This window comes from Nocardioides sp. NPDC000445, assembly GCF_040300245.1.
Taxonomy (GTDB): Bacteria; Actinomycetota; Actinomycetes; order Propionibacteriales; family Nocardioidaceae; genus Nocardioides.
This window is the reverse complement of sequence record NZ_JBEPDH010000020.1, coordinates 1-57671: the sequence shown is the minus strand read 5'-3', so window position 1 is coordinate 57671 and position 57671 is coordinate 1. Positions and strand designations below refer to the sequence as shown.

Sequence of the window (57671 nt, the reverse complement as noted above, 5' to 3'; positions counted from 1 at the left end):
CGTCACCGTCGAAGTCCCACTGGTAGACGAGCTTGTCGCCGTCGGGATCGGTCGTCCCGGCGCTGTCGAAGGCGACGGTCAGCGGCGGCTGGCCGGCGGTCTTGTCGGCGCTGATGACCGGCTTCGGGCTGTGGTTGCCGGTGCGGGCGATGTAGTCGATCCGGGAGACCTGGGCCTCCTCGTTCTCGCTGAAGAACCCGTCGCCGTACTCGAGCATGTAGAGCGAGCCGTCCTTGCCGAACTCCAGGTCCATCACGTTGTCCGTGACGAAGCTGGAGAGCACCGACTCGATGCCGGTGAGCTCGCCGTCGGCATCGAGGCGCATGCCCTTGATGTAGTCCCGGCCCCACTCCGCGAACAGCGGGACACCGTCGTAGTACGCCGGCCAGGCTCCGGAGAGCGGGTCCTTCGTCGCGGACTTCTGGAAGTCGTACGCCGGTCCGGCCATCGGCGCGATGCCGCCGGTGCCGAGCTCGGGGAACTCCTCGGACTGGCCGTAGGTGTACCAGACCGTCGGCTGCGTCACCGGCGGGAGCTGGGTCAGGCCGGTGTTGTGGCGCGAGTCGTTGACGGGCGCCTCGCAGTCGAACGCCGGACCCGAGACCCCGGTCCCGAAGTCGTAGTCGCGGTAGGGCAGCTCAGGGGTCGCGCACAGCGGCCAGCCGTAGTTGGCCGGCTTCGTGACGACGGTCCACTTGCCCTGGCCCGCCGGGCCGCGGTCCGGGTTCGCGGAGGAGGCGTCGGGCGAGTAGTCGGCCACGTAGACGCGGTCGGTCTCCCGGTCGATCTCGATCCGGAACGGGTTGCGCAGACCCATCGCGTAGATCTCGGGGCGGGTCTTGTCGGTGCCTGGCGCGAACAGGTTCCCGGCAGGGACGGTGTAGCCGCCGCCGGCCTTCGGCTTGATCCGGAGGAGCTTGCCGCGCAGGTCGTCGGTGTTGGCGGCCGTACGCCTCGCATCGAAGGCAGGGCTGCGGTTCTCGCGGTCGTCGAGCGGGGCGTACCCGTCGGACTGGAACGGGTCGGTGTCGTCGCCGGTGGCGAGGATCAGGTTGCCCGCGGAGTCGAAGACGATGTCGCCGCCGACGTGGCAGCAGCGCCCCCGGTCCACCGGTACGTCGATGATCTGCTGCTCGGTGGACAGGTCGATCTTGCCGCCGGCGTACTGATAGCGCGAGAGCCGGATCGCACCCTTGAAGGGCTCGAAGTCGGCGGGCGTGCCGTACTCGGGGGCGTCACCCTCGTTGACGTCCGGCGTGGCCGGGTCGTCGACAGGGGTGTTCATCGGGGGCGAGTAGTAGACGTAGACCCACTTGTTGGTCCGGCCGTTGTATCCGGGGTCCAGAGCGATGCTCTGCAGACCCTCCTCGTCGTGCTGGTAGACGTCGAACTGGGCTGCGACGCTGTTGACGCCGGTGTCGGCGTCGTTGAGCCAGACCTTCCCGGATCGGGTGGTGTGGAGGACGTCCCCGTTGGGCAGGACCGCGAGGTCCATCGGCTCACCGGGGCGGTCGTTGAGGGTCACCTTCTCGAAGTCCGTGTCCGGCGGCGGGGCGGCCGTGGGGGCCGCGTCCGCGGACGTCGTGAGGGGGAGAACCAGGAGCCCTGAGACCACGGTCGTGGCGACGCTCCAGAGGGTGAATCTGCGCACGGTCCATCTCCTTCTCTCGCTGTCGTGGAGGGGAGCGAGATCGTCCGCGAACGTATCGATGTGACGCCGGTCACGTCAAGCGACTTGCGTACTTTCGCAAGATGATTTCGAAAGATGGGACGATAGTGCGCCTCTGAGAGGGTCGGGAGTGGGGTTCAGACCTCGCCGCTGCTTGGCGCGTACACCGAGGCGCTGATCAAGTGGGCGGCACCGATGACGCCGCCCTCGTCGCCCAGCTCGCTGAGCACGATCGGGAGGTTGCCTGTCGCCAGCGGCAGCGAGCGGCGGTAGGTCACGCTGCGGATCTCGGCGAGCAGGCCATGGCCGAGCTTGCTGACCCGGCCGCCGATGACGATCAGGCCGGGGTTGAAGAACGAGACCAGGCTGGCCAGGACCTGGCCGATGCGGTGTCCGCTCTCCCGGATGAGCTGGACCGCCTGGGCGTCGCCGCGGGCCACCGCGATGGCGATGTCCTCGGCGCTCAGCTCACCCTTCTCCGCGAGCAGCTCGGCCAGCACGGGCGAGCGCCCGGAACGGGCCGCGGCGAGCGCCTCGCGAGCGAGCGCCGCCCCGCCGGAGAACGCCTCCAGGCAGCCGGTGTTGCCGCAGGCGCAGGTGGGCCCGAAGTCCTCGACGCGGATGTGGCCGATGTCGCCGGCGCAGCCGTCGACGCCGCGGTAGAGCTCCCCGTCGACGACGATCCCGCAGCCGATGCCGGTGCCGATCTTGACGTACAGGAAGTCACGAGCGGTTCGGGCGACACCGGCGTGCTGCTCCCCTGCCGCGAGGACGTTCACGTCGTTGTCGAGCACGACCGGACAGCCCAGCTCCCGGGCGACCGCGTCGCGCACCGGGTAGCCGTCCCAGCCCGGCATGATCGGCGGCGACACCGAGACGCCGCGGTGGAAGTCGACCGGTCCGGGTACGCCGACGCCCGCGCCCATCGGCTCGGTGACGTCGTGCTCGTCCAGGAGCGCGCGTACCTCGTCGAGAGCGGTCGCGAGCACCTTCTCCGGGCCGCTGCGGATGTCGCACGCCCGGGTGCGGGTGGCGATCACCGACAGCCGGCCGTCGGTGAGGCCCACCGACATGCTGGTGGCGCCGATCGAGATGCCGACGAACCGGATGTCCGGCGCGAGGTCGACCAGCGTCGAGCGCCGGCCGCCCCGGGAGGCCGCCGGCCCCACCTCGTGGGCCATGCCCAGCTCGGTGAGCCGGCCGACCTCGGCCGCGATCGTGGTGCGGGAGACGTTCAGCCGGTCAGCGAGCTGAACCCGCGACAGCGGGCCTTCGTCACGGAGCTGGGCGAGCAGTCGTGCCTGCATGGAAGTCTCGGCCCGGCCGGCGAGTGAATGGCGCATACCGGCGATCCTGCCATGTGACACGCCTTGCTAGCCCAGGAGCGCGTCGACGAAGGCCTCAGGGGTGAACGGAGCCAGGTCGTCGGGACCCTCACCGAGGCCGACGAGCTTGACCGGAACACCGAGCTCGCGCTGCACGGCGACGACGATGCCACCCTTGGCGGAGCCGTCGAGCTTGGTGAGGACGATGCCGCTGACCGCGACGGCCTCGCTGAAGACGCGGGCCTGGATGAGGCCGTTCTGGCCGGTGGTGGCGTCGAGGACGAGCAGCACCTCGGTGACCGGGGTCTGCTTCTCGATGACGCGCTTGACCTTGCCGAGCTCGTCCATCAGGCCGGCCTTGTTCTGCAGCCGGCCGGCAGTGTCCACGATGATCGTGTCGACGCCGGTGTCGAGACCCTCCTTGACCGAGTCGAACGCGACGCTGGCCGGGTCGGTGCCCTCCGGGCCGCGGACGACCTCGACACCGACGCGCTCGCCCCAGGTGGTCAGCTGCTCGGCGGCGGCCGCACGGAAGGTGTCGGCGGCGCCGAGGACGACCTTGCGGTCCTCGGAGACCAGGATGCGGGCGAGCTTGCCGGTGGTGGTGGTCTTGCCGGTGCCGTTGACGCCGACCATCAGCACCACACCGGGGGCGCCGTCGGCACCGCTGACCTGGAGCCGGCGGTCCATGCCCGGGTCGACCAGCTTGATCAGCTCGTCGCGCAGCGCCGCCTTGACGTCGACCTTGCCGCCCTCGACGCGCAGCCGGGTGCGCAGCCCCTCGACCAGCTCCTGGGTCGGGGCGACGCCGATGTCGGCGGTGAGCAGCAGATCCTCGATGGACTCCCAGGTGTCCTCGTCGAGCCTGTCGGAGGAGAGCAGGTTGAGCAGACCACGGCCCAGCGCGTTGGAGCCGGCCAGGCGCTGGCGCAGCCGCACCAGGCGGGAGGCGGTGCTCTCCGGCTTCTCGATGACCGGCGCGGCGGGCTCCGCCGGCACGGTCTCCGGCTCGGCCTCCCCGACCGTCGGCTCCTCGGGGCGGGTGATGACATCGGTCCCGGCCTCGGTCGGCAGCGAACGGTCCTTGCGGCGCCGGGTGCTGGCGACCAGGCCGACGATGCCGCCGCCGATGATCGCGACAGCGGCGACCGCGATGATGACGATGAGGGTGACCATTTCCATGGGCCTCATCCAATCAAACTAGCCCTGATTTTCCGTAGTTCCTGGCTTGCGCTCACCGAGCAGCTCGGTGAGGCGGTCCTCGCGGCGGGTCTGCAGTCGGGTGGCCGGACTGAGCGTGGGGGCCGTGTCGACGGCCCGCTCCATCGCCTGACCGAGCTTGGTGGCGTACGGCATCTTCTGTCCGCGGTGGGGGAAGACCGTGTAGACGATCACGAGTCCGGCCAGCGCGACGATGAGCAGCATCGCCACGAAGATGACAAGGATGGTCGTCACTGGCTCGGCCAGCCTCCTTCTGGATACGCACGGACGGCGTCCACCCTCGCACACCTCGCGCCCGGAGCACACAACGGCACGCGCGGGCACGCGCGCCCGCGCCCGGGGCGTCCCGTCGTACGGCGCGGGATCTCGACAACGTCCACCGGGCCGGTAGTGTTTCACGGCATGAGGATCATCGGGACAATGATGGTCCGGGACGAGGTCGACATCGTCGCCGCGATGATCGAGCACCACCTGGACCAGGGTGTCGACACGTTGATCGTCACGGACAACGCGTCGGTCGACGGGACCACCGAGGTGCTCGAGCGCTACGCCGCCACGGGACGGGTCGAGCTCCACCACGACCCCGTCCACGAGAAGCAGCAGGGCAAGGTCGTCACCGCGATGGCCCGACGTGCCCGCACCCACTTCCGCGCCGACTGGGTCCTCAACCTCGACGCCGACGAGTTCCTGGTGCCCAAGGACAAGGGCCTGACCGTACGCCAGGCGCTCGAGGCCACTCCCCTGTCGCTGAACGCGTTCACCGTCGAGGTGGAGAACCTCGTCGGCCCGCCCGCCTGGACCGGCGGCGGCATCAACCGGCTCCAGTGGCGCGACCGGCGCTCCGACGAGCGCCTCGAGGCGGCCGGGCTCCACGCGCATCCGACGCCCAACGCCATCCACCGCGGCGAGTCGGACATCAAGGTCGTCCAGGGCAACCACTTCGTCTCGCTGATGAGCAACGGCCAGCCGCCAGACGAGGTCGCTCTCGAGGTGCTCCACCTCCCCTGGCGCTCCTGGGCCCAGCTGGAGCGCAAGGTGATCAACGCCGGCAAGGGCTATGAGGCCAACCCCGACCTGAAGCCGAGCCCGCGCCACCACGGGATGCGCGACTACCAGCGCTACCTGAGCGGCACGCTGCAGGACGCCTACCTCGCGCGCACGCCGACCCGGGCCGAGCTCGCCGCCGGCGCCTTCTCCGGGGACTACTCGTTCGACGACTGGCTGACCTACCACCTGCACATCGTGCTCGGCCGATCGCTCGTCCCCGACCTCATGCGTGACGTGCTCGATCCGGAGAACGACAAGGCGGTGCCCGACGACGAGCACGCCCTCGGCGCCGAGCGCGGCCGGGCCGCACTGGCGGCCGAGCCCTACATCCCACCCCGCACACGCTGAAACTCTCTTCTCAGGAGGACCTGTCTTGCCCACCTTCAGGGGCGCCGTACGCCGCGGCCTCGCCGCCGCAGGTCTGCAGACCGTCCGTGCCGCCGATGCCGAGGCCGCGCGCCTGCACGGCCGGATCGACGAGCTCAAGCAGCGCAACCAGAAGCTGCGTACGAAGGTGGAGGGGCTGCAGGGCGACCGAAACCGCACCACCGCGGTCCCGGCCATCCCGGGCCTGGACCGGCTCGAGCTGCGTCGTGAGCAGGTGCTCGCCGGGGTCAAGCCCGACGCCCTGATCCTGGAGATCGGCCCCGCGCACAACGCGATCCTGCCCAAGCGGGACGGCTATGACGTACGCATCGTCGACTATCTCGACCGCGAGGGCCTGGTTCAGCGCTATGCCGGTTTCCCCCAGTACGACCCCGACGACATCGAGGAGGTCGACTACGTCTTCCGGCCGGGAACTCCCTGGTCAGACGTGATCCCGGAGCGCTTCGACCTCGTCGTCGCCTCCCACGTCATCGAGCACACGACCTCGATGATCGACTTCATCAACGAGTGCGAGAAGCTGCTCAACCCCGAAGGCGTGCTCGCCCTGGTGATCCCCGACCACCGCTACTGCTTCGACCGGTTCCGAGAGCGCGCCTCGCTCTCGCGCGTCATCGACGCCTCGCTCTACCCGTCCTCGGTGCACACCATGGGCGCCGTCATCGAGGAGCGGCTCAACGCGGCCAAGCACGGCGGCATCACCGCCTGGGGTCCGCGCCACAAGGGCGACTACACCTTCGCCCACGGCCTCGACGCCGTGAAGGCGAGTGGGGCCGAGGCCCAGCGTGGGGAGCGCTACATCGACACCCACAACTGGGTCTGCACCCCCCACCACCTCCGCCTGCTGCTCCAGGACCTCGCCGACCTCGACTTCATCTCGATGCGGGAGACCTCGTTCCACGACACCGTCAAGCACGAGTTCTTCATCAACCTCTCCCCCACCGGCGAAGGCACCGGCCTCACCCGCGAGGAGCTCGTCGTCCTGGCCGACGACGAGCGCCGCGTCCTCGACCAGGCAGTCTTCGAGAAGTAGCCGAGCCTGGTGTAGCCGAGTCGGCGCAACTGCGCGCCTTGGAGCGAAGCGAAGCGAGCGAGGCGCGCGGTTGCGCCGACTCGGCGCGCAATCCTCTACCTCAGCGCCCATCGCCCGAAGCGTCACTAAGGACGGCCGAAGCGTCGCTTAGGTCGCCCGACTTGGCACCGCCATGACGCCTCGGCCGACGTAAGTGACGCCTCGGCCGACGTAAGTGACGCCTCGGCCGACGTAAGTGACGTCTCGGCCGACCGGGGCGACGCCTCGGCGGGTCAGCGGCGGCGGAACTCGCGGAGGGCGAGCGCAGCGGCGAGGCCCACGACGACGCCGAGGAGCGTCTCGGCGAGGCGTGACCACAGCAGGGCGTCGACGGGCTGTGGGTGGCCGAGCTGGACCATCAGCAGCGAGAGCGGGGTGATGGCGACGAGGGCGAGGCCGTAGTGACGCCCGACGAGCAGCTCGGTGACCGCTTGGAGCGCGGCAACGACCACCGCGACGACGAGCGCGGGGAGCGAGACCGAGAGCAGCACCGCTGCCAGGACCAGGCCGACCAAGGTGCCGACGACGCGCTGCAGCCCGCGGGTCGTCTGCGCCAGCAGCCCGGTGACGCCGAACGGTACGGCCGCGGCCACCATCGCCCAGTAGGTGTGGCTGAGCCCGAGCGCGGTGGAGACCGTACCGGCGACCACGACCGCCACGACGGCCGCGGTGGCGTGGTCGAGGCGTACCTCGCCACGGCTCGCCTCGACCGAGGCTCCGCTGCCGGCCAGCCGCTCTTCGAGCAGACCGAGGAGCACGGCGATCAGGGCTGCGGCGGACGCCACACCGACCGCCACCACGACCCCCGACGGGGTCACCGGGAGCGCGGCACAGGTCGCCACCGCGAACACCGGGAACATCGGTCCCGGAGGCCGCAGCACGAACCGGTCCGAGAGCATCGACCCGGCCGCAGCCCACACCGCGGCGACCGGGATGACGAGCCAGGCCCGGTGCGGGGACGTCGCGACGAGCGCACCGCACAGGACCGCGGCACACATCAGCGCGCCGGCAGCGGTCTGGGTCCGCCAGCGACCTCGCAGCGGCTGGCGGCCGCCGTAGATCGAGGCGAAGGTGCCGAAGCAGGCGTACGCGGCGAGCTCGATGTGTCCGACCCCGGCCAGCGCCACCAGCCCGACGAGCAGCGTCACGCTCGCGCGCCAGGCGGGCGAGTGGCTTCCTGGCGCCGGTGAGATCCGGATGGACTCCTGCATCAATCGCTCGAGCCGGCTCCGGTCGCTGCCCAACCCATCTCCCCCGTGCCGTACCGCTCTCATCGCACCAGACACCTTACGGCCACCCGGAACCACCAGATAGTCCAGGGAGTTTCCGTCCGTTACCAGCCGGTAGAGCGACGGAAACTCCCTGGACTACCCGGCGGGTTCAGCTAAGCCGGTCGAGAAGCTCAGCGACACCGTCCCCGCGCAGGTCCGCCATCACCTCGCGCCTTCCGGCCATCGCCATGACCAAGTCGAGCAGGCGGCCGTTGACCTCGGGGCCGTCGCCGGCCACGAACTCGGCGTCGACCGCTCGGAGCCGGAGGCCCTCCACCAGCGACTTGCTGTTGACCGCGAAGTCCTTGGTGGCGAAGAACCTGGCGACAGCCGAGAGCCCGTCGGGGTCGGGGTCGTGCCGGATGCCGAGGGGCCGCCGGATGTCCTCGCCGTGCACGATCATCTCCCCCAGCCCGCCGACGCTCTCCTTCCGCGGCAGCGCGATGGGTCCGATCCGGGCGTACATCTCGAGCGTCTCCTCCGGCGAGGATCCGCGGAACTCCTCGAGCCGCCTGCGGTTGTGTACGGCCGGATCGAACCGCGCCCCGATCATGCTCCGCAGCCAGGCCGGGAACGAGAGTCGCGAGGCCGCGCCGAGGTGCGCCACGACCTCCTCCGCGTCCCACTCCCCGCAGAGGGTGGCCGAGCGCCACTGCTCGGGCGAGAGCGACCTCAGGTCATCGACCAGTGCGTCCCGCTCGCGCAGCTGGATCACCGACAGCTTCGTCATGCGGACACTCTGACAGGTCCCTAGGGGCGGTCGCGCTTGGCGCGCTCCTCGAGCGCGATGTCGAGGAGGGAGCGGGCGCGGGCGTCGAAGCCGTGGTCGCGGTGGATGCGGGCGGCCTCGGCGCGGATGTGCTCGTCGGTGCCGAAGACGACCGAGGGGTCGGGCATCGAGGACCATTTCACCAGGTCCTCGGGGGTCTCGTAGACCTGCACGGTGTCGCCGAAGACGTCGCGTAGACCGACGACGTCGTCGGAGATGACCCGGGCGCCGGAGGCGACGGCGTCGAAGAGCCGGTTGGAGATGAAGCCGTAGTCGCGCATGTCAGACCAGTGGTCGTTGAGTACGACCCCGGCGGCCCGGTACTCGGCGCCGAGCCGGGTGTTGGACATGAACTGGGCCTTGACGTAGTGGCGCGGGATGTAGGGCTCCCAGCCGTGGCCGTAGACCGACAGCGGCAGTCCTGCCGAGACCGCGTCGTGGATGATCGGGCGCTCGACGTCGCGCGAGGTGCCGACGAAGAGCACCGCGTGACCGGAGTCGGGCAGCGCCCGGTCGGGGTTGAACAGCTCGGGGTCGGTGGCCTGCAGCAGCGGGTCGATGCGAATGCCCCACCGCGCCGACATCCGCTCGGCCCAGATCGGCCCGGCTGCCAGCAGCCGGTCGAACGAGGCCGCCTCGGCGCGGGTGACCGCGTCGGGGTGGGAGATCACCCAGCCGATGTTGATCCGGCCGTCGGGCGCCGGGAAGTAGCGCGAGAGACCGCGCAGGGTGACCACGACGTCGTCGTCGAGCGCGCTCGGCCGCTCCCACTCGTAGTGGTGGTCGACGACCGCGGACTGGCCGAGCCTGCGCAGCGAACGGGCCAGCGCACGGGCGAAGTGGGTGTCACCCCACCGCTCTCCCTCCGGCGCGCCGGGCGCGGAGATCTTGATCGACCAGCGCAGCTGCGGGACGCCCTCGACGACCGAGGCGCGCGGCATCGGGGCGAGGATCGGTCGGGTGGCGGCGTACGTCTTCGCGGGGCCGGTCGGGTTCCCGGCCGCCGCCCGGCCGACGACCTGGTAGCCGCAGGCCGCCCAGGCGGCGACGTCGTCGCGTGGCTCGGTGCGGCCGAGCCAGCGGTCGAGGTAGATCAGCCGGTTGCGCGGGGCGCGGGCGAAGCGGCCCTTCGACTTCGACTCGTGGTGGACGACCTCGGAGGAGGTCACGACCCGGAACAAGCCCGGCCGCAGCGCGGCGAGCCGGTGGCACAGGTCGACGTCCTCCATCCCGTTGGTGAAGATCGGGTCGAACCCCTCACATGCGACGACGTCGCGGTAGCGCATCACCAGCGCCGCGCCGGTGAGCGCGGAGAACCGGTGACCGTCGAGACCCGCGGCGTCCTCAGGCGGGTACTCGGCGAGCATGTTGTAGGGCAGCCCGCCGTAGGGCGGGAAGACGACCCCGGCCGACTGCACCGACCCGCTCGGGTAGAGCAGCAGCGGCTGGACCGCGAGCACCTCGGGATCCTCGAGCGCCTCGACCAGAGGCGAGAGCCAGCCGGCCAGCGCCGTGGTGTCGTTGTTGAGGAAGACCACGGTCTCCCCGGTGACGTACGGGATGGCGAGGTTGTTGCCGAGCGCGAAGTTGTGGTTGACGGTGCTGTGCACCACCTTCACCTCGGGGAAGCGAAGCGGCAGCGAGTCGAGCACCGCCGAGACCCGGGCCGAGGAGCCGTTGTCCCAGACCACGATCTCGAGCCGCTTCTCCCCCGCGCCGTGCTCCATCACGGCCTCGACCGCGCCCACGGTCAGCAGCGAGTCGTCGTAGGTGGGGATGACCACCGAGACCACGTCCGGGTCCGGGGTGCGCGAGCCGAGCGCGCTCCAGTCGATGAAGGTCCGGTTGCGTACGACGTCCTCCCACGACTCGAGGTCGAAGGGGTCGAGCGGGAGCCGGTCCTGCCGCGGACGGCGCGGGTTGATGCCCTGGCGGCGCTCGACGCCGACCTCGGGCACGACCTCGATCACCGACTTCGAGGTCAGCCGCAGGGCAAGGTCGTAGGCCCAGCCGAAGCCGATGTCGTCACGGGGACCACCGACCTCTTCCAGAAGCGGCGCGGAGACCAGCAGTCGCGAGACCAGGGTCCGCATCAACGGACCGGGCACGTCGGGTCCCGGCGAGGCCGGAGGTACGTCGATGGCGAACCGCTGCTCGGCCTGCCACGGGCGCTCCAGCACGTCGGCGACCAGCGGCCTCCCGGCCGCCTCGGCCACCGAGACCAGCCGCGCGAGACGGCCGGGCCTCCAGACATCTCCCCCAGCGACGTACGCGACGAAGTCGCCGTTGACCTGCGAGAACGCAGCGACCACGCCGGGCTCGCCGCGGTCCGGGTCGCCGAGCACGACCCGGGCGCCAGGGGTGACCTCAGCGATGACCTCGGCGACCGACGGGGTCAGGCCGCGGTCGATGACGATGACCTCGGTGCTCACCCCGGTCTGGGCGGCCACGCTGTCCAGCGTCGCTCGGGCGTGCTCGTCGGAGGCGCCCAGATCGACGATGACGGTGACCGTGCCGACCGGCTCACGACCGGCGGGGGCAGCCGGGACGCGGTCGATGTCCGGCCGCCAGGTCTTCGGGCCGCCCTGCCGGGCCTGCCACTCCGCGCGCCGGTCGCGGATCCAGTCGCGCAGGTCGGGGAACCGGCCGTCGACCTGCTCGAGCCAGTCGTTGGCGCGGCGTCCGTTGCGGGCGCCCCGGTCGACGTAGTGACCGATCGCGCCGCCGTAGAAGTTCTCGGTCTTGCGCCGCTCGGTGTAGCCGTCGGTGTCGAAGAGCGGGTGCGTCGGCTGCAGCCACAGCTCGGCGCGCAGCCAGTAGAGGAACGGGTCCTGATCGCCCATCTGCTTGCGCAGCCGCGGGGTCAGCCGCGCGACGAAGAACTCCGGGTCGAAGAGCGGACTGGGCTGCGCCAGCGGCTTGGCCGGGTCCTGCTCGAGATAGTGCCGGGCGGCGCGTTTGCGGTCGAGGCGCTCACCGACCTGCTCGGCGTACCACTCGTGGTCGAACAGCGGGCAGTCGACCAGCAGACGTACGTCGTCGGCCCGGCTGTAGAGGGGCGAGTCGTTGTAGACCTTGCGGGCAAGGTCTCGCCCCCTGCGCAGTCCGCCACGTGCGATGCGCTTCAACTCTTCGTCCACTAAAGGTCCCCCAAGACGCTCTAGATCGTGCTTCGGCAGTGGGTCAGACTGTCACAGTGCCGAGTGGCGGTGAACGGCGCCACGCACGTTCACCCAACTGTCAAGGTCAATTCTGCCGCCACAGCGGCATGACCGCCTCCCGGATCTCGTCGGGCATCGGCGTCACCGGACGCGACGGGTCGGTGTTGTCGACGTACACGTGCACGAACCGACCCTCCGCCGCGGCCTCCTCGCCCGGCCCCTGGAAGAGCCCGATCCGGTAGATGACCGACGAGCTCCCGACCTTGTCGACGACCAGCCCGGCCTCGACCGGCTCGGGGAACCCGATCTCGCGCAGGTAGCGGCACGAGGTCTCCGCGACGATCCCGATCTTCGGCAGCTTTCGCACGTTCACGCCGGTCGTCTCGAACAGATAGGCGTTGACCGCGGTGTCGAAGTACTCGTAGTAGGTCGCGTTGTTGAGGTGACCGTACGCGTCGTCGTCGCGCCAACGGGTGGTGATCGTGCGCCAGTGCACGTAGTCGGCGCGGGTCGGGGCCTTGCGGTCAGGAGTGCTCATCGCCGCTGATCCTAGATCCTAGAGCTCGTCCTCGACCGCACGGACCAGATAGGGCGCCAGCGTCATCGAGAAGGTCGCGGTGATGTGGCTCCGGTCGCGATAGGCCTGCACGTGGCCGACCACCAGGGGACACCGGTCCTCGTCGCAGTAGGCCGCAGAGAGGTCGATCAGCGAAGCGCCCGGCCCTGCCAGGCGGACCGCTTCGGCGAGCGGGTCAGAGGTGGCGTACGCCTCCTGGCGGGTCATCTCGCACGCCCCGGCGTCCGCGAGCGTCTCGATCTCGTCGAGGCAGGTCGCCGCCTCGGGGGTGAGGTACGGGTTGTCGGCGAGCGCGATGATCTTCGTGCCCCGCTCGAGCATCGGCTTCCAGGCCTGGGCGAGCTGGTCGGCGACCGGGTTCGGCTCGCCGGCCGCGAGGTTCGGATTGCGGCGTTGGGTGACCAGCACGACGTCGTACGCCCCCTGGTCGAGCTGCTCGATCAACGCCTCGTGGTAGGCGCGGCGCGGGTCACCCGCGGTGGCCGGGAGCAGCCCACCGCCGTTGGCGACCAACGTGTCGACCGACCATCCTGAGCTCTCGGCGACCCGGGTCAGGCCGGGGATCAGCGAAGCGCCGTGCGAGTCACCGACCAGCGCGACCCTGAGCGCATCCGGGTCGTCGGAGCCGAGGTGGCAGACCTCGGGGCGGGCGTCGGCGGCGTACGTCTCGATCTCGGGGAGGTAGCACCGGTAAGCCCGGCCGGTGTCATCCTTGCGGGCGATCGGTGCAGGGAGAAGTACGCCGTCGAGCTCCGGGTTCCGGCACCCCTCCATCAGGGCGGCGGCGCCGAAGCACTCGGTGTCTCCCGTTGCGAGCGCCTCAGCCTGGGCGCGACTCTCATCGACCAGGTTGCGCCCGTGCAGGATCCCGGGGACCGCGACGGCGGCGACCAGGGCCGCTCCGAGCACCCCGAAGAGGAAGGCCCGCGGGGTGGTCTCCAAGATCGGTCCGGTGCGGAACGGCGTCTCCACGAACCGGTAGGTCAGGGCCGCGAGGCCGATGGTGACCAGGAGGATCAGCGGCTCGCGGAGCCAGGTGCCGAGCACGGGCCCGGTCTCGGGGAGCACGACCACGAGCGGCCAGTGCCACAGATAGAGCGAGTAGGAGACCGTCCCGATCCACTGCACGACCGGATGGCCGACGACCCGAATCCCGAGGCCGCGGGGCGCGCCCGCCCAGATGACCAGCGCGGTGCCGACGACCGGCAGCAGCGCCACCCAGCCCGGGAACGGCAGCGAGTCGTTGAAGAGCAACAGCGCGCCGAGCACCCCGAGCCAGCCGGCCACCGCGGCGTACGGCGCCCAGCGCCCGGGCACGCGCTTGAGGGAGAACGGCAGCACAGCGATGAGACCGCCGACCGCGAACTCCCAGGCGCGCACGTAGGTGACGAAGTAGGAGTCGGCGCCGTCCGTCGCGGTCACATACACCGAGGCCGCGAAGCTGACCACGAAGACGGCAAGGAAGAGCGCCCGGATCGCCGTCAGCCGCACCTTCGGCCGTCGCCGGGTCAGGAGCGCCGCCGCGACGATCAGCAGCGGCCAGATGAAGTAGAACTGCTCCTCGACCGACAGTGACCAGTAGTGCTGCACGGGCGAGGGCGGGTCCTCGGCGGCGAGGTAGTCGACCGCCGCCCAGGACAGCTGCCAGTTCTCGACGTAGAACGCGGCCGCGACCGTCTCCCGCAGGAACTGCTGCCACAGGGCCTCCGGCACCAGGACGTACGTCGCCACCGCACTGCATACGAGCACCAGCAGCGCCGCGGGGAGCAGCCGCCGGATCCGGCGCGCCCAGAAGGCGCCCAGCCGCACCCCGCCCGGCTTGGCGGCCTCGCGCACCAGGTGGGAGGTGATCAGGAAGCCCGAGATGACGAAGAAGACGTCGACGCCGGCATACCCGCCGCGGATCGCGCCCGGCCACAGGTGGAAGAGCACGACCCCCAGCACCGCGGCCGTACGCAGCGCCTGGATCTCCGGCCGCTTGTCCCGCGCCGGCTGCCCGGCCTGCCCGGGCTGCCCGTCCTTGGCGGGCGCGACGGCGACAGCGGTCACCGGCGCACCCTGCGGACGACCCGGCCGGCGACGCGGCGGGCCTTGCGGACACCCCGTTCGCCGAAGGTCAGCGGGATCTCGATCCCATGGCGCGGGCGACCGTCGAGCTCGACGATCTGCGCACGCTCGTCGATCCGCTCGCCGATGACGTCTTCGTGGATGATCACCGGCCCGTCGAACTCGCCCAGCGCGTCGCGGCCCTCGAACCGCATCCGCCAGCGACCGCCCGAGAGCGAGGTGGTCGGCAGCGCCACCTCGAGCTGTCCGGACGCGAGCTCGCTGGCGGCGTAGTCCAGAGCTCGGCGCCGGCGGTCATGGAGGAATACCACACGGAGTCGCTCGGGCCTGACCATCGTGTGGGCCAGGTGCAGGTGGGCGCGGCCGTCGACGAGCGAGAGCGAGGTGGCGGTCACCGGGTCGGTCGCGCCTGCGACGACTTGGCGCAGCAGCTCCGGGCCCTCGTCGAGGGCTGCCATGATCCGGCCGAGCCGCCAGCCCGGCGCCTCGTCAGTCTCGTCAGTCTCGCTTGCCTCGCTTGCCTCGGAGACTGCGGTGAAGAGGTCGCGATGCTTGAGCACCAGGTCGGCGAGGTCGTCGCCGACGAGCGTCTCATCGCCCAGCGAGATCGTCGCGACAGCGTTGACCAGCGGCCGCTGGAGCGTACGCAGCGGCACCACGCCGCTGTCGGCGACCAGCTGCAGTGTCTCCAGGACGTCGGCGACCGCACGGTCGCCCCAGCGGACGTCCTCGCCGATCAGCCGGGCGGCGGTGGCCCACTGGCCCGACTCGACGAGCCGCCAGCCCCACCGCTTGTCGCGCTCCAGGTCTTCGACCACACCGTCGTCGAAGAGTCCGACCAGCTCGGCGACCAGGACCCGCGCGGGTTCCAGCGCCTCCGGGTCGATCACGGACATGCCCCGCAGCGCGCGGACGATCGCCATCCACCCATCGGCGTCGAAGATCAGCGACGCGTACTCCGCGCGCACCCGCGGGTCGCCGAGCTCGATGATCCGGCGGGCGCAGCGCAGCTCCTGCTCGAGATAGCTGATGATCCCCGCCGGCGAGTGCGACCTCGCCGTCATCGAACCCGGTCCGGGCCGGTCGCGGTAGACGTAGACCGTCTCGGTCACAATGTCGAAGCGGGCCGTGGTCAGCGCGTGGACCATCGGCTCGATGTCGTTGGAGCGTGAGGCGTCGGGGAACGAGATCTGCGCCGCGTCCCAGAAGTCGCGCCGGAAGACCCGGTTCCAGCAGGCCCGGTTGCGCAGGGCGGACGGCGCGTCGGACAGCGTCACCAGGGTGCGCTCCTCGTCGAAGGCCGGCCATGCCCGCACCGGCCACCAGACCCGGTCGCTGAAGAGCTTGAAGAACCGGCCGACGACCATGTCCGAGCCGGTCTGCCGCGTCTTGCGCAGCATCGCGGCGTACGCCCCGCGGGGCACCAGGTCGTCACCGTCCGCGAACGCGAGGAAGCGGCCGCGCGCCAGCGAGACACCGTGGTTGCGCGCCTGTCCACCGCCCTTCCCGGGTGAGCGGACCACCGTCAGGCGCGGGTCGCGTGCTGCGTACGCCTCGGCGATCTCGAACGTCTCGTCGGTCGAGGCGTCGTCGACGACGATGACCTCCAGGTCCACCGGATCGACAGGCGTGGACTGGTCCTCGAGGATCGAGGAGAGCAGCTCGCCGACCCACAGCCCGACATCGTGCGTCGGAACGACGACGGAGAGCTCAGGAGTGGTCATCAGGCTGCACCCTCCAGGTCGCCGACCAGATCGCTCGACAACCCGTCGAGCAGCCGCAGGTAGTCGCGCGACATGTCGTAGGGCGTGTACGCACGCGTGAACTGCTGAGCGGCCCGATGCCGCGACTCCTGCCCGTCCAGGGCCTCCAGGATCGCCGCCGCCAGCGCCACCGGCTCGTCGGGCTCCGGCGCGTACGTCACCACCCACGGCTGGTCGGCGAACTGCCGCGCGACCGGGGTGCCGTCGGGGATCACGGCGGTGCGACCGAAGGTGCCTGCGGCGAGCAGCGAGCCGGAGTTGAGGATACGGCGGTAGGGCAGCGCCACCACGTCGCTGGCCCGCATCCAGTCGGAGAAGTCGGCGGCCTCCACGAAGCCGAGCCGCTTGACGATGTTCGGGGCCGAGAGCATCTCCTCGACTGTCTCCACGTCGGAGGCGGGCACCACCTTGCCGGCCACGACGAAGGTCAGATCCGGCACCTGCTCGGCAGCGATCTCGACCGCCCGACAGAGCACGTCGAGGCCCTTGTACGCCCGGATCTGGCCGATGAAGCCGACCGTCGGCACCCCCTGCGGGACCCCGATGCGCTCCCGCGAGGCGGCGTCGTCACCACCGTCGGGGTACACACCGAGGTAGGACGAGTGCGGCAGATCGACGATCTTGTCGGGTGGGAGCGTGTAGTAGGCCGCGGTCTCCTCGACTGTAGCCGGGTTGAGCTGGATGATCCGGGTCGCGTAGCTGGCCAGCGCCTTGGCGACCGCGAGCTCGACGTCGACGTAGTCCGCCTCGTGGGCGATCGAGTTGTGCACCGTCCACAGCACGTCGGCGCCACGGTCGCGCAGGCCGCTCAGCACGTCCTCGAACCGGGCCGCGTTGGCCCAGGCCTCCTCGACGCTCTCGCAGCCGGAGGTCACAGGCGAGGTCCAGTGGACATGAAGCACGTCTCCCCGCCCCATGTGCTCCGCGCGCGCCTCCAGCCGGCGTAGACCTCGTATGCCGTCCGTGACATCCCAGCCCGCGGCTCGCGGCGCCACGGTGAGCATGGTCAGGTACGGGTTGCTCGCGTAATGAGGGAACGACAGCAGGGTCGAAGGCATGTGGGGGTCCTCGAAGGTTTCTCGTTATGACGTGACGCTCCCCCGGACGGACGTCAACATGACGAGACGGGTCTCGCCGGAGCCACCAAATACCCGGCGGCTGAGGAATTCTAGACGGCTCAAGAGGACCGCCTTTACCAATCAGCACCATTGCTAGCGCGCGTTGACCTTTTGTTCATCGAACGTTCACCAGACATACGCGTTCATATCGGCGAGGACCTGGTCTGATGCCGTAGCGACGCATCAGTCAACCACTACATCACCCAGCGCTGTCTCTCGCCTTCACCCATTCGTCGTACGGCACCGGGTCGGCGTCGTTCTCCGCCTGGTCGACGATGCTCTCGGTGAACCAGGTCCGCAGCGACACCATCTCCGGCGTGGAGCGCAAGGTGAGCAGCTGGTGGGTCTCGCTGATCTCGTCGGCCAGGTTGTCGGCAGCCAGCAGCTCCCGCAGCATGGGGCCCATCTCGCGGGGAAGGGTCATCTCGATGTCGACGTACTCCAGCCCCGCCGCGGCTGCGTCCAGAGCGATCCGACGACCCATGTGCCGCGCGAAGGCCGGCCGGGTCACCAGCCGCTCGATCAGCTCGCCGAGCTCGCGCGGCGGGGTCGGGCCGTCCTCGGAGTCGATGAGCTGGAGCTCACGGACCAGATCGTCGAGCCGCTGGTCGATCTGAAGCCCCAGCTGCACCGGGCAGGCGGGAAGCCGCACGGTGACCCAGTCCGCGGGAAGGGCGGCCGGCTCCAGCAGCGCCTGCTCGCCGAACTCCACGGCGGGAGGCCGTACGTCGTGCTCGACGCCGTCGCCGGCGAGCTCGGCCCAGATGCGCCGCCCGTCGGCACGCTCCTCGATCCCCCACGACTCCGCCAGCACCGACACGATGACCAAGCCGCGTCCCGTGGTGCCCTGGCTTTCGACCGGGGGCGGGGCCACGGCGGGGAGCGGGACCAACGCGCCGTCGTCCTCGACGCTGAGCCGTACGGCCGGTTCCAGGTCACGCAGACGGATATGCATGTAGGGGCTGCCGCTGTGCAGGGCCGAGTTCGCCGCCATCTCGGTGATACACAGGGCAGCATCGTCGACAAGATGATCACGGCCCCACTCCACGAGACCGTCGGTGACGAATCTGCGCGCGCCCGGCACGCTGGCGGTCTCGGCGGCGAGGCGCACTCGCAGCTCAGGACGGCCCCCGTCTGGCACGTACATCATGTGGCCAGTGTGCCTCTCGTTCGCCCCAGCCGTCAGCGGCTCGACCTCAGTACGTCGATCAGGAGGCAGTCATGGAGTGCCGGGCGCGATGTCGGCGGACCGCAGCCCGGTTGGCACAGCGGACCGAGCAATAGCGCTGCCGTCCGTTGCGGGTGACGTCCACGACCACCGCCGAACACGGGTCCCCCTCCACCTTCCCCGCTTCGCACCGGCCCAGCCGATGGATGCCCCGGGTGGTCAGGTGCAGCGCCGTGCCCACGCTGATCACCGCTCGCAGCACGTCAGGAAGGGAGTCGTTGGTGTCGTCGCGGTAGTGGATGTGCCACCCTTCGCGCCCGTGATCGGTCAGCCTCGGATAGGCGGTCGCCTGCGCCATCAGCTCGTTGAGCAACCGCGCCCGTTCGCCCGGCTCCGGCTCGTCGACGACGCGAAGCCACTCGTCGATCACGTGCCGAGTGCGCGCGTGGTCATCCGGAGACTCGCCGAAGTCCATCGTCATCCCGAACTCCCTGGTCCGAGCCTCGATGCCGGCCCTGTCCTCGGGCCAGTCGTCGGCGAGCGAGGCGGCCATGAGCACGGCGTACTCGCCGTAAGGGTTGAGATGCATAAGACCATTACAGCAGAGTGACGAGCATGACCGACAGCGCAACAGAGGAGTCCCGGCGCACGGACGCCACCCACGACCACGGCTGGCTCACCGAGTCCAGCCATCAGACCTCGGAGGGCCGGGTCGTCTACGTGCGTTGCGCACTCTGCGGCGTACGTCGCGTCGACCTGCAGCCCCATCCGCTCCTCCCGCCGCGGGCGCTGAGCCGCGAGCATGGGTGAGCCAGCGATCAAGACACGCGCGCCGTCTCAGGCTGAGCACTTTGGGTCGACCTCCGGGCCGTGACACTCGTCGTCGCCGGCCACATGACGATGGCGGCAAGGACGAGGAGCGCGCCGGCGGGAGCTTCAGACCAGGGGGCTGTGTCGTGGGAGACATAGCCCGCAGCGATTGGACCAACGAGGAAGTATGTCGGCAGCACGGTCGTCGCGGCGATCAGCAGCGCTGTGACCACCGTGCTCACGGACCGTGCGATGGACGGCCGGTCCACGGAAGCCTCGGGCCATCCCGTCGGGATCGACGCACCCGCTGCGATCACGGCAGCAAGGATCAGCGCGATGGGCCACAGCACGCCGTCAACGACGATGAGGGTCGTCAGGTAGAAGTCCGGAACCGAGACCGGCCTGCCCGCGATCCCAGATGCCAAGGCCAGCACGCCGATGCCGGTGAGAGCGGCAGCCGGGATGACGGCGAGCGGCCACAGGATGAGGCGACGAAAGGTGGGCGCCAGCAGAAACGGCAGTGCGAGCGCCGCGACGGCCAGCAACAGGACCGAGATCCCGTAGAGCTCAGCTGCATCCCCGACCGGGTGCCACGGGCTGGCCGGCCACTGGTAGTCGTAGAGGTGGTCCTGCCGCTCGAGGCAGGCAGGTTCGTCGAAGCCACCACGCGGACACACTCCGGACCAGCGTTGCCACGCTGCCAGGTAGGCAAGGACCCCTGACCCGGCGAGTGCGGCCGAGGTGAGCACGCGTGCGCCGCGGTGTCTCGGTATCACGCGCTCATGGAAGCATGCCGTTCAGCCGGCTGAGATCGGTGCAGCCGTGCCTCCTCGATGTTGAGGACGGTCTCGCAATCGCCGCTGGGCGGCCCTTCAGTGTCAGGCGTCGTAGTCGCTCGCGGCTCGACGCATGGGAACACTCAGGCAGGCTGGGCGTCACGGAGGCGCTGCGAGATGACGGTGGTGACACCGTCGCCGCGCATGGTGACGCCGTAGAGGGCGTCGCCGACCTCCATGGTGCGCTTCTGGTGGGTGATGACGAGCAGCTGTGAGGACTCGCGCAGCTCCTCGTAGATCTCCAGGAGCCGGCCGAGGTTGGTGTCGTCGAGCGCGGCCTCGACCTCGTCGAGGATGTAGAACGGGCTCGGCCGCGCCTTGAACAAGGACACCAGGAACGCGACCGCCACCAGGGACCGCTCGCCACCGGAGAGCAGCGAGAGCCGCTTGACCTTCTTGCCCGGCGGCCGCGCCTCGACCTCGATGCCGGTGGTGAGCATGTTCTCCGGGTCAGTGAGGACCAGGCGACCCTCACCGCCGGGGAAGAGCCGCGCGAAGACGTGGTCGAAGGCGACGCGTACGTCCTCCCAGGCCTCGGTGAAGACCTGCTCGACGCGGTTGTCGACCTCCTTGACGATGTCGAGGAGGTCCTTGCGGGTCTGCTTGAGGTCCTCGAGCTGCTCGGTGAGGAACTTGTGACGCTCCTCCATGGCCGCGAACTCCTCGAGGGCGAGCGGGTTGACCTTGCCCAGCGCACGCAGGTTCTTCTCGGCGATCTTGAGCCGCTTGGCCTGCTCGGCGCGGACGTACGGGATCGGCTCGCGCTCGTTGCCGTCCTCGTCAGGGTGCTGCGGGACGAGCTGGTCGGGACCGTAGTCCTTGACGATCGCCTCGGCGTCCAGACCGAGCTCCTCGAGGATCCGCTCCTCGAGCTGCTCGATGCGCATCCGCTGCTGAGCGCGGGCCATCTCGTCGCGGTGGACGGAGTTGACCAGCTCCTCGAGCTCCTTGCCGAGGTTGCGCAGCAGCGAGCGGCACTCGCGCAGCGCCTGCTCGCGCCCGGCGCGCGACTCCTCGATCTCGGTGCGCACTCGGGCGGCCTGCTGCACCGAGACCTCGAGACGGTCCAGCGCGTACGCCACCGCGGTGCCGACCGCTCGCGCGGCCTCACCCTCGCGGCGCATCTGCTCGCGGCGGGCGGCCGCCTTGGCGCGCTGCTCGCGCTCCTGACGGGCCGCACGGAGCAGACCTTCGGCACGGCCGGCCAGCGCGCGGGCGCGCTCTTCAGAGGTACGCAGCGCCAACCGCGCGTCCATCTCGCGCTGTCGTGCGTCGCGGGCCGCCTGGGCCAACTCCTCGCGGGCGCTGACGTCGGGCTCCTCCTCGGGGTCCTCCTCGGCCATCGCGAGGCGCTCCTCGAGCTCGGCGAGCCCGGCGACGGCGTTCTCACGCGCCTCCTGCGCCTGCTCGACGGCGGCCAGCAGCCGCTCGGCCTCGCCGCGAGCCGCACGCGACTGCGCGCCGAACTGGCCGAGCTCCTCGGCCACGGCGGCCAGGGTCGCGTCGGACTCGTGCAGCTTGGCCAGCGCCACGTCGACCCGCTTCTGCGCGGCCAGCCGCTCGGCCTCGAGCCGGGAGGTCTCGAAGGTGGCCCGCTCGGAGACCGCGTGGGCCTCGGCGAGCTGGGCGGTGGCCTCGTCGACCGCGGCCTGCACCTCGATCAGGCTGGGTACGCTGGAGGAGCCGCCGGAGGCGAAGTGGGCGCCGATCAGGTCGCCCTCGCGGGTCACCGCGGTGACCTCGGGATTCTCCGCCGCGAGCGCCTTGGCGGTGGCGAGGTCCTCGACCACCGCGACCTTGTCGAGCAGCCGCGCCACCGCGGGCCGCAGCACCGGCTGGCACTCGACCACGTCCAGGGCGTACTCGGCACCGGACGGCAGCGCCGGCCAGCCGCCGGTCTCCTCAGGAGAGCCGCCCAGGAGCAGCCCGGCGCGGCCGAGGTCCTCGGTCTTGAGATGCTCGATCGCGCCGACGGCACGCTCGGCGGACTCGACGACGACCGCGTCCGACGCGGTCCCGAGCGCCGCCGCGACCGCGGCCTCGTAGCCGGAGCGGACCGCCAGCAGCGAGGCGACCGACCCCAGCACTCCCGGAAGGTCGGAGCCGAGCAGCGCGCCGGCACCGTCCTTGCGGTTCAGCCCCATCTCCAGGGCGTCCTTGCGGGCGGCCAGCGTCGAGCGGTCCCGGTCGGCCTGCTGAGCCTCGGCCTGCAGCTTGGCGAGTCGCTCCTCGATGTCCTCGAGGGCCGCGGCAGCGGCCTCGTGCTCGGCATCGAGGCCCTCCTCCCCCGCGTCCAGCCCGGCGACCTTGGTCTCCAGGGCGGTGAAGTCGCGCTGAGCCCGCTCGGCGCGCGCCAGCGCCTCCTCGCGGGCAGCGGTCAGGCGCCCGACCTCGTCGTCGGCGGCAGCGGCCCGCGACTTGAGCGCGTTGACCTGACCGGTCAACCTGGCCAGCCCCTCGCGACGGTCGGCGGCGGCGCGCTCGAGCCCCTTGACCCGGCGCTCCTCCTCGGCCGCGGCATCCTCCGCTTCCTTACGAGACTCGACGGCCTCCTCGAGGGAGTAGCGAAGCTCCTCGACCTCGGCGTCGGCGGTCTCCTCCTGCTCGCGAGCCACCTCGGCCTGGGCCTCGAGCTCCTCGGGGTCGCGCCCCTGGCGCACCTCCAGGTCCTCGGAGCCGGCCGCGTTGCGCACCCGCTCGGAGGCCAGTGACTGGGTGCCGCGCAGCCGCTCGCGCAGCGAGTTCAGCGCGAACCAGGTCTCCTGCGCGGCGGCCAGCGCCGGCAGGTCCTCGCGCAGGGCAGCCTCCAGGACCGCCTCCTGCTCGCGTCCTTCCGCAATGGTCTCCTCGACCTCGGCCCGCCGGGCCAGCAGCGCACCCTCGTCGGCGAGCTCCTTGTCGAGCTCGGTCTTGGCGGTGACCAGGTCGTCGGCGTAGATGCGGGCCTTGGCGTCGCGTACGTCCATCTGCACCGTCTGCGCCTGCCGGGCGACCTCTGCCTGGCGGCCGAGCGGCTTGAGCTGGCGGCGGATCTCGACGAGCAGGTCCTGGAGCCGGTCCAGGTTGACCTGCGTGGAGTCGAGCTTGCGCAGCGCCTTCTCCTTGCGCTTGCGGTGCTTGAGGACGCCGGCCGCCTCCTCGATGAAGCCGCGGCGGTCCTCCGGCGTCGCCCGCAGGATCGTGTCGAGCTGGCCCTGGCCGACGATGACGTGCATCTCGCGGCCGATGCCGGAGTCACTGAGCAGGTCCTGGACGTCGAGCAGCCGGCACGGGCTGCCGTTGATGGCGTACTCCGAGCCGCCGTTGCGGAACATCGTGCGCGAGATGGTGACCTCGGCGTACTCGATCGGCAGCGCGCCGTCGGTGTTGTCGATCGTCAGCGAGACCTCGGCGCGGCCCAGCGGGGCACGGCCGGCCGTACCGGCGAAGATGACGTCCTCCATCTTGCCGCCGCGCAGGCTCTTGGCGCCCTGCTCACCCATGACCCAGGCGAGCGCGTCGACCACGTTGGACTTGCCCGAGCCGTTGGGGCCGACGATGCAGGTGATCCCCGGTTCGAGCTCGAGGGTCGTCGCGGAGGCGAACGACTTGAAACCCTTCAGCGTCAGACGCTTGAGGTACATCGGCTTCTCCCCCGGCTCAGGACCACGTGGTCGTACACAGTTCGCAACACATCAGCGTGGCTGAGGTGAGCCAGCAAATCTAATCGCCGCTGCTCAGGGGAACCCCAGCGGGTCGAGGATAACCCGCCGGGTCCGTCGATCTGGGGACCTCGAGATCGAGCCTGTCGAGATCGATACATCACGGCTCAACCGTCGTCCACCGGCCTTCAGCGCCAGGCAGCCAACCAGCCCGGGGCCCACGGCCGATCCACACTCCCGACGAGCTGGAGGAGAAGGCTCAGGTCGACGGTGTTGTCGGATACGACCATGGCCCGATAGTCGACCCCGAGGTGCTTGGATCTGAGATAGAAGTTGGGTTTCACGAACGTCGAGGGAAAGAGCTCCACGAGCCGGGTGCCGGAGCGGGAGAAGACCAGGTTGGTGAGGCCGGCACCATGTGGGGCGACGATGACGTCGGCGGCGCCGAAAACATGTGCCTGCTCGGCTATGTCCAGGTCTTCGGCGTAGACGATCTGGTAGCCGAGGCGGGCGAGGGTGCTCTCGACGTCGGCCTCGTTGTCGAACGAGCGTACCGACCGAGCCCGGGAGAGGTAGACGCGGCGGTAGCGCCGGTCGATGTCGCCCGACCCCAGAGCGCCGAAGAAGTCATAGACCCAGCGGGCCCACAGGAACGGCGGTGGGTCCGGCCAGTAGGCACAAGCGACGAGGGTGCTCTCGAGATCCTTGGCCGCGACCAGGCGGGACGGATCGAGCCCGAGCCGCTCGAAGACGAAGGGCAGGACACCGAAGCGGTCCTCGACGTAGACGATCGGGACATGGTCGGGAACCCTGTGGACGCTCCGCAGGCCAGCCGCCGTCTCAGCGATCGCGTGGTAGTAGTTCACGTAGTTGTGCGCGAACGGCAAGACGTACGCAGCAGAGATCTGGTCGGTGATGGGCGCGGCGACGTTGAGGCTGCTCGCCTTGGCGTACCGGGAGGCGCGGATCACGCGGGTACGGCGCTGCCCGGTGAAGGCCGTGGCGACATCCTCGTTGCTGATGCAGAAACGCACGTCTCGGGCGAGGAAGACCCGCTCGACGTCGGTCTCGGTGTGTCCGCGGTCGAACCCAGCCGCCAGCAGCGCCTCGCGCTGGTCGACCGGCAGCTCGGCGAAGTCTTGGTCGAACGTGGACGGCTGGTCCGCAAGCTTCGACCCGGTCTGGAAGCAGACCAGGTCTGCGTCGCTGTCGAGCGGTAGGTGATCTGGCATCGGACGGCGCTCGAACTCGCGCGCTTCAGTGAGTCGGACGAGCTCGTACGCCCCGCTGTCGACGTGCTTGGTGAACTCCTCGAATTGGCGCCGCACGCCGTCGATGACGCTCTTTGCGCTCTCCAACCGCTGGTCGCCGCTGGGGAGCAACCCGAGCTGCTCCACCTCGCCAACCACTCCGACCGCCAGATCCTGCAGCCCGTAGAAGCTGAGGAAGCGCACGACGGCGTTGAACCTGCTCCCGTCAAAGGTCCCGTCCAGACGGACCAGACGGTCAGCAACGAGACGACCGGCGCCATGCTGCAGGGCCTCGGCGGCGATCAACAGCCCCTCGTCAGGACTCCGCCCGCTCTGCTGGCGCCACTCCTCGAGCGCGGCTACGGCTCCTGCGACGTCTCTGGCCTCGACGAGCCCTTGGATCTGCTCCTCGGTGATGCCGTTCATGAACGCCGCAGACCGCGCGCAACCCGCCCGACCTTGCTGCGGACGCGGCGCTTGATGCCCAGCGCTTCGGCACGCGCCTCCGCGACCTCAGCGCGCTTCCGGTTGGCATGTGCCCGGTTCCTGATGTTCTCGATCCGCTGGCGTGCCATCGCCAGCTGTTCCCGCAGATCGGCCATGGCCAGGTCACTGTCCCCACGGGTGATCTTCTTGACCGGTTCGGCCGTGCGAAGGTCGATGAGACCGAGCTCCTTGCTGGATCGCCACTCGACCCCCCACACGGCGTCGAGAGCCTCGATGGGGCTGACCGTCTCGGAGGCGTATCGCAACGCCCGGCTGTAGGCCTGGGTCGGCCTGATCGTGAGGACCTCGGACTGCTCGACACCCTCGGGCGGGAAGTAGTTCACCACGCCGAGGTCGTTGCCGTAGACGTCCCGCATGATCTCGTTCAGTGCGCTGGGTCCCAGTCCGAGGGTGACCGGTACGTCGAGGCGGTAGGGCGAGGGGAAGACGTCGTCGGGGTCGTCCTCGACCATCGTGACGCGGCCCTCGCACCGATACCACTCTTGGAGCAGGTGAAGCTCGACCGCCACGTCGGCGAGCACCCGACGCCGCCCGGTCTCCAGCTTCGACCAGGGACCGACAAGCAGCACCTGCAGGTCGGACTCGGTCTGGTTGAGCAGCATGTCGACGCAGCGCCGGGCGACCTCGGCGGTTTCGACATCGACCTTCACCACCGCGGTGACGAACGGCACCTCCCACTGCCGGTTCGTCGCGGCACGCCGGTAGCGCGGGATCGGCATCCGCTGCGCGAAGTGGACGTCGTTGAAGTGGGCGACCTCGCGGCCCTTGTCCTGCACCGTCGCACGACCCAGGTGATAGGTCTGGGCCGACTGCACCGGAATGAAGACCGCGCCCCGCTGCCAGATCTGGTAGGCGATCTCGGTGTCGTCTCCGAGCTTCAGCTCAGGACGCTGCCCGAAGGTCTGCTCGTAGACCGAGCGGGTAACCGTCGCGCACGCCCCCATGTGCGTGGAGTAGTTGCGACCACCGCTGGTGTTGAGGTCGTCGGTCTCCTCGTAGATGTCCAGCGACCAGTGCCGGTGCAGGGTCTCCAAGTCGTGGTGCTTGCGGATCTCGCCGGACCTGACCTCCTTGAAGACCTGCTCGGGAGTGAAGTCCCACTCCTCGACGAACCCCTTGTGGCCGATGGTCGCGGCCTCGGGGATGAAGTGCGCCCACTTCGCGTGCTCACGCACGTTGTCGGAGAAGAGGATCATGTCCGAGTCGACCCAGTAGATGATGTCGCCGTCGGAGGCCTCGATGCCGATTTGCAGCGCGTTGGAGCGTCCCCAGCCCTCGCCGAGTTCCTCGTGGACTCGGATCAGTCGCGTGTTCTTCGGAGCGTACGTCCCGATCTCGACCGCCGGCTCACTGCCGTCGTCGATGACGATGACCTCGAGGAGTTCCTCCGGATAGTCCTGCGCCGCGAGCGAGGCGAGGGTGAGATCGAGGGTCTTGGAGTTGAAGGCGGCGGTGACCACCGAGACCTTCAGCGTCGGCTCCCAGCCGTCCGGGACGGTGCCGTCGAACACGTCGCGCCATTGGTTCTTGAAGACGACGTCTCTGAGCGCAGGGTTGGGGGTCAATGACTTCGGCATGGAGTCTTTCTGGGCCTTCTGTGAGGGTTTCGCTAGGGGTTCTGGACGGCTGAGCGCTTGAGCGCTCAGCCTTCGACGATCTCGGGCATGAAGCGTGGCCACTGTTCGTAGGAGCCGGCGACCAGGCTGGAGTCGTCCCGCAGCCAGGTGTGTCCGTCGGCGTGACGGATGTAGACGTAGCCGAGCCCGTGGGTGCGATAACCGATCGCACCAGCGTTCCCAGCCCGGATCAGCACCGATCGGTCGGTCGAGTTGGGCGTGGGCCGCCACCCACCGATCTCGTTGAGCATGCCGGTGGAGAGCATCATCGCGCCGCCGGCAAGCTGGTAGTGGTACGCCTCGGTCGCGAAGGTGCGGTGGACGGTGTGGTCGAGCGCCTCGAGGTAGAGGTACTCGGTCGTCTTCCCGACCATGTCGGCGCCGGAGTAGAGGTAGGCGAGCACCAGGTCGCCGATCACCTGCGGGCCGTAGATATCGTCGTCGTCGATCTTCACGACCAGGTCTCCCGAGGCCGCTCGCGCAGCGTCGGCCAGGACGGAACCGAACGCCTTCTCCTTCTCGTGGCGGGTGACGATCGCGCCGGTCGCTGCGATGACCTTCTCGAGCCGCGGCGGGAGCGGCCCCTCGGCACCGTGGACGGCAACGATGATCTCCAGGTGCGGATAACGCTGCGCGGCGAGTGCCTCGATCACCCCGGCGACGCGGCCCGGCCGCATTGTGGAGAGGACCGCGCTGACCTTGGGGAGCAGCCGGTGCCCGTGCTCCTGGGCGTGGCCGGCGAGCTCGAAGAAGCCGCCGAAACGCTCCATCGCCTCGCGTCTCTGGGGCACCGACCGCAGCTCGCGCACCAGGCCGCTGCTCGGTCGGTGCGGCAGGCGCAGCATCGCAGCCAATTCCTTACCGAGTACGTCCTCGGCGAGCCGCATCGCGGCGGGGAGCGAGTGCAGGATGACGCCGGTGGCCGCCAGCTCGGCCAGCCGGCGGTAGACCGCACGCTCCTCGCCGGCGTCGGTGACCTCGAGCCCGGACAGATCCACCGACTCGATCCGGCGCAGGCTGCGCACGTCCGCGGCGCGCAGCGGCTCCGTCAGCGCCTGAGCGAACCCCGTCGCCGCGGGGCTCGAGACAGCAGTCGGCTCGAGCCGCAGCTGCCCGGAGGCGAGGGTCGCCGTCAGCCATCCGTCGGGGTCGTACCAACCCTGGAACCGCCCGACGGGGTTGTGCACGTTGAGGTCGACCAACGGCGCGATGCCACGGTCGGAGACGACTAGGTGTCCGGTCGTGGCGTCGACGGCCAGTGGGTGCCGGAAGACCGTGTTCGCCGGGTCGTCCTTGACCGCGGTCAGCTCCGCCAGCCGCGAGGGGTCGCTGACCAGGCCGATGTCGGCGAGGCTCAGGCCGACGCCGCTGAGGTGGTCGACCGGCAGCTCCGGGATGCCCGGTGCCGCCGGCATGGGCAGCAGCCCGAGCCCGGCGGGCGCAAGCGCGTCGGTGCCGAGCTCGACGTACCCGTAGCCGTGCTGCCCGCGCGTGACCGCGAAGAGCGGGTAGACGGCGCGAACGATCGAGGCGAGCGGGATCGGCTCGCGCAGCACGATCTCGACCTCGGCGGTGCCGACGCCGTTGCGCGGATAGCGCACCTCGTGGCGGATCACTCCCGGCGCCCAGCCGAGGCGGCCGTTCCACCGACTGTGCGGGGACTCCCACCGCTCGATCCGCATCGCGAACCGTTGCGCGGTGACCTCCGGGTCGGCGAGCGTCAGGACGCGGACCAGATCCACGTCGGCGACCACGATGGACACCTGGCGGGCCGGCCGCGGCAGCTGCGCGAGATAGGTCCGTACGTCCTCGGTGCTCGCCAACACCTCGTCCTCACGGGGTTCGGCTGGTGCACTTGTCACGGGGTGTGTGGGCATGGGTCCTTCAATTTCCTAGGGCTGCCGTCGTGGCCGCGTCGAGGCGGCCGGTCAGGCTCTTCACGTATGTCGCGGTCACGTGCGAGCGGTCGTAATAGGCCACCACCCCGCCGATCGTCGCGTAGCACCTGCCGTCACGGCAGAAGTCGGTGGTGGTGTCGAGCACCTCGACACCGTCCAGGGGTGAGGTGCGGGCGACGGCCGCCATCGGGTCCGGTGAGGCGGTCTGCTTCACGCTCCCGTCGCACTCGCCGAGATCACGCGGGTTGGCAGCGACGCAGGTCGGCGTGTTCGGCGTCGGCGGCGTGGGCGGGTCCTCGATCACCAGTACCTTCTTGTCTGCGGCCACCCAACGCTTCAGCACCCGGCCGGACGCCTTACGGGCCAGCTCGAGGCTCTCGCCGCGATCGCCGTCGGCGGCGGCCATGGTGCGGTAATAGCGGTTGCTGACCACCACCAGCCGTTCCGGACCACGGGCGACCCGGTTGATGACGTAGCTGTTCCAGTCGGCGCACGCTTTCGTCGCCGCCTGGTCGGGCAGCTCAACCGGCCGGTCGACGGTGTAGCACTCGTACATCAGGTAGGCCGTGACCTGCCAGTTGCGCTCCCGCGCGACGACCTCGAGCGCCGGTGCCCACATCGCGGCATGCGAGTTGCCCACCAACGCGACCGGAGTCGCGTCGGGTGCATCGCTGCCGAAGGTGCAGGTACGCCGGGACGTGTCGTCCATCTCGAGGACGCACCCATTCTCGAAGAGTCGAGACTTGTCGTCGACCGCGGCCAGCGGCGGCAGGTAGAGCTCTCCCGAGCCGTGCGGGGCGCATGACGCCTGGGACAGCGCAGCCGCGGCATAACACGGGTCCTCGGCGGACGAGGGTGCCGCCGTCTGCCGGGCCTGCGCCTCGGACTCGCGGTGGAGCGCGAACCCGCAGGTGCCGATGACCAGTGCTCCGGCCAGTGCGAACGCGAAACTGCGGCGCAGTGGAAGACCGAGCGGCCGCCGCCCGCGCAGCGGGTCTTCCACGTAGGTCTTGGTCGCCCACGCGGCCAGAACGACAGCACACAGGCCGAAGAGCTTGACCACGCCCGGAACCGGGCCGTCCAGCGCGTAGGGCAGCAGGACGACCATCGGCCAATGCCACAGATAGATCGAGTAGGACAGATCGCCTAGCACCTGTAACGGACGCCTTGCCATCAGCCACAGCGGAGACAGCCTCCCGCGGCGTACGTCGGCGGCGATGACCAGAGCGGCTCCGACGACCGGGACCAGTGCAGCGACGCCGGGGAACACGGTGGCGTGGTCGAAGACCACCGAGGCGTACGCCACCAGCCCCAGTCCGCTCCAGACCAGCGCCAAACGCGCGAAGTCCGGCAATCGGCCCAGGCGCGGTGCGGCGGCCGCGACCAGGCCGCCCAGACCCAGCTCCCAGACCCGTGTCTGGGTCACGAAGTAGGCAGAGGCGTCGGTGATCAGGACCGAGCAGAGCAGCGAGCCGGCCACGAGGAGCGCCACGGCGACGCCTGCGACGCGGCGTGCCGAGATCCCGCGGCGGCGGGCGACCACGCCGACGGCGAGCAGGAGCACGGGCCAGAGAAGGTAGAACTGCTCCTCGACCGAGAGCGACCAGTAGTGCTGCACCGGCGTGGCAGCGTTGTCGGCAGCGAGATAGTCCACCGCCTCCCCCGCGAGGAACCAGTTCTGCACGTAGATGGCGGAGGCGACCGCCTGCCGGGCCGTACCGTCCCACAGCGTCGCCGGAGCGATCCACCATGTGGCCGCCAGCGTCACCACGATCACGCTCAGCGCGGCCGGGAGCAGCCGTCGGATCCGCCTCCCCCAGAACTCAGCGAGGTCACGCAGCGACGACGGGACGTGGTCCAACAGGTGCGTGGTGATCAGGAATCCCGAGATGACGAAGAAGACGTCGACGCCGATGTAGCCGCCGGTGAGCCGGTGCGGCCAGAAGTGGTAGACGACGACGAGCGACACCGCGAGGGCCCGCAGCGCCTGGATGTCGACTCGCGGGCCGGGACGTCCCTTCATCGTGCGGCTTCTGGTGGCAGCAGCGCGCGCGCCGAGTCCAGGGCATGACACAACGAGTACAAGGGAGGAGCTCCTGTGGGGGAGGATGCGGATGCCCGCCGTCCGCGGCGAACCGCGTGATCTTAACCAAGTCGGTTGTCCCCCGCCACCTGAAGGGTGAATTTCGGGGGTCGCTCCGCCCAGTGTGTACTCAGCCCGAAAAGGTCGAAACCGACCCTGTCACCAGAGTCGGTTCCCCCTGAACGAGGCCAGCCTGAAGCAGAAATAGCACTCGCTCGTGGTGTTGCTGAGTTGCCCGCAGGTCAGGCGGGCTGCATCTCCTGCATCGAGGTGTCCAGGTCAGCAGTGTGAGCCGCTACCAGAGCGTCGTTCTCCGTCTTCAGAGTGAGAACGAGATCCTCGAGCTCACGCACACGCGCACGAAGCCGAGCATTCTCGGCTGTGAGGTGGGCGGGAGTCCGCAGGTCGCTGCTCATGTAACCGATCAGCGCCTTCGCCATGAATACGTTTCCTTCGTTGGAATCACTAGAAGTTCCCGCGATACCGGGCCGTCTACAAGGGTGACACCGTTATCGACAAGCGTCAACGTCACGCGTCCAAAGCCGGGACCTCCGACCATGCATTCCCCGCGAATACGGCCTGAACTTGAGTGGATCGCACTCAACTTCGGCTCATTTCGACTCAGCCGCGGCGTCGGCGCTCACGCAGCTGCATGAGCTCCTTCTTCTCCTTGCTGGTCAGCGAGTCGGCGCCCTCGGCGTGGATCTTCTCGAGGAGCTCGTCCATCCGCTGGTCGTCCTTGGAGACGGTCGAGGACTCCCAGGGACCGGTGACGACGGTCGGGCCCGACTTGCGCTTCTTGGCCTTGGCGGGCTTGGCCGGCTTCGGCTGGCCGGGACCGCCGGCCACCTGCGGGATCCAGGCGAACCGGTCGAGCAGGCCGAACTGGCGCGCCACGAAGGCGTTGACGACGAGGCCGACGACGAAGACGAGCAGCATCACCCAGCTGCGGTAGCCGAGGTACTGGATCAGCTGGATGCCGACGAGGATCACGCCGAAGAGCCAGGCCGGGATGTTGAACATGAACATCCGGTCGGGCCACTGCGCGATCCACAGCAGCACCACCATCATCTCCAGCATCCCGAGACCGGCGAGGAGGTAGGACGGGTCCAGCACCGCACCGAAGACGACGGTCAGGAACGAGAGCACCGCCGTGAACGCCACCAGCATCCAGGCGAACCGGACCCGGCCGAGCTCGTTGCGCTCGAGGTCGGAGCCGAAGTACCAGAAGAAGAAGATCGCCAGGACGTCGAAGATGCTGAACTGCGGGTAGGCGAAGGGCCAGGTGAACAGCGTCCACAGCTTGAGCTCGGCGAGGTTGGGCTGGATCAGGGCGAGCCCGGCCAGCACACCCTGGCCGCCCATCACGGCGAAGAGGATCAGCCCGACGATGCTCGCGAAGACCACGAGCCACGTCGTGGTCACCCCCAATGAACCGATGTGGAACCAAGGCTCGTGGGGGTAACGACCGCCTGGGGTCAACCGGAAACGTTCTCGCACGGGGCCGAGCCTATCCACGCATTGGTTGCCGCGTCAGCAGGGCACTCCCACCGACTTCCTCGATGTTGCCCAGATCCGGGGGAAGCGCCGGATCGTTGCGCCACGGATGTTGCCGAAAAGCCGCTCGCGCGCCATACCTGTCGATCATCGCGATCAGCGCGGTGAGGTCCTTGGCGCGGTCCTGGGCGACCAGCCACGCCATCAGCCGTTGAGCACGTGGAACGGCCGTGTGCTCGAACGGCACCCCGGCGTCGTACCAGAACTCCAGCACGGCGCCGCGCAGCAGCTTCCAGTAGCGGCTCGGGTCCTCGGTGTCGGGGTGGACCGCCGCGCGGAAGTGCTCCCACATGTCGATCGGCAGTACCTCGACGAGCAGGGTCTCCATCAGCGTCGCCGAGCCGCCGGCGCGTACGAGGTCGATGGTCTGGCGCTTGGTGTCGATCCGCTCGACGAGGTTCGCGATCTGTGCCCGCTTCTGCGTCGCCGAGGACCGGTCGGAGCGGACCTGCCAGTCGTAGACGATCTCCGTCATGACGTCGAAGGAGTCCGCGGCGAGGAACACCTGGGTGAGTGCGACCTGGTCCTGGTAGCGAGTGCGCTCGGGGAAGGCGATCGCGTTCTCCGTCCAGAACGACCGCCGGAAGATCTTGTTCCACACGAAGATGTCGGCGAGCATCAGCGGCGCGTCCTCGATCCGGCACCTGAGCCGTTCCTCGGCGTGGTTGCGGCGCATCAGCGGCGTCATGAACCTGCGTTCCACCCCGTCTTCGACCGCGACCCGCTCCGCCGCACCGACCGCGAAGTCCGAGCCCGTACGCCGCAACGACCGCACCATCGCCGACCATGCATCGCGCGGCAGGGTGTCGTCAGGGTCGACGAACGTCAGCAGCTCGCCGGTTGACGCGTCGATGCCGGTGTGACGCGCTCGCGACACCCCTGAGTTCGGCTGGGTGATGACGGTGACGCAGGCTTCCTCATCGGCAAGCCGCCGCAGGATCTGCGCCGACCCGTCCGTCGAGCCGTCGTCGACGACGATCACCTCGAGCTTGGAGATCTCGCTTCGCGGCTGGTCCAGGATGCTGCGCAGGCTCTTCTCGACGTACTCCGCCACGTTGTAGACCGGTACGACCACACTGAGCGTAGGCCTGAACCCCGCCAGGTCCCTCACCCGACGGACGCCGGCTTCGCTCAGCTTCCTCCAGCCGGTCACCCCCGAGCAACTCTCACAGTCGGGCGTCCTTCCGGGAGCTTGTGGGGAGCCACCTGTTGTCCTTGTCGAGCTGTTGACCAACCGCTGGCATGGAGTGTGGTGCACGCCTGTGCCGGTAGGGGTGGGCCGTGGTTTGTCTTCCCCGAGATCCGGATGACCACGTCGCCACCCGGCTTATGCCGCCCTCCCGAACAAGGCGGTGCTCGTCTGCTGAACCCAGGACGAACGCACCAGAGATTAACCCACTGGAATCCGGTTTCCTTAACCAACGCTGAGGATCGTCGGAACTGTCACGCGGCCGCAACATTCGGGTGACCCGAAGGGGCCGTGAGGAATAGTCCAGATGGACTATCTACCCCGGGATTCGCCGGGCTCGAGGTGCCGGCTGGCAGGTGGGGCAGAAGTAGGAGGAGCGGTTCATGAAGGCGGTGCGGCGCATCGGGGCACCGCACCGGTCGCAGGGCTCGCCCTCACGTCCGTACGCCGCGAGCGACCGCTCGAAGTAGCCCGACTCGCCGTTCACGTTGACGTAGAGCGCGTCGAAGGAGGTGCCGCCCTGGGCCAGCGCCTCGGTCATCACGTCGCGTACGTGGCCGAGCAGCTCGCGCACCTTCGGGCCGGTCAGCCGGTCCCCCGGGCGTTCACCGTGCAGCTTGGCGCGCCAGAGTGCCTCGTCGGCGTAGATGTTGCCGACGCCGCTGATCACGGTCTGGTTGAGCAGGATCCGCTTGATGCCGCTGGCCGATCGCCGGACCCGCCGGACGACCGCCTCCGCGTCGAAGGCGGCCTCGAGCGGGTCGGGGGCGATGTGGACGATCTCGGGCGGAAGCTCGGCTCCCCCGGGGCTGATCGAGAGGCCGCCGAACATGCGCTGGTCGACGAAGCGGAGCTCGCGACCCTCCGCGGCTCCTTCGAGGCGGATGCGGACTCGCAGGTGCCGTTCGTCGGGCGACTCCGGCGGCTGGACGAGGATCTGGCCGCTCATCCCGAGGTGGGCCATGAGGGCGTCACCGGAGTCCAGCGGCAGCCACAGGTACTTGCCGCGGCGGCGGGCGCCGACGAGCACGCGGCCCCTCAGCTCCTCGGCGAAGGCCGAGGCTCCGGCGAGGTGGCGGCGTACGGGCCTGGGGTGCAGGACCTCGACGGCGAGGATCCTCGCGCCGAGTACGTGGCGCTCGAGGCCGGCGCGTACGACCTCGACCTCGGGGAGCTCAGGCAACGACCGACCTCAGGCCGAGGAGGAAGCGGAGGCCTGGATCTCGCCGTAGGCCGTCTCCGCGGCGGCCTGCTCGGCCTCCTTCTTGGAGCGGCCGACGCCGTTGCCGTAGAGCTGCTCGCCGACCCGGACCTTCGCGGTGAAGGTCTTCATGTGGTCGGGGCCCTCGTCGGTGATGACGTACTCGGGCACACCGAGGGCACGCTCGGCGGCGAGCTCCTGCAGCGAGGTCTTCCAGTCGAGCCCGGCACCGAGGTCGGAGGCCGCCTCGATGAGGGGGTCGAAGAGTCGGTGGACGAGGACGGTGGAGACCTCGATGCCACCGGAGAGGTGGACCGCTCCGATCACCGCTTCCACGGTGTCGGAGACGATCGACGCCTTCTCGCGCCCACCGGTGGCCTCCTCGCCACGGCCCAGCTTGATGTGCTGGCCGAGGCCGATGGCCTGACCGACCTCGGCCAGGGCGCGGGCGTTCACAACTGCCGCCCGCAGCTTGGCCAGCTTGCCCTCGGGCAGGTCTGGGTGGGTGCGATAGAGGGTCTCGGTGACCACGACGCCGAGCACCGAGTCGCCCAGGAACTCCAGGCGCTCGTTGGTGGGCAGGCCACCGTTCTCGTAGGCGTAGGACCGGTGTGTCAGCGAACGCTCAAGCAGCTCGGGGTCCAGGATCGGATCCCCGAGCGCTTTGCGAAGCTCGGCGTAGTTGGTCAGGAGACTAACCGCGTGTCAGATCAGAGGACCTGGCGACGCTCGGCGCGAGCGCCGTACTGGCCGCACTCGCCGCACGCACGGTGCGGGATGTGCTTGGCGCCGCAGGCGGGGTTCGCGCACGTCACCAGGGTCGGCGCAACGGCCTTCCAGGCCGAGCGGCGGTGGCGGGTGTTGCTGCGCGACATCTTCCGCTTCGGGACAGCCACTGTTTTCTCCTCTTATTCGGCCGGTCGGATCTCGACCGGCTACTGAAGCCTAGTTACTGGCGAACTCTAGTTGCTGGGCTCATCTTTCAGCGAAGCCAGCCCCGCCCAGCGCGGGTCGACCTTGTCGCCGTGGTCGTGCCCGGGATCGTCCGCGAGCCGCGCCCCACACTCGGGGCACAGTCCCGGACAGTCGTCCTGGCACATCGGCTGGAACGGCAGTGCGAGCACCACCGCATCCCTGAGCACCGGCTCGAGGTCGATCAGATCGCCCTCGGTCCGGCTGGTCTCGTCGTCCTCATCAGGCGCCTGGCCGTCACGAGAGTCGTCGTAGACGTACAGCTCCTGGATGTCGACCTCGGCTTCGTCCTCGATCGGCTCCAGGCACCGCACGCACTCGCCCTCGAGGACAGCGAAAGCCGTCCCCGTGACCAGCACACCCTCCATGACCGCCTCGAGCCGCAGGTCGAACTCGACCGGCGAACCCTCGGGGACAGAGAGGACTTCGATACCAAGATCCGCCGGCGCCGGCACCGTCAGCTCCACGTGACGCTCGGACCCCGGGCGGCGGCCGAGCTCGCGTGTATCGAGCACGAGCGGCGCTCTCGGGTCCAGGGCAGTCATGTTTCACTTCCGGATGAGGGCAGGCAGATCAGATGAGATCTTACCGGGACCGGACGACGGCGACCAAAAGGACGGTCACCACACCGGCCACGCACGCGACACCGGCGACGCCCGTCGCGACCCAGGCCGCCGACTGGAAGACCGGTGCGGTGGCCAGGTCGCCGCCGGCCGGGTTCGGCGGAGCGATGTGGGCGGCGAAGACCGCGAACGACGCCGCGGCCCAGACCGCGACCGCCGGCCCCGCAAAGCGCGGCGTGACGGTGAGCCCGAGCGCGGTGAGCAGGCTGGTCACGACGGTGAGCGGGATCAGATAGCGCCAGTACGCTCCCCCGCCACCGGCCGCGTAGTTGAGCTGGATCCCGACGACGACCACGGTCAGGGCGAGCAGCAGCAGCGCCGTCGCCACCCGGACGGTCTCCCGCCGCGTCCGGGAGAAAGCACGGAGGCCGACGACCAGCCCGAGCACGAGCGGGGCGAGGGTGAGCACGGCGCCGATGGTGACGTGCTCCTGGAGCGCCGGCGGGATCAGCAGCTGGCGCCAGATGTCCGGGTCGGTGGCGACGTCGAGCACGGGGCGTACCTCCCGTTCCTGCAGGGGGCCGCCGGGCTTGCCGACGAGGTCGGTCTGCATGCCGGACCAGTTGCCGGTGGCACGGAAGTTGCGGATGTAGAACCATGCGTTGACGGCGACGGCGAGGAGCACGGCGACGCCCAGACGCAGGATGCCCGTCCAGTCGCGGCGCGGGCCGAACAGCCAGACCAGGCCGAGGGTCGTCGCGCACAGGCCGATGAAGACGACGCCGGGGAGCCGGGTGCCGAGGGCAGCCGCGGCGTAGAGACCGAAGAGCACCAGCCCGCCGGTCCGGGCTCCGTGGCGAAGCAGCCAGACGGTCTGGCCGACCAGGAGAGTGGCCCACAGCACGAACAGGTTGTCGTTGAAGACCACGCCGCCGAGCCTGGTCAGGGCCGGGCTGAGCGCGGTGACCAAGCCGGCCGCGACCGACACCTCGGGGCGACTGGGCACGATCTGGCGCGTCGTCCACATCACCGCGGCCACGACCAGGCAGGTGATCACGAGGGCGATGCCGCGGGCTGCCATCCCGGCGGCGAGCAGGTGGCCGGCATCGGTGAGCGGACCGACCACGGGGGCCAGCAGCAGATAGAAGAGCGGTGGATGCTGGCCGGTCCAGTCGAAGGGCAGCGTGTAGCCCCAGATCTGCGGCATCCGCATCGGGTCGCCGATGCTGATCAGGGTGCCGTGCCAGAGCTGGTAGGCGTGGTCGACATGGGCCACCTCGTCCTTGGTGCCGTAGAGCGGCGAGGAGAGCGCATAGCCGGCACACACGCCGGCGCAGGTGATGAGGTTGGCGATCAGGCCGGCGGTCCAGAGCTGTGGTGCGGTGGGCCGTGCGGTGGGCACAGACGTCTCCCGAGTGGTTCGTTGGCTGGTGACGGGGCGGATGTTGGGGCAGGTGTTGGAAGGTCGCCGGCACGACGGGTCAGGAAGGCGGCGACGAGGGCGACGACGACGTCGGCCAGCACGGCGATCCCACGGGCCAGCAGGGCGACGAGCAGCGCCAGCCCGGGCGAGAGTACGCCGGAGAGGGCCACGACCAGGACGGCCTCGCGCAGCCCGGCGCCGGCCGGGAGCCCGATCGCGGCCATGCCCAGGCTGAACCCGAGCGCATAACCGCCGACGCTGGCCAGCAACGAGGGCAGCGGGTCGCCGCCCAGGCCGACCACGACCACCCAGATCTGGAGGCCTAGCAGGAGCCAGACCACGCCCTGCAGCGCCAGCGCCGTGCCGATCCCCCGCCAGGTCGGCAGCACCTCGAGCGGCTCGCGCCGCACCAGCCGCAGCCCGGTGTCGGCCACCTTCGCGAAGACCGGCGGATGCAGTGCGACCAGGATCAGCGGCAGGAGCAGGACCGCCCACCAGTAGCGCGCGAACGTCTCCTGTCCGAGGAACGGCATCAGCAGCACCGAGACCATCACCCCGGCGCCGACCGCGATCGCCAGCACGAGAACACCCTGGGTCAGGGACGTACGCCGCGGCACCCGCTCGGCGCGGGCGAGCTCCATCTGGCCGACGATCGTCCACACCGAGCCGGGCAGGTACTTCCCCAGCTGGCTGACGTAGAAGATCCTGGCCGCGGGCACCAGCGGCAGCGGCGAGCCGAGATCGGCCAGCACCACCCGCCACATCAACAGAGCGACGCCCTGGGCGAGCACGGTCAGCAGGAAGGCGACCCCGAGCACCCACAGCGGCAGCTCCTCGAAGCCCCGCACGAGCGCGTTCCAGTTGCGGTGGATCGCGTACGCCGCCACCAGGACGACGATCGCGACGACCACCGCCTTGAGCGGCACCGCCTTCGTCCAACCTCGGCCCACGGGTCCTCCTTGGCAGCACTTTTCGGGTGCCGACATCTCAGATGCGGGGTGTGCTGCTCGATCTTTCCTTGATCACGACCCTAACGTTGAGGTGATGCACATCGTCGCCTTCGGCACCTACGACGTGGCCTCCCATCCGCGGGTCGCGGTACTCATCGAGGGCTTACGCGCCTGTGGCGCGGAGGTCACCGAGGTCAACCGGCCGCTCGGCCTGGACACCGCGGCGAGGGTGGCGATCCTGCGACAACCGTGGCGTCTGCCGCTGCTCGTGCTGCGCCTGCTGACCTGCTGGAGCGGCCTCGTCGCCGAGTCGATGCGTCGCCGTCGGCGCGGGCGTCCCGACGCCGTGCTGGTCGGCTATCTGGGCCATTTCGACGTGCACCTGGCCCGTCTCCTCCATCCGGGCTCGACCATCCTGCTCGACCACATGGTCTCGGCCGCCGGGGTGGCCACCAACCGGCGGCTGGCCGGATCCGGCGGGTTGAAGCTGCGGCTGATGAAGGCGATCGACGCGATGGCGCTGAAGCAGGCCGACGTGGTCATCGTGGACACGGTCGAGCAGCAGGAGGGACTGCCCGAGGACGTACGCCGGCACTCGGTCGTCTGCCCGGTGGGTGCCACCAAGGAGTGGTTCGACGCGGGCGCCCGGGCCCTCGAGCGGCCGACCGAGGAGCCGCTGAAGGCTGTCTTCGTCGGCCTCTTCTCCCCCACCCACGGCGCCCCGGTGATCGCCGACGCCCTCGACATCCTCGCCGACGACGAGCGGATCGAGGTGACGATGGTGGGCCAGGGCCAGCAGTACGAGGAGGCCCGGCGCCTCGCGGCCGGCAACCCGCGCGTCTCCTGGGTCGACTGGGTCGACGCCGAGGACCTGCCCGACTTCGTCGCCGGGTTCGACGTGAGCCTCGGCATCTTCGGCACCGTCCCGCAGGCACGCCGGGTGGTGCCCAACAAGGCGTTCCAGGGTGCCGCCGCCGGGGCGGTCGTCGTCACCTCCGACACCGAGCCCCAGCGGCGGATGCTGGAGAGCGCGGCCCTGCTCGTCTCCCCCGGCAGCCCGGAGGAGCTCGCCTCAGCCCTGACCAAGCTCGCCGACGACCCCGACGAGGCCCAGCGCCTGCGCGAGGCCGCCTACGAGCAGGCACGGGAGCACTACACCCCGCGGGCCGTCGCCTCCCCCATCCTCGAATGTCTTAGCTGAAGCGAAGCCCGAAGCAATCAGCCCAGTTGAACCCGACCCGACCCAGGACCCCGATGTCGCTCACCGCCACCGACCGCCCACTGCCGCCGCTCGCACCCCGCGCCTGGCTCCGCTACGACGTCGTCAGCCGGATCATCGACCGGCTGGCTCCGAGGACGGCGCTGGAGATCGGCTGCGGCCAGGGTGCCTTCGGCGCCCGCCTGGCGATGCGCGCCGACTACCTCGGGGTCGAGCCGGACGCGGACTCGTTCGCCGTGGCGTACGAGCGGATCACCTGCATGGGCGGCACGGTGCTGAACGCGATGTCCTCCGAGCTGGACTCGGAGAGGACGTACGACATGGTCTGCGCCTTCGAGGTGCTCGAGCACATCGAGGACGACAAGGGGGCGCTGGCCGAGTGGGTCACCCACATCCGCCCCGGCGGGCAGCTGGTGCTCTCGGTGCCGGCCTTCCAGGAGCGGTTCGGGCCGATGGACCGGCATGCCGGGCACTTCCGTCGCTACAGCCCCGCCGAGCTCACCGAGCGGCTGGAGGAGGCCGGTCTGGGCGAGGTCGACATCACCGTCTACGGCTGGCCGCTCGGCTACGCCCTGGAGGCGGTCCGCAACCGGATCGACGCCCGGAAGCTGGAGAAGGTGGGCGACCTCACACCCGAGGAGCTCACCCGGGCAACCGGGCGTACGTTCCAGCCCAGCGGTCAGCTCAAGGGGGCCGCCATCGCCCTCGCGACCAGCCCGTTCATGGCCCTGCAGCGGCTACGGCCCGACACCGGCACCGGGCTGGTGGCCGTCGCGACCAGGCGCGACTGACCCGCCGGCCGGAACACCCGAAAGACAACTTGAACGACCTACCGCGCGCGCTACCGGCGCCGGTTCCCGACTACTCATAGATTTTCGGCCTGTGCCCTCCCCTGTTGTGACTGGATCCGATCGGTGGCGCTCAGGCGTCGTCCTGGCACTTCTCGTCCTCTTCGTCGCGGTGACCTTCGGTCCCGCGCTCGTGGGTCAGGGCATGCTGCTGGACACCGGGTGGCTGCACGCGATGATGCCGTACGCCGCCGACGGCCCGATCCCGCAAGGGACGCTGTGGTGCCGCGGGGACACCTGGGACTACTACCTGCCCGGCGTCCAGAACATCGTCGAGGGCGCACGCCACGGCAACTGGCAGACCTGGGCGCCGTACGAGGTGGGCGGCGCGCCGCTGGCCTCGCTGCCGAACCATGCGGTGCTGAGCCCGGTCTCGTGGCCGTACTGGGTGATGCCGCTGTGGCTGGCGCCGGCCTGGGTGAAGCTGACCGAGCTGGTCCTGGTGCTGGCCGGGATGGTGCTGTTCCTCGGCCGGCTCGGGGTGCGGCGCAGCATCGCGCTGGTCGCCGGCCTGGTCTTCTTCACCTCCGGGTTCATGATGATGTGGACCAACTGGCCGCACACCAAGGTCGCCTGCTTGATCCCGCTGCTGCTGTGGGCTCTGGACCGTGCGGTGCGCGAGCGCGGCGCGCGCGACCTGGCCGCCGTCGGCCTGGTGGTCGCCGCGATGCTGCTCGGCGGGTTCCCGGCGGTGACGATGTTCGCGCTGACCCTGGGCGGGATCTACGTGGTCGTCCGGGCGCTGGCGCTGCGGGACGTGCGGCGCACGCTGGTCGCGGGCGGCATCGCCGCCGGCGGGGTCGGGCTCGGGGTCGCGCTCTCCGCGGTCCAGGTGCTCCCCTTCGCGCTCAACATGAGCGCTCTCGGGCTCGACGGGCGGGTCCCCAACCAGGTCAAGCCGGCCAGTCTCGTGCTGACGACGGTGGCCCCTGACGTCTACGGCACCTGCGTCGACGGGCTCTGGTTCGGCGAGGACAACCCGATCGAGTCGATCTCCTTCATCGGCGTCGCGGCGCTGATCCTGGTCCTGTGCGCCCTGATCGTCAGGCTCCCCGGCGGCCGCCGCCCCTCGACGCCCGCCCTGCTCGCGGTCATACTGGCCGCGGTCGTCTGGCTGCTGTGGGTCGGCGGGCTGCCGCTCGAGCTACTGCAGAAGCTGCCCGGCTACAGCTCCAACAGCTTCGGGCGGGCGAACTCCATCTTCGGGTTCCTGTGCGCGGTGCTGGCCGGGATCGGGCTGGAGCGCCTCGTCCAGCGGGCCGAGGTGTCGCGGTCTGCCGATGAGGAGGGTCGATCCCGGCGTCCGCGTCTGGTGGTCTCGCTGGTCGTGCTGCTGGCGGCCGCCGGGGTGGCTGCGTACTTCCTGTACGCGGCGTACGTCTACATCGACGGCGTCCCGGGGCCGATCCCCGACGTGGCCGCGAAGCTGCGGGTGCCGGCGCTGCTGGGAGCGGTCTCGGTCCTCGCGGTGGCGGCGACGCTGCTGCTGCGGGGCCGGCTGCGGCTGCTGGGCCCGCTGGTGCTCGTGCTGGCGGTGCTCGCGCAGAGCACGATGTTCGCGCGGGAGGTGCTGCCGCTCACCGACCGCGACGAGTTCTACCCCGTCACGCCTGCCCACGAGTTCCTGAAGAAGAACCTCGGAGAGGAGCGCTACGGCGCCTCGAGCTGGGAGCACTCGGGCGTCGCGGACCACTACCGGCTGCGTACGCCGACGGGCCATGAGTTCACCTCGGCGGAGTGGAAGTCACTGATCGCCGCGGTCAGCCCGGACGCCCAGCTGTCCCCGACCTACAGCGACTTCCCCGCCAACGTGCCAACTCCCGGGCGTCAACCGGTGCTCGACCAGCTCTCGGTCCGCTACTGGGTGACCCAGCCGATGGAGGTCATCGGGGTCTCCTCGCCGACACCGGTGCCGGGCGCGCAACGGCAGCCGCTCACCGTGATGCCCGGCCAGCAGGCGACCTGCCAGGTCCCGCAGGGCGACCTGCGTGGGATCGAGGTCACCGTGCCCGACGGCCTGAAGCCGCGGGCGCAGACGCCGACGGTGGTCCGGGTGAGCGTCGGGGCCGGCGCCGAGAAGGTCATCTCCGAGCGGGCCATCGCCGTGAACCGGCCGCTCAAGCGTGGGGAGAGGCTGCGCGTCGCGATCCCCGACCACCGCTTCGCCTCCGGTCCGGTGCCGGTCACCATCTCGTTCACGGGGAAGCGGAAACCGGTCCAGCTCGCCGGCCGCACCGACGGTTCCGCGGTCTGCGCTGCGGTCCGTCCGGAGAAGGGCGACGGCCTGCGAGTGGTGCACGCCTCGGCCGGGGCGGTCGTCTACGAGCGCGCGAGCGCACTTCCCCGGATCCGCTGGGCAGGGACCAGCGAAGTCGTGACGGACGGTCCCACGCGGGTGCGGCGGCTGACCGAGGGCGTCGCCCCCGGCACGGTGCTCCTCGACGACGACTCGACGCCGGCCGCGTCCGGCTCGACCGCCGAGGTGGACGTACGCCGCGACGAGGCCGAGACGATCTCGGCCGAGGTCACCGCGGACGGAGCCGGCTACCTGGTCGTCGCCGACTCGATCGCCCGCCCGGGCTGGTCGGCGACGGTCGACGGCCGACCGGTGGACCTGGTGGCCGGCAACCACGCCTTCGCTGCCGTGCCCGTCCCGGGCGGCACGCACACGGTCACGCTGCGCTATGAGGCCCCGGGGCTGCGTACGGGTGCCTGGGTCTCGCTCCTCGGCGCGCTGGTGACGCTGGGTCTGCTGCTCGTTCCTCGGGTGCTGGATCGACGCCGCGGCAGACGCCGCGTGGACCTCTCCTGAACGCCAGGTTTCCCTAGCACATACGCCGGATGACACCCGCGAGGGGGCGTGGGGCCGCGGAATCCACGCGGTAATGTGGCAGCTCAGAAGCCCCTCATCTGCCCCGAATCCTGTTCGGTCCCACTACTTGCCCTGAGGTCCCTGTGAAGCTTGTCGTTCAAGTCCCCTGCCTCAACGAGGAGGAGACGCTCCCGTCCGTGCTGGAGTCGATTCCGAAGCAGATCCCCGGAATCGACGAGATCGTGATCCTGATCGTCGATGACGGGTGCACGGACCGGACGGTCGAGGTGGCCAAGGAGCATGGCGTGCGCGAGTTCGTGCACCACTCCCGCAACCAGGGGCTCGGCCGATCCTTCCACGACGGGGTCGTTCGCGCGCTCGAGCTGGGCGCCGACATCGTGGTCAACACCGATGGCGACAACCAGTACCCGCAGGACCGCATCGCCGACCTGGTCCAGCCGATCATCAACGGCCAGGCCGACATCGTCATCGGCGACCGACAGGTCGACCGGATCGAGCACTTCTCCGGGCTGAAGAAGAAGCTGCAGAAGGTCGGCTCCAAGGTGGTCAACATGGCCGCCGAGACCGATCTGCCCGACGCGGCCAGCGGCTTCCGCGCCTACTCGCGCGAGTCGCTGATGCTGCTCAACACCGTGACCCGCTTCTCCTACTGCATGGAGACGATCATCCAGGCGGGCAACAAGCGGATGAAGATCGCCTCGGTGCCGATCGAGACCAACGCCAAGACGCGTGAGTCGCGGCTGTTCAAGTCGATGCCGGAGCACATCATGAAGTCGGGAGCGGCGATCGTGCGCTCCTACATGATGTACAAGCCGTACGCCATCTTCGTCTGGCTCACCGCCTTCTTCTTCGTCCTCGGGGCGATCCCGTTCTTCCGCTACCTCGTGCTGTGGCTGAGCGGCGACAACGGCAACCACATCCAGTCGCTGCTGCTCGGTGGCGTGCTGATCAACCTGGCCTTCATGTCCGCGATGCTCGGCGTGATCTCCGACCTGATCCGCACCAACCGAGTGCTCATCGAGGACGATCTGGAGCACACCAAGAAGGCTCGCTTCGGCAAGTCCGGCACCGAGATGCTCCGCGACCAGACCTCGGTCGCCGAGTTCGACCTGCCGCACACACCGCGCGCGAGCAAGTCATCTGCCCAGTCCGGCGAGACGTGGACGACCAGCCTGTGACAGCGACTCAGTCCGACCCGGTCTCCGCCACGGGGGCCGGGTCGTCGGCTACCCCCAGCCCCGCGAGGCCCAGTCTGAAGAAGCGGCTGCTCAAGATCGGGCTCGCCCTCGCCGTCGTGCTCGGCGGCGCGTACCTGGTCTGGCGTCAGCGTGCCGACCTGGCCGTCGCCGTCCAGGAACTGAGCCTCGGCCGCGTCGCGATCGCCGGGGTCCTGGCGGTCGTCGGCACCATGCTGATCGCCCAGATCTGGGTCGCCATCCTGCACGGGATGGGCATCCGGCCGTCGCTGCGCGACTCCCACTCGGTCTTCTACGTCTCCCAGCTGGGCAAGTACCTGCCCGGCTCGGTGTGGCCGGTCGTCGCGCAGATGCAGTTCGGGCTGCGCTGGGGCGTCGCGCGCCGGACGATGCTCGGCGCCAACATCCTCTTCATGGGCGTCGTCGTCGCCAGCGGCATCGGCGTCGGCGCGCTCCTGCTCCCCTGGTCGTCCTCCGAGGGCCTCGACCGCTACTGGTGGCTGCTGCTCCTGCTGGTTCCGCTGGCCGTCTGCCTGCACCCGCGCGTCGTCCCGGGCGTGCTCGACTGGCTCTTCGCCCGGCTCGGCCGGGAACCCCTCAACGTACGTCTCACCGCGCGGGGGCTCTTCACTGCGATCGGCTGGGCCGTGCTCGCCTGGGTCGCCTTCGGCCTCCACCTGGCCGTGATGATGCAGTCGTACGCCTCGATCGGGCTGCTCGAGGTCGCGGCCGCGACCGGTGGGATGGCCCTGGCGTGGGCCGCGGGGATCGCGTTCATCCCGGCGCCGGCCGGCGCCGGGATCCGTGAGGGGCTGCTCGCCCTCACCCTCGGCCCGATCATCGGAGTCCCCGAGGCGCTCACCGTGGCGCTCGCCTCCCGTGTCCTCCTGCTCATCGCCGACGCGCTGCTGGCCGCTTTGGGGGCGGTTGTCGGGCGGCGTACGTCCTGACCGGCCAGGCCGCGAGGCAGACGGCAAGCACACCGCACACCACGCCTGCGGCGACCACGAGCTCGGCCCCTCGCGACTCGGAGTTCGGAAGCCGGCCCGCGTAGGTCACCGAGTTGATGAACCAGCCGAAGATCAGCAGGGCGTAGACGCCCAGCACGAGCGTGATCGCGGCCGCCGCGAGCCGGCTCCATGACTCGCGTGAGCCGGCCGGGATCAGGTCGACGATCGCCAAGATGCCGACGGCGAGCACCGTGGCCAGCAGGGGCATGAGCGGCATCAGGTAGCGGTCGTTCGGATTCCCGCCGCCCGCGACGAACCCGACCAGGTTCGCCAGGACGAGCGCCGCGTGAGCCGTGAGCAGCAGCCATCCGGCCGCCGACGAGGGCTCGTCCGTCGGCCGGGTGGTGCTGCGGCGGACGAGCAGGACGAGAAGGCCGAGCACCGCGACGACGGCGAGCACGTCGGCGCCCGCCGCGTATCCCTCGGCGAGCAGTGGCGCCCATAGGCGCTCATACCAGTCCACCCAGAGCGAGCCGTCCGTCACGACCTGCCACCAGGTGCCGTTCGGCTCCCGGTCGAACTTGGCCAGCAGTGCCTCGGAGGCGGTCGGGTCGCCGTAGAGGACGATGTTGCGGACGTAGAACCATCCGGTGGCGAGCGCGGGAACGCCGGTGGCCACCGCCGCGGCCCCCACAGCGTGGATCACGCCGCGACGCGAGTGGTCCCGCAGCAGCAGAGCCAACGCGATGGCCGCGCCGCACAGGACGACGGTCAGCACCCCAGGCGCCTTCGCCCCTGCCGCGGCGGCCCCGGCCAGCGCCACCAGTGTCAGGCGCCCCGGCGACAGGCCGCGGTTCAGGATCCGGATCGTCGCCAGCAGGGTCAGCGATGACGCCGCGACCGCGACCCCGTCGTTGGCGATGTGCCCGCCTGCGGTCACCAGCACGGCACACGAGGCGCTGGTCCCGGTGGCCAAGAACGCGACCGCCGCTCGCCGGGTCACCTCGAAGGCGATCAGGCCCACCAGCAGTACGCACAGCGCGGAGCCGACGGCATTGATGAGCCGCATCCCGACGATCATCACCTGAGGTGCGTCGAGAGCCCCGGCCGCGGCCACGAACGGCAGCGACATCAGGTAGTAGAGCGGAGGATGGTTGGCGGTCCAGATGTGGCGGTGCGGCTCGTCCACCATGGTGTCCAGACCCGCCACGACCTGGGGATACCGACGGGCATCGGTCGTCACGGGCGTGTCGATCGTCGGCAGCCGTCCCGAGGCGAGCTCCACCGCGTAGCCGGCGTTCGGCCCCTCGTCGCGGGTCTGGTACTGCAGTGCCCGGGTCAGGGCGACGTAGCTGCTCAGGCTCAGCGCGAAGAACGCCATCAGCACCATCGCCACCAGCAGCCGTCTTGGAAGACGTACGTCGGTGCGGTCCTCGTGTGTGGAGTGGAGCATTCGGGACCTTCGGATGGGCTTGCGGGCTTTGGTGAGCCTATGTCGGTTCTGTGGTGATCTTCTGCTCTTGGTGCGTGTCTTTTTGGGTGGCTCTTGTCTTCGGGCGTACGCGGGGTTTTCTTGTGTTTTTTCGGCTGTTGAACGGGGCTGGTCTTGGGCCGCCGACCCGTTTTCGAGAGTGTTCTCGACCTGCCCCGGAGTCAAGGACGGCCTGCGGCCGCCGGCTACGCCGGCCGCTTCGCGGTCCTTGACACCGGACCATGTCGAGAAAAAGAGTTGGCTGGCTATCGGGGCGGCGGCCCGGGTGTGGCCACGGCACAGGCACTCCCGGCAGGTGACCGCTCCGCTCCGAGATCAGACAGGGGGTCTCCGGGTGGAAGAAAATTTTCTTCCACCCGGAGACCTCACCCCAGACCAGGCTCTCTCTGAGGCGAACGAAAATTCGTTCGCCGCCGGAAGGAAAATTCCTTCCGGCGATCGGCCCATCCCAGCTCCCAAGCCGCCACCCAACCCACATCGCTGCGCCATACCCCTGCCGCCGACCCGATAGCCAGCCAAAATTCTCGGCGACGACCGGTGTCAAGGATCGCCGAAGGCGACCGGCGTCAGCCGGCGGCCGAAGGCCGTCCTTTACTCCGGACGGCGGCGAGAACACCCTCCTCGAAAGGGTCGGCGGCAAACCCCAACCACAAAAACACGGCACCCTTCAGCGCGTCGCCACGATCTCCCCACCCCGAACACTCAGATCCCTCTGCTCAACCCTCCCGCGAGACTTGTGAGTCCAGATCGTCACAGTCGTAGCCTGCTTCTCGATCCTCACGACCGAGCACGGCACATAGTTCGCACGGATGGCATCGGTGAGCCACGGCTGCGGCGTGTGCAGCGGCATGGTCTCGATGATGACCGGGATCGAGCCGTCCTCGAGCTGAGGCACCAGCACGTCCTCGTACTGCGCGAAGTCGTAGTGGAACAGGTAGTAGGGCGTCGGGTTGGTGATCGCGAGGGTGTCGTAGAGCTCCAGATAGTTGGGCATCACCAGCGCCTCGCGGGTGCCACCGCTGCAGCGCTCGTACTCCGGGCCCGCCCAGCGGGTGATCGCGTCGGTCACCTGGAAGGACTTCGCGTCTCGGCGCATGTCGTTGAGATGGTCGACGGAGGCGAGAGCGGGTACGCAGCCGAGCACGACCAGCGCGCCGGCGGAGACAGCCGCAACGGCACCACGCAGGAACGTCGATCCGAGGACCGCACCCGCAACCGCCAAGGCAACGAGCAGTACGGCGCCGGCCATGCTCTGCAGGCCGAAGCCGATCCAGAGCGTCGCGGCAGCCCACAGAGCGCCGGCCGCGGCGAGCGGTAGCGCGATCGCCGGCGCTCGCACCCCGGCCGCGAGGGACGTACGGCGCTCGTAGAGCTCGGCGACCGCCAGGACGACGGCGAGGAGGACGAGGGCTGAGACGGTGGTGGTGTGGGGGTTGTCGACGCGCCGGATCGGGACGACGACGAGGACCAGTCCGGCCAGCGCGACCAGCCGGGTGGAGTCCGAGATCCGCTGCCACACCAGCGGCACGAAGGGGATCAGCAGCGCGAACGGGTAGAGCGCCAGGACGAAGAAGCGGCCCGACTCGGTCGGCAGGTCGAAGAAGTTCCACACGGCGTACTGCGAACCCTCGTGCGTCTCGGTCTGCCCGAGGATCACCTGCCGGTTGAAGTCGGCGAAGGAGAGCCCCCACACGAGCTTGTACGCCACCGCCTGGACGACCAGTCCGAGCACGAATCCCCCGGCCAGCTGAACACAGTTGAGGATCCGGGTGCGCCAGGACGCCGAGCGCCGGGCGAACAGCTCGAAGAGCCCCGAGGCGCCGGTGAGGAGCACGGCCAGCTCGACGTACTGCCAGAAGACGAGGGCCGGGAGGAGGATCCGCGCAGCCGCGGCCAGGCGCGGGCGTGACTCGAGCCAACCGGTGGGCAGCAGGACGAAGACCCACAGCAGGCAGATCGTGTACTTGATGTGCAACGGGGTGGCCAGCAGGAGCACCCCGAGCGCGAGCGCGATCATCACAGCCGGGTGCAGCCGCAGACGGAGGCCGATCGCGGCGGCGAGGACCGCGCCGAGGCCGGCACCGAGCAGGCGGCCCCAGAGGAAGTACCAGGCCGTCGGGCTGCCGCCCGCGATCGCGTAGAGCGCCGCGTTGACCCAGAACGAGCCGGCGTTCCAGCCGTGCTCGAAGTCGACCAGCGGGATCGCGCCGTGGGCGGTGATCTCGGCCAGGTGATACTGCGCGCCGAAGTCCTGGGTCAGGAACGAGCCGTTCTGAGCGCCGACCGAGTAGGCCGCCCAGACCAGCGCCACGACACAGACCCCGGCGAACGTCGCCCACCTGATGATCCCGACCGGCTCGGTGTGATCAGTTCTCGAGTCCCCAGGTGACGCCATGACGGCGACCCTATGAGAGCGGGCGCCCGGCGTGGATGATCCACGCCGGGCGCCCGTGATGACGTGGGTCTCAGCCCTTCGTCAGGACCGAGGTGCGCTCCGGGTAGGGCAGGGTCGGGGTGAGACCGGTGTGGATGGTCTCCTTCATCCCCGATGCGGCGATGGCCTCGACGTAGCGCTTGCGGCGGCTGTTGTCGAAGACGATGATCCCGCCGGGAGCCAGCCGGTCCTTGGCCTTCTCCAGGCACGCCTCACGGGCACGCCCGTCGATCACCACGAGGTCGAACTCGCCGTCGACATCGTCGATGGAGTTGACGTACGCCTCGAAGTCGAGGCCCGCGTGGCCCTCCTTCTGCGAGGGGATGACGGGGTTGTCGCTGGCGACCGGCTCGATGACCCGCAGGGAGATCTTCTCCTCGCCGGCGAGCTCGGCCTGCATCATCTCGCCGAAGCCCTTGTGGTGCTCGACGGAGTGGATCTCGTCGGCGCGGCGGGAGAGCCAGATGGTGGAGGCGCCGGAGCCGTACTCATAGATCCGGATCGGGCGCTCACGCTCGCTCAGCCAGGCGTCGACCGCGGTGATCGCGTCGTAGGTCCACCACGGCACGTCCAGCTTCGCCATCGCCAGTGAGTCGTAGACCTTGGTGAGCGAGTGGGCCCAGTGACGCCAGCGCTGCTCGACCGGCGGCGCGGTCTCCTTCGCAAGTCCCGTCTTCGTCAGCCCGCGACCGACGGCCTTGAGGGAAGCGGCGTAAGACTGCTTGGCCAAGGAAAGCGGGGAACGGCCTGAGGTGGACATTGATCTCCAGGGAAAGGGATTGTCGGGTAGCCCAAAGGAACTGCCCAGTAGACGATACCGGCGAACGGTGCCCCTTACTCGGAACGTTCTGCCAAACGCTTGGTGAGTCGTGCGAGAACATCCGGCGGCAGGAAAGCCGACACATCCCCACCGAAATGGGCCATCTCCTTGATCAGCGAGGAGGAGACCGCCGCCCAGCGCGGGTCGTTGAGCAGGAAGACGGTCTCGACGCCGGTCATGTGGGCGTTCATCTGCGCCATCGGCGCCTCGTACTCCAGGTCGGGCGCCCCGCGGAGCCCCTTCACGATCGCCTGGGCGTCGATCTCGACACAGAAGTCGGTGACCAGACCCGTGAACCCCTGGACCCGTACGTTGCCCAGCGGAGCGGTCACTTCGGTGATCATCTCCATCCGCTCCTCGGGTGTGAACAGGCGCTTCGACTTCGACGGGTTGACCCCGACCGCGACGACGACCTCGTCGAACATCGCCGAGGCACGAGTGAAGATGTCGAGGTGGCCGAACGTGGGCGGGTCGAACGAACCCGGGCACACCGCACGACGCGTCATTGTTTCTTCTCCCATTCGATCAGTTCGGCCGGTCAGTCCGGCGCGTGGCCGTACCAGAGCGTGGTCTCGCCGTACTTCTTCGACTTCTGGTCGGTGAACCCGTCGGGCCAGACCGGCTCGGGGCTGCGTGCCGACCGCTCGACGACGACCAGGGCGCCCGGCACCAGCCAGCCGTGCTTGACCAGCAGCGCGATGTCCTCGGAGACGGCGTCGTCGGAGAGCGGATAGGGCGGGTCGAGGAAGGCCAGGTCGTAGGGCGCCGGCGGTGGCGTCACCAGGGTGCTCGCCACGGTGGCCGCGACCACGTGGGCCCGCGGGAAGCCGAGCTCCTTCGCGTTGGAGCGGATCACCCCGGCCGTACGCCGGTCGGACTCGACCAGGGTCACGACCCCGGCGCCGCGGGACCAGGCCTCCAGCCCGACCGCGCCGGTGCCGGCGTAGAGGTCGAGGAAGCGCAGCCCGGCCAGCGATCCGTAGGACGACTCGATCGCCGAGAAGAGGGCCTCGCGGACCCGGTCGGTGGTGGGACGGGTCCGCACCCCCTTGGGAGCGAGTAGGCGTCGCCCTCCGGCGACGCCTCCGATGATCCGAGTCATTGGGACACCTTAGGACTTTTCCAAGTAGTCGGCGGAAGCGGACTCCTCGATCTCGGTGACCCGCTCGGCCAGGAGCGGCGCGGTCACGAGGTCCGGGTCGGCCTCGAGCAGCGCCTCGGCCGCCTCGCGCGCCTCCAGAATGGTCTCCTCGTCGCGGAGCACGCGCAGGCTCTCCAGGCTCGATCGCCGGCCCGACTGGGAGGCGCCGAGCACGTCTCCCTCGCGGCGCTGGTCGAGGTCGACCCGGGACAGCTCGAACCCGTCGGTGGTCTGGGCGACCGCGTCGAGGCGGGTCCTGGCCGGGGTGCCGGTCTCGGCGTGGGAGACCAGCAGGCACAGCCCGTGCAGCCCGCCACGGCCGACCCGACCGCGCAACTGGTGGAGCTGGGAGACGCCGAAGCGGTCGGCGTCGAGGATGACCATGGTGGTGGCGTTGGGTACGTCCACGCCGACCTCGATCACGGTGGTGGCGATCAGCACATCGATGTCGCCGGCGGCGAAGGCGCTCATGGTGCGCTCCTTCTCCTCGGCGGGGAGCTTGCCGTGGAGCTTGGCGACGCTGAGCCCCTGCAGTGGACCGGTGGTCAGCTCCTCGGTGACCTCGTCGACGGCGGAGAGCTGGGCCGGGGCGGCCTTGACCTCGTTGCCGTCGGCATCGAAGTCGCGCTGGTCGCTCTCCCCCTGCTCGGACTCGTCGCCGCTGATCCGCGGGGCGACGACGTAGACCTGGTGACCCTTCTCCACCTCCTCCTTGACGCGTTCCCAGACCCGGGCGATCCACGCGGGATGGTCCACCAGCGAGACCAGGTTGGTCTGGATCTCGGCGCGGCCGGCCGGGAGCTCGGTGAGCGTGGAGACCTCGAGGTCCCCGAACACGGTCATCGCGACCGTGCGCGGGATCGGCGTCGCGGTCATCACCAGCAGGTGCGGTGGGGTGCCGGCCTTGTCGGTCAGGGCGGCCCGCTGCTCGACGCCGAAGCGGTGCTGCTCGTCGACGACGACCAGGCCGAGGTCGTCGAACATCACCTGGTCCTGCAGCAGGGCATGGGTGCCGACCACGATCCCCGCCTCGCCGGTGGCGATCCGGCTCAGCGGCCCCTTGCGCTGGGCCTTGGTCATCGAGCCGGTGAGCAGCTCGACATGGGTCTGCTCCTGGTCGCCAGCGAAGAGCCCGCCGGCCAAGCCGCTGGCGGCCAGATCGCCGAGCATCGCGGTGATCGAGCGGTAATGCTGCTGGGCGAGCACCTCGGTCGGCGCCAGCAGTGCGGCCTGGCCCCCGGAGTCGACGACCCGCAGCATCGCGCGCAACGCGACCAGCGTCTTGCCGGAGCCGACCTCACCCTGGAGCAGGCGGTTCATCGGGTGGGGCTGGGCCAGCGCCGCCTCGAGCTCCTCCCCGATCTCCTCCTGTCCCTTGGTGAGGGTGAACGGCAGCCGCTCGTCGAAGGCCGCGAGCAGGTGGTGGACGCCCCCGGTGCGGGCGGTGGTGCCCAGGGCCTGGAGCGCCCGTCGCCGGCGTCCCAGCACCAGCTGCAGCCCGAGCGCCTCCTCGAACCGGAAGCGGCGCTGGGCGCGCTGGACGTCCTTGAACTCATGGGGTGCGTGGATCAGGTCCAGGGCGTCGCGCAGCCCCGGGACGGCGTACGTCTCCCGGAGCTGCTCCGGGAGCACGTCGGTGACGTCCTCGACGACCTGTCGAGCGAACCGCACCGCGCGCATCACGTCCCAGTGCTGGAGCCCGGCGGTGAGCGGGTAGATCGGGAAGAGCTCGGTCAGCTCCTCGACCGCCATCTGGTTGTCGGCCGCCTCGGCGGCGTTCTCGGAGTCGGACGGGTCACCGAAGACGACCATCTGCGGGTTGGCCAGCTGCCACTCGCCGCGGAAGGATCCGGCCTTGCCGACGAAGACTCCCCGGACGCCGGGGGCGAGCACGCCGCGGCGCCATTCCGCGATCCGCTGGGACTTCGAGAAGAAGGTGAGCTGCAGGTCGGCGGTGCCGGCCTTGAGCTGGGTCTCGACGCGGAAGGCGGGCCGGCCGGTGCGGCGGTCGGTGTGCTGCCGTACGACGCTGCGGACCACCTCGCCGAGCACCGTGAGCATCTCGCCCTCATGCAGCTGCGGCGTCTGGCTGAGGTCGGCGGTGCGCAGGTAGCGCCGCGGGAAGTGGTAGAGCAGGTCGCCGACGGTGCGCAGCCCGAGACCCTTGGTGAACTTCGTGGCGTGCTTGCTGTTGCCCAGCACGGCCTCGATCGGCGACTCGAGGGTGATCGGCACCGTCTCTTCTCCTCTACTCCACCGACATCAGGAGGGGGTAGCGCTCCTGGCCTCCGTCGTACACCATCACATCAACGGCCGGATGGTTGGCAGCCAGCCACGCCGCGACGGCGCCGGCGAGCTCGCCCGTGGGGTCCTCGAGGCCGGAGACCAGCGTCACCAGCTCGCCGCCACCACCGATGAGCCGGGCGAGCACGTAGGTCGCACACGTCTCCAGGTCCTGGCCGACCTTGACGAAGTCTCCGTCGAGCACCCCGAGCGCGTCGCCCGGCATACACGGCCCCGCCATGGTAATCGCTCGGGTGTTCGAGATGGTGACCGCACCATGCCGCGCGTGTCGCGCGGTGGCGGTCATCTCCAGCACGTCCTTGTCGAACTTCCGGCCGGGCTCGTGGACCGCGATCGCCGCCAGCCCCTGCACCTGGCTGCGGGTCGGGATCACCGCGACGTTGATGTCGAGGTCGTCCTCGGCGGTGCGGGCCGCGGCCTCGGCCGACTGTCGGGTCGGTGCGTCGTTCGGGAGCACGATCACCTCGTCGGCGCCGGAGGCGGTGATCGCCTCGAGCAGCTCGGAGGTCGTCGGGCGCCGGTGCGGGCCGCCCTCGATCACGATCGCGCCGGCACCGCGGAAGAGCTCGGCCAGACCCGGCCCGGCCGCGAACGCGATCACCGCCCGACCGCCGCGAGTCGCATGGCGATGGGCCTGGCCGGCGATCTGCTCGGCGAAGTGGGTCACATGGATCCGGTGGGGCCGCCCGGCATTGATCCCCGCCTCGATCGCGGCACCGACGTCGTCGACGTGAACGTGCACGTTCCAGATGCCCTCGCCACCGACCACGACGAGCGAGTCGCCCAGCGGCTGGAGCCGCTTGCGGAGGTCGGGGATCGCGGCGTCCTCGGCGTCGAGCAGGTACATCACCTCGTACGCCGGGCCTCCGGGCTCCAGCGCGTGGCCGTCGGCCGCGCCCATGCTTGTCTGGATCGGGATCGGGATGTGCGGAGTGCTCGCCATCGGCTTCTGCGGACTCGGACGGCGTCCGGTCAGGGCGGTCTCGAAGGCGTCGAGCAGCACACAGATCCCGCGGCCACCGGCGTCGACCACCCCGGCAGCGGCCAGTGCGGGCAGCTGCTCCTGCGTACGGGCCAGCGCGGCGCGGGCCGCGCTGGCGGCGACCGACATCACGTCGCGAGTGCGGGCAGTCTCGTCGATCTCGACGCACGCCTCGGCAGCGTCCGCGGCGGCCCGGAGCACGCTGAGCATGGTGCCCTCCTGGGGCTCCCCCACCGCGGCGTACGCGGCGTTGCCGGCACTGCGCAGCGCGTCGGCGAAGACCGTGGCGGTGCGCTCGTCCTCGGTGGCCTGGATCAGGCGGCGCAGCAGGGCGCCGATCATCTCGGCCAGGATCACCCCCGAGTTGCCGCGGGCGCCCAGCAGCGCGCCGCGCGAGAAGGCGCGCAGCCCCTCGCGCCAGTCGGGGCCGGTGAACTCGCGCAGCCGGTCACGGGCGGCGGCGATCGTGAGGTAGAGGTTGGTGCCGGTGTCGCTGTCGGGCACCGGGAAGACGTTGAGCGCGTCGATCTCCTCGCGGTGCGACGCGAGCGCGTCGGTCGCCAGGTCGCCGAACCGGCGGAACAGATCGAGCTTGACCTCGGCCACGCTGCCCTCCCTACTCCTCGACACACCCCTGCATACACCCAGACACCGTGACGCCGGACACACTTCCCGGTATCGCGGCCCCCAGGGTAGGCGGTGCCTGGGTACGGGGTAAACGACGGGTGAACAAATCCGAGGCTGCGGCAAAGACACGAGCGAGTAACAACTTCTACCAAGTCATCCCCTGCGGCGGTGACGATCCATCCCTAGTGTGGAGGTTCCCCAACGCCGAAGGACTACGGATGTCGATCCCGACCCCGACCCCACGCGCGAAACGCGTCAACGCAATCTTCGACTTCTCGGCCGGGCGCGGCCTGGAGATCGGACCCCTGCACCAACCGCTCATCCCCCGAGATGCCGCGGAGGTCTCGTATCTGGACCTCTACGACCGCGACCGGCTCTACGAGTCGTACGCCGAACACTCCCGGGTGAACCACGACACCATCCCCGAGATCGACTATCCGATGTGGGACGGCACCCGGATGCGTACGCTCGAGGAGGCCGCCAAGGAGGGCGCCCCGTTCGACTGGGCGCTGGCCAGCCACGTCGTCGAGCACGTTCCCGACCTGGTCGGATGGCTGGCGCAGGTCGAGGCCGTCGTCGCTCCCGACGGAGCCCTCGTCCTGGTCGTCCCCGACCGGCGCTACACCTTCGATGCCCATCGCCCGCCCACCACGATGGGTCAGATCCTCCAGGCGTACGAGGCCGGCGACACGATCCCGTCGGTGCGCGCCGTCTTCGACCACCACCGGTCCGCGGTCAACACCGACGCCAAGCGCCTCCACCACCGCGGCCCGAGCGAGGCCGAGACCTGTATCCACGACCTCGGCTACACCAGGGCCCAGGTCGAGCGCGCCCGCCGAGGCGAGTACGTCGACTGCCACGTGTGGACCTACACCGACCGCTCGTTCCCCGAGATCATCGCCGAGCTGCGCCGCCTGGGGCTGACCGGCTGGTCGGTCGAGTCCCTGCTGCCCGTGCCCGAGAACGACATCGAGTTCTACGTCGTCCTGCGCCGCGGCCTCTCCCCCGACCTCCCCGCGGTGCCCGCGATCCCCGACTGGGTCGAGCACGGCCTCGAGCTGCGCGACGAGGTCGCCAGGCTCCGCGAGGTCGTCGCCGACCAGCGGCGGCGGCTCGAGTCGCAGCGCAAGCAGCTCGCCGGTCAGCGCGCCGAGATCGACGATCTGCGCGGGTCGAAGCGGTGGAAGCTGGCCACCGCACTGGCCGCGCCGCTGGACAGGTGGCGGGATCGCCGCTCGGACGACTGACGATTTCGCCGGGCACAGCCGGACGGGCTACGCTTGTTCGGTTGTCTCGGCAGGGCAGCCGTTCATCGCGCCCGCCGACACTATCCAATCGACCTCGATCATCTATTCAACCTCAGGAGTTCACGGTGGCTGCCGTCTGCGACATCTGCGACAAGAAGCCGGGCTTCGGCAACAACCGGCCGTGGTCCAAGAAGGCGACCAGGCGCCGCTTCGACCCCAACATCCAGCGCGTTCGCGCCGTCATCAACGGCACCCCGAAGCGCATGAATGTCTGCACGACCTGCATCAAGGCCGGCAAGGTCGCTCGCTGACCTCAAAGCACGAAGGGCCCCGCGGCAGCGCGCAAGCGCTGAGCGGGGCCCTTCTGCTTTGATCCGAGGGGCGCCGAGTCGGCGCAACTGCACGCCTTGGAGCGAAGCGAAGCGAGCGAGGCGTGCGGTTGCGCCGACTCGGCGCAAACCCGACGCAAG

At 69.8% G+C, this 57671-nt stretch carries 45 protein-coding genes (1 of these 45 running past the window's edge); 10 read left to right on the top strand and 35 right to left on the bottom strand.

The genetic code is table 11. From position 1 onward, the window contains the following. From ABT304_RS23870 to ABT304_RS23855, 4 genes are all read right to left on the bottom strand, one after another. Positions 1–1651, bottom strand: the 5' portion of a protein-coding gene (locus ABT304_RS23870; protein ID WP_350719027.1) for a PQQ-dependent sugar dehydrogenase. The gene continues 479 nt to the left of window position 1, outside the view; only the first 1651 of its 2130 coding nucleotides appear in the window; the start codon lies at positions 1649–1651; the stop codon falls past the left edge of the window. A gap of 155 nt (positions 1652–1806) precedes the next feature. Then, positions 1807–3012: an ROK family transcriptional regulator gene (locus tag ABT304_RS23865; protein WP_350719025.1), complete on the bottom strand. Its 1206-nt coding sequence runs from the start codon at positions 3010–3012 to the stop codon at positions 1807–1809. A 30-nt stretch (positions 3013–3042) separates the two neighbouring features. Next, entirely contained in the window at positions 3043–4176 is a 1134-nt protein-coding gene (ftsY, locus tag ABT304_RS23860; protein WP_502890423.1) for a signal recognition particle-docking protein FtsY, read from the bottom strand. 18 nt (positions 4177–4194) lie between these two features. Continuing rightward, positions 4195–4449: a hypothetical protein gene (locus ABT304_RS23855; RefSeq protein WP_160024505.1), complete on the bottom strand. Its 255-nt coding sequence runs from the start codon at positions 4447–4449 to the stop codon at positions 4195–4197. A 168-nt stretch (positions 4450–4617) separates the two neighbouring features. On the opposite strand from ABT304_RS23855, the gene ABT304_RS23850 reads away from it, so the two are divergent. Together ABT304_RS23850 and ABT304_RS23845 are read left to right on the top strand one after the other, a co-directional pair. Then, positions 4618–5610: a glycosyltransferase family 2 protein gene (locus tag ABT304_RS23850; protein ID WP_350719023.1), complete on the top strand. Its 993-nt coding sequence runs from the start codon at positions 4618–4620 to the stop codon at positions 5608–5610. A gap of 25 nt (positions 5611–5635) precedes the next feature. Continuing rightward, entirely contained in the window at positions 5636–6679 is a 1044-nt protein-coding gene (locus ABT304_RS23845) for a methyltransferase domain-containing protein (RefSeq protein ID WP_160024506.1), read from the top strand. A gap of 272 nt (positions 6680–6951) precedes the next feature. Here the strand turns inward: ABT304_RS23845 and ABT304_RS23840 are convergent, their stop codons facing one another. From ABT304_RS23840 to ABT304_RS23800, 9 genes are all read right to left on the bottom strand, one after another. Beyond that, a complete protein-coding gene (locus ABT304_RS23840; RefSeq protein ID WP_350719021.1) occupies positions 6952–7992 on the bottom strand; it encodes an FUSC family protein in 1041 nt (346 codons plus the stop codon). Positions 7993–8098: 106 nt separating this feature from the next. Next, positions 8099–8719 (bottom strand): maleylpyruvate isomerase family mycothiol-dependent enzyme, encoded by a 621-nt coding sequence (locus ABT304_RS23835; protein WP_350719019.1) that lies wholly within the window; start codon positions 8717–8719, stop codon positions 8099–8101. A gap of 20 nt (positions 8720–8739) precedes the next feature. After that, entirely contained in the window at positions 8740–11886 is a 3147-nt protein-coding gene (locus ABT304_RS23830; protein WP_350719018.1) for a glycosyltransferase, read from the bottom strand. Between the two features lie 118 nt (positions 11887–12004). Next, a complete protein-coding gene (locus tag ABT304_RS23825) occupies positions 12005–12457 on the bottom strand; it encodes an acyl-CoA thioesterase (protein ID WP_008358262.1) in 453 nt (150 codons plus the stop codon). Between the two features lie 18 nt (positions 12458–12475). Then, positions 12476–14545: an acyltransferase family protein gene (locus ABT304_RS23820; protein WP_350719016.1), complete on the bottom strand. Its 2070-nt coding sequence runs from the start codon at positions 14543–14545 to the stop codon at positions 12476–12478. Then, positions 14542–16287 (bottom strand): glycosyltransferase family 2 protein, encoded by a 1746-nt coding sequence (locus ABT304_RS23815; protein ID WP_350719014.1) that lies wholly within the window; start codon positions 16285–16287, stop codon positions 14542–14544. Before ABT304_RS23815 ends, ABT304_RS23820 begins: the two co-directional genes overlap by 4 nt. Next, a complete protein-coding gene (locus ABT304_RS23810; protein ID WP_350719012.1) occupies positions 16287–17384 on the bottom strand; it encodes a glycosyltransferase in 1098 nt (365 codons plus the stop codon). Before ABT304_RS23810 ends, ABT304_RS23815 begins: the two co-directional genes overlap by 1 nt. Before the next feature lie 259 nt (positions 17385–17643). Beyond that, positions 17644–18594: an ATP-binding protein gene (locus ABT304_RS23805; RefSeq protein ID WP_350719010.1), complete on the bottom strand. Its 951-nt coding sequence runs from the start codon at positions 18592–18594 to the stop codon at positions 17644–17646. 58 nt (positions 18595–18652) lie between these two features. Continuing rightward, the gene (locus tag ABT304_RS23800) at positions 18653–19201 is read right to left on the bottom strand and encodes a CGNR zinc finger domain-containing protein (RefSeq protein WP_350719009.1); all 549 of its coding nucleotides are present in this window, start codon (positions 19199–19201) and stop codon (positions 18653–18655) included. A 26-nt stretch (positions 19202–19227) separates the two neighbouring features. Here ABT304_RS23800 and ABT304_RS23795 point away from each other — a divergent pair, with 26 nt between their 5' ends. Next, positions 19228–19422: a hypothetical protein gene (locus ABT304_RS23795; RefSeq protein ID WP_350719007.1), complete on the top strand. Its 195-nt coding sequence runs from the start codon at positions 19228–19230 to the stop codon at positions 19420–19422. 8 nt (positions 19423–19430) lie between these two features. On the opposite strand, the gene ABT304_RS23790 is transcribed toward ABT304_RS23795, so the two are convergent. The 15 genes from ABT304_RS23790 to ABT304_RS23720 all read right to left on the bottom strand — a co-directional run bounded on the left by ABT304_RS23790 (position 19431) and on the right by ABT304_RS23720 (position 39108). Beyond that, entirely contained in the window at positions 19431–20198 is a 768-nt protein-coding gene (locus ABT304_RS23790; protein ID WP_350719006.1) for a hypothetical protein, read from the bottom strand. Between the two features lie 143 nt (positions 20199–20341). Continuing rightward, entirely contained in the window at positions 20342–23881 is a 3540-nt protein-coding gene (gene smc / locus ABT304_RS23785) for a chromosome segregation protein SMC (RefSeq protein ID WP_350719004.1), read from the bottom strand. Positions 23882–24087: 206 nt separating this feature from the next. Then, complete coding sequence (locus tag ABT304_RS23780) at positions 24088–25575, bottom strand: glycosyltransferase family 61 protein (RefSeq protein ID WP_350719002.1); 1488 nt, start codon at positions 25573–25575, stop codon at positions 24088–24090. Beyond that, the gene (locus ABT304_RS23775) at positions 25572–27233 is read right to left on the bottom strand and encodes a glycosyltransferase family 2 protein (protein ID WP_350719001.1); all 1662 of its coding nucleotides are present in this window, start codon (positions 27231–27233) and stop codon (positions 25572–25574) included. Before ABT304_RS23775 ends, ABT304_RS23780 begins: the two co-directional genes overlap by 4 nt. A 65-nt stretch (positions 27234–27298) precedes the next feature. Next, on the bottom strand, positions 27299–29095 hold the full coding sequence (locus tag ABT304_RS23770; RefSeq protein ID WP_350718999.1) for a glycosyltransferase family 2 protein: 1797 nt from the start codon (positions 29093–29095) through the stop codon (positions 27299–27301). A gap of 61 nt (positions 29096–29156) precedes the next feature. Then, positions 29157–31193: an acyltransferase family protein gene (locus ABT304_RS23765; protein ID WP_350718997.1), complete on the bottom strand. Its 2037-nt coding sequence runs from the start codon at positions 31191–31193 to the stop codon at positions 29157–29159. Between the two features lie 302 nt (positions 31194–31495). Continuing rightward, positions 31496–31693: a hypothetical protein gene (locus ABT304_RS23760; RefSeq protein ID WP_141803713.1), complete on the bottom strand. Its 198-nt coding sequence runs from the start codon at positions 31691–31693 to the stop codon at positions 31496–31498. Between the two features lie 181 nt (positions 31694–31874). Continuing rightward, positions 31875–32678 (bottom strand): DUF6576 domain-containing protein, encoded by an 804-nt coding sequence (locus ABT304_RS23755; RefSeq protein WP_350718996.1) that lies wholly within the window; start codon positions 32676–32678, stop codon positions 31875–31877. A gap of 85 nt (positions 32679–32763) precedes the next feature. Then, positions 32764–33885, bottom strand: coding sequence for a glycosyltransferase family 2 protein (locus ABT304_RS23750; RefSeq protein ID WP_350718994.1), 1122 nt, complete (start codon positions 33883–33885; stop codon positions 32764–32766). A 430-nt stretch (positions 33886–34315) separates the two neighbouring features. Further along, the gene (mutM, locus tag ABT304_RS23745; RefSeq protein WP_160024527.1) at positions 34316–35182 is read right to left on the bottom strand and encodes a bifunctional DNA-formamidopyrimidine glycosylase/DNA-(apurinic or apyrimidinic site) lyase; all 867 of its coding nucleotides are present in this window, start codon (positions 35180–35182) and stop codon (positions 34316–34318) included. Between the two features lie 9 nt (positions 35183–35191). After that, positions 35192–35833 carry a ribonuclease III gene (rnc, locus tag ABT304_RS23740; protein ID WP_350719134.1) on the bottom strand — a complete coding sequence of 214 codons (642 nt, stop codon included), beginning with the start codon at positions 35831–35833 and terminating at the stop codon, positions 35192–35194. 77 nt (positions 35834–35910) lie between these two features. Beyond that, entirely contained in the window at positions 35911–36096 is a 186-nt protein-coding gene (gene rpmF, locus ABT304_RS23735; RefSeq protein WP_008358292.1) for a 50S ribosomal protein L32, read from the bottom strand. Between the two features lie 66 nt (positions 36097–36162). After that, positions 36163–36717: a YceD family protein gene (locus tag ABT304_RS23730; protein WP_160024528.1), complete on the bottom strand. Its 555-nt coding sequence runs from the start codon at positions 36715–36717 to the stop codon at positions 36163–36165. A 40-nt stretch (positions 36718–36757) separates the two neighbouring features. After that, entirely contained in the window at positions 36758–38137 is a 1380-nt protein-coding gene (locus ABT304_RS23725; RefSeq protein WP_350718992.1) for a glycosyltransferase family protein, read from the bottom strand. Next, complete coding sequence (locus tag ABT304_RS23720; protein WP_350718990.1) at positions 38089–39108, bottom strand: lysylphosphatidylglycerol synthase domain-containing protein; 1020 nt, start codon at positions 39106–39108, stop codon at positions 38089–38091. Before ABT304_RS23720 ends, ABT304_RS23725 begins: the two co-directional genes overlap by 49 nt. Before the next feature lie 94 nt (positions 39109–39202). Here ABT304_RS23720 and ABT304_RS23715 point away from each other — a divergent pair, with 94 nt between their 5' ends. The 5 genes from ABT304_RS23715 (at position 39203) to ABT304_RS23695 (ending at position 46154) form a co-directional block, all read left to right on the top strand. Beyond that, positions 39203–40309 carry a glycosyltransferase family protein gene (locus tag ABT304_RS23715; protein WP_350718988.1) on the top strand — a complete coding sequence of 369 codons (1107 nt, stop codon included), beginning with the start codon at positions 39203–39205 and terminating at the stop codon, positions 40307–40309. 53 nt (positions 40310–40362) lie between these two features. Beyond that, positions 40363–41118: a class I SAM-dependent methyltransferase gene (locus ABT304_RS23710; RefSeq protein WP_350718986.1), complete on the top strand. Its 756-nt coding sequence runs from the start codon at positions 40363–40365 to the stop codon at positions 41116–41118. Between the two features lie 106 nt (positions 41119–41224). Continuing rightward, entirely contained in the window at positions 41225–43987 is a 2763-nt protein-coding gene (locus tag ABT304_RS23705; protein ID WP_350718984.1) for a YfhO family protein, read from the top strand. A gap of 143 nt (positions 43988–44130) precedes the next feature. Beyond that, positions 44131–45186, top strand: coding sequence for a glycosyltransferase family 2 protein (locus ABT304_RS23700; protein WP_350718982.1), 1056 nt, complete (start codon positions 44131–44133; stop codon positions 45184–45186). After that, positions 45183–46154, top strand: coding sequence for a lysylphosphatidylglycerol synthase domain-containing protein (locus tag ABT304_RS23695; RefSeq protein ID WP_350718981.1), 972 nt, complete (start codon positions 45183–45185; stop codon positions 46152–46154). The genes ABT304_RS23700 and ABT304_RS23695 overlap by 4 nt, the downstream gene beginning before the upstream one ends. Here ABT304_RS23695 and ABT304_RS23690 read toward each other — a convergent pair. The 7 genes from ABT304_RS23690 to ABT304_RS23660 all read right to left on the bottom strand — a co-directional run bounded on the left by ABT304_RS23690 (position 46096) and on the right by ABT304_RS23660 (position 55933). Then, complete coding sequence (locus ABT304_RS23690) at positions 46096–47607, bottom strand: phospholipid carrier-dependent glycosyltransferase (protein WP_350718979.1); 1512 nt, start codon at positions 47605–47607, stop codon at positions 46096–46098. The two genes, ABT304_RS23695 and ABT304_RS23690, sit on opposite strands and share 59 nt — an antisense overlap. A 706-nt stretch (positions 47608–48313) precedes the next feature. Then, on the bottom strand, positions 48314–50041 hold the full coding sequence (locus ABT304_RS23685; protein ID WP_350718978.1) for a hypothetical protein: 1728 nt from the start codon (positions 50039–50041) through the stop codon (positions 48314–48316). Positions 50042–50111: 70 nt separating this feature from the next. Beyond that, positions 50112–50810, bottom strand: coding sequence for a class I SAM-dependent methyltransferase (locus ABT304_RS23680; RefSeq protein WP_350718977.1), 699 nt, complete (start codon positions 50808–50810; stop codon positions 50112–50114). A 104-nt stretch (positions 50811–50914) separates the two neighbouring features. Continuing rightward, positions 50915–51406: a pantetheine-phosphate adenylyltransferase gene (gene coaD / locus ABT304_RS23675; protein WP_350718976.1), complete on the bottom strand. Its 492-nt coding sequence runs from the start codon at positions 51404–51406 to the stop codon at positions 50915–50917. 32 nt (positions 51407–51438) lie between these two features. Continuing rightward, positions 51439–52002: a 16S rRNA (guanine(966)-N(2))-methyltransferase RsmD gene (gene rsmD, locus ABT304_RS23670; protein WP_160024539.1), complete on the bottom strand. Its 564-nt coding sequence runs from the start codon at positions 52000–52002 to the stop codon at positions 51439–51441. Between the two features lie 9 nt (positions 52003–52011). Next, entirely contained in the window at positions 52012–54276 is a 2265-nt protein-coding gene (locus ABT304_RS23665; protein ID WP_350718974.1) for an ATP-dependent DNA helicase RecG, read from the bottom strand. 13 nt (positions 54277–54289) lie between these two features. Next, positions 54290–55933 carry a DAK2 domain-containing protein gene (locus ABT304_RS23660; protein ID WP_350718972.1) on the bottom strand — a complete coding sequence of 548 codons (1644 nt, stop codon included), beginning with the start codon at positions 55931–55933 and terminating at the stop codon, positions 54290–54292. Positions 55934–56172: 239 nt separating this feature from the next. Between ABT304_RS23660 and ABT304_RS23655 the strand changes: the two genes are divergently transcribed. Together ABT304_RS23655 and rpmB are read left to right on the top strand one after the other, a co-directional pair. Further along, positions 56173–57201 carry a class I SAM-dependent methyltransferase gene (locus ABT304_RS23655; RefSeq protein ID WP_350718970.1) on the top strand — a complete coding sequence of 343 codons (1029 nt, stop codon included), beginning with the start codon at positions 56173–56175 and terminating at the stop codon, positions 57199–57201. 125 nt (positions 57202–57326) lie between these two features. Further along, a complete protein-coding gene (gene rpmB / locus ABT304_RS23650) occupies positions 57327–57512 on the top strand; it encodes a 50S ribosomal protein L28 (RefSeq protein WP_141803692.1) in 186 nt (61 codons plus the stop codon). The last annotated feature ends 159 nt before the right edge of the window (positions 57513–57671 follow it).

Bases quoted from the DNA above. Each gene is read 5' to 3' on its own strand.
- ABT304_RS23690 (WP_350718979.1), bottom strand. From the start codon at position 47,607: ATGCTCCACTCCACACACGAGGACCGCACCGACGTACGTCTTCCAAGA.
- ABT304_RS23840 (WP_350719021.1), bottom strand. From the start codon at position 7,992: ATGAGAGCGGTACGGCACGGGGGAGATGGGTTGGGCAGCGACCGGAGC.
- rsmD (WP_160024539.1), bottom strand. From the start codon at position 52,002: ATGACTCGGATCATCGGAGGCGTCGCCGGAGGGCGACGCCTACTCGCT.
- ABT304_RS23655 (WP_350718970.1), top strand. From the start codon at position 56,173: ATGTCGATCCCGACCCCGACCCCACGCGCGAAACGCGTCAACGCAATC.
- smc (WP_350719004.1), bottom strand. From the start codon at position 23,881: ATGTACCTCAAGCGTCTGACGCTGAAGGGTTTCAAGTCGTTCGCCTCC.
- ABT304_RS23800 (WP_350719009.1), bottom strand. From the start codon at position 19,201: ATGCATCTCAACCCTTACGGCGAGTACGCCGTGCTCATGGCCGCCTCG.
- ABT304_RS23865 (WP_350719025.1), bottom strand. From the start codon at position 3,012: ATGCGCCATTCACTCGCCGGCCGGGCCGAGACTTCCATGCAGGCACGA.
- ABT304_RS23775 (WP_350719001.1), bottom strand. From the start codon at position 27,233: ATGCCGAAGTCATTGACCCCCAACCCTGCGCTCAGAGACGTCGTCTTC.
- ABT304_RS23760 (WP_141803713.1), bottom strand. From the start codon at position 31,693: ATGGCGAAGGCGCTGATCGGTTACATGAGCAGCGACCTGCGGACTCCC.
- ABT304_RS23805 (WP_350719010.1), bottom strand. From the start codon at position 18,594: ATGATGTACGTGCCAGACGGGGGCCGTCCTGAGCTGCGAGTGCGCCTC.
- ABT304_RS23715 (WP_350718988.1), top strand. From the start codon at position 39,203: ATGCACATCGTCGCCTTCGGCACCTACGACGTGGCCTCCCATCCGCGG.
- ABT304_RS23765 (WP_350718997.1), bottom strand. From the start codon at position 31,193: ATGAAGGGACGTCCCGGCCCGCGAGTCGACATCCAGGCGCTGCGGGCC.
- ABT304_RS23850 (WP_350719023.1), top strand. From the start codon at position 4,618: ATGAGGATCATCGGGACAATGATGGTCCGGGACGAGGTCGACATCGTC.
- ABT304_RS23710 (WP_350718986.1), top strand. From the start codon at position 40,363: ATGTCGCTCACCGCCACCGACCGCCCACTGCCGCCGCTCGCACCCCGC.
- ABT304_RS23815 (WP_350719014.1), bottom strand. From the start codon at position 16,287: ATGACCACTCCTGAGCTCTCCGTCGTCGTTCCGACGCACGATGTCGGG.
- ABT304_RS23730 (WP_160024528.1), bottom strand. From the start codon at position 36,717: ATGACTGCCCTGGACCCGAGAGCGCCGCTCGTGCTCGATACACGCGAG.
- coaD (WP_350718976.1), bottom strand. From the start codon at position 51,406: ATGACGCGTCGTGCGGTGTGCCCGGGTTCGTTCGACCCGCCCACGTTC.
- ABT304_RS23685 (WP_350718978.1), bottom strand. From the start codon at position 50,041: ATGGCGTCACCTGGGGACTCGAGAACTGATCACACCGAGCCGGTCGGG.
- ABT304_RS23795 (WP_350719007.1), top strand. From the start codon at position 19,228: ATGACCGACAGCGCAACAGAGGAGTCCCGGCGCACGGACGCCACCCAC.
- ABT304_RS23825 (WP_008358262.1), bottom strand. From the start codon at position 12,457: ATGAGCACTCCTGACCGCAAGGCCCCGACCCGCGCCGACTACGTGCAC.
- ABT304_RS23810 (WP_350719012.1), bottom strand. From the start codon at position 17,384: ATGCCTTCGACCCTGCTGTCGTTCCCTCATTACGCGAGCAACCCGTAC.
- ABT304_RS23835 (WP_350719019.1), bottom strand. From the start codon at position 8,719: ATGACGAAGCTGTCGGTGATCCAGCTGCGCGAGCGGGACGCACTGGTC.
- ftsY (WP_502890423.1), bottom strand. From the start codon at position 4,176: ATGGAAATGGTCACCCTCATCGTCATCATCGCGGTCGCCGCTGTCGCG.
- ABT304_RS23780 (WP_350719002.1), bottom strand. From the start codon at position 25,575: ATGAACGGCATCACCGAGGAGCAGATCCAAGGGCTCGTCGAGGCCAGA.